The following is a 55,738-nucleotide window of genomic DNA, read 5'->3' on the forward strand; positions in this document are numbered from 1 at the left end:
AGTGGAAGGCCAACCTCTCCTCGCCCGAGTCCGTCAAGGGCCTCACCGAGTTCAAGAACGTCGTCGACAAGTACATGCACGGCGACAAGACCAAGGACGAGTCCGACCGGTACATCGTCTACGGGCAGGGCAAGTCCGCCATGATCTTCGCCGCCGCCTGGGAGGGCGCGACCGCGGCCGATCCGAAGAACGACAAGACCGGCAAGCTCAAGGACAACCTCGAGAACTTCGTGATGCCCGGCCCGTCCGGCAAGAACATCCCGGTGTTCCTGGGCGGTTCCGACCTCGCGATCCCGGTGAAGTCCAAGGCACAGGACCTGGCCGGCGAGTGGATCAACGCGTTCACCGGCTCGCAGGGCCAGAAGGGCCTGATCGCCAAGGGCAACCTGCCCAACAACAAGACGGACCTCGCCACGCTGAAGAACGACCCGGCGACGGCGGTGCCCGCCACCGCCGCCGAGTCCAACTGGTTCGTCCCGATGGCACCGGGCTGGGGCCAGGTCGAGAAGGCGCAGGTCCTGCAGACCATGCTGCAGGACATCGGCACCGGCAAGAAGTCGGTCGAGGCCGCCGCGAAGGACGCGGACGCCGCGATCGACAAGGTCATCAACACCAAGTGACCTGAGCGCGGGGCCCCGTAGCCCAGGGGGGAGTCCGGGGCAGGGGCCCCGCGTCCCGTTCGACCTGAGGGACCGCTGAGGAGCGCGCGATGAGTGCCGCAGACACGACCACCCCCGCCAAGGTGCCGCCGCCGCGGCCGGCGCCGCCACCCGTCGTCCCGGAGGGACCACGCAGAAGGCGCACGTCGAGCGGGGCGGCGACCCCCTGGCTGCTGCTCGCGCCCTGTCTGCTGGTCCTCGCCCTGGTGATGGGCTATCCGCTGGTGCGCCTGGTCACCCTGTCCTTCGAGAAGTTCGGCCAGTCCCAGCTGTGGGGCTTCCAGCCGGCCGAGTCGGTCGGGTTCGCCAACTTCACCGATGTGCTGGGCGACGGCGAGTTCTGGGCCGTCGTCGTGCGCACGGTCGTCTTCGCGGCCGGCTGTGTCGTCTTCACGATGGTCGCCGGCATGCTGATCGCCCTGCTGCTCCAGCAGGTCTCCGGCTGGGTGAAGACACTGATCAACATTGCGCTGGTGGCCAGCTGGGGCATGCCCGTCGTCGTGGCCACCACGGTCTTCAAGTGGCTCTTCGACTCGGACTACGGCGTCTTCAACGCGTTGCTGAGCAAGCTGCCCGGGGTCGAGATGATCGGCCACAACTGGTTCGCGTCGGGGCCGCAGGGCCTGGCCGTGATCATGCTCCTGGTGGTGTGGGGAGCGGTGCCCTTCGTCGTGATCACGCTCAGCGCGGGCCTCACCCAGGTCCCCAAGGAGCTTCAGGAGGCGGCCCGGCTGGACGGCGCGGGCGCCTGGGGGGTCTTCCGCTATGTCACCCTGCCCGTCCTCAAGCCGATCATCGTGATGCTCACGACCCTCTCGGTGATCTGGGACATGGGTGTCTTCCCGCAGGTCTTCGTGATGCGCGGCGGCCACCCGGAAGCCGAGTTCCAGCTCCTCACCACCTACTCGTACGACCGCGCGTTCGTCGTCAACGACTATGCGCAGGGCTCGGCCATCGCCCTGCTCACCGTGGTGCTGCTGCTCGGCGTGGTCGCCGTGTACATGCGCCAGATGCTGAAGATCGGAGAGGTCGAATGAGCACCCTCGCGTCTCCCGGCCGCCGCAGGCCGAGGCTCGGCTGGAACCTCCTCGGCCTGCTCGTCTTCGTCACCGCCGGCTTCCCCGTCTACTGGATGGTCGACACGGCGTTCAAGCCGGCGAAGGACGCCATCGACCCCGATCCGAGCCTGCTGCCGACGGGCCTCACTCTGGCCAACTTCCGCCGGGCGTTGGACATCGCGGACTTCTGGGGCCCGGTCGGCCGCAGCCTGGTCGTGTCCCTGTCGGTGGTGGCGATCGGCATCGTCGTCGGGATGCTGGCCGCGCTCGCCATCTCCCGCTTCGCCTTCCGCGGCCGGAAGGTCGTGATCGTGGGCATCCTGGCGGTCCAGATGATCCCGCTGGTCGCCATGATCATCCCGGTCTTCCTGCTGCTCAACGACCTTGACCAGTACGACAGGCTGACCGGCCTGATCATCACGTACCTGACCTTCATCCTGCCGTTCACCGTGTGGACGCTGCGCGGGTTCATCGTCAACATCCCGGGCGAGCTGGAGGAGGCCGCGATGGTGGACGGCTGCTCCCGCACGGGCGCCTTCCTGCGCGTGGTCTTCCCGCTGCTCGCCCCCGGCCTGGTCGCCACCTCGGTCTACGGCTTCATCCAGGCCTGGAACGAGTATCTGTACGCCCTGATGCTGATGAGCCAGCAGCACCAGACCGCGACCGTCTGGCTCGGCAACTTCACCACCAAGCACGGCACCGAATACGCCCCGATGATGGCCGGTGCCACGATGATGGCGGTGCCGATCGTCGTGCTCTTCCTCCTCGTCCAGCGCAAGATGGCCGCGGGCCTGACCGCGGGCGCCGTGAAGGGATAACGCCACCCGATGACGACATTCGCCAGCGGTACCAGTGCGTCCAATTCGGGCAAGGACGGCCTCAGCCGCGACGCGCTCACCGTCCTCCAGCCCGGCTTCACCGGCACCACCGCCCCCGACTGGCTGCTGCGCCGCCTCGGCGAGGGGCTGGCGTCCGTGGGACTGTTCGGCCGGAACATCGCCTCCCCGCAGCAGCTCGCCGCCCTGACCGCCCAGTTGCGCGCCGAACGCGACGACGTGCTCGTGGCGATCGACGAGGAGGGGGGCGACGTCACCCGCCTGGAGGCGGGGTCGGGATCCTCCTTCCCGGGCAACCACGCGCTGGGCGCCGTGGACGACGTGGAGCTGACCCGCGCGGTGGCCCACGAGCTGGGCCTCCGGCTCGCGGAGTGCGGGGTCAACCTCAACTGGGCGCCCTCCGCCGATGTGAACTCCAACCCCGCGAACCCGGTCATCGGCGTGCGGTCCTTCGGTGCCGACACGGAACTGGTGGCCCGCCACACCGCTGCCTATGTCACCGGACTGCAGTCCGCGGGCGTCGCCGCCTGCACCAAGCACTTTCCCGGGCACGGCGACACGGCGGTCGACTCCCACCAGGCGCTGCCGCGCATCGACGCGTCGGCGCAGGTGCTCCAGGGGCGCGAACTCGCCCCGTTCCGGGCGGCGATCGCGGCCGGCACCCGCGCGATGATGAGCGCGCACATCCTGGTCCCGGCCCTGGACCCGGACCGCCCGGCCACGCTGTCCCGGCGCGTCCTGGCCGACCTGCTGCGCGGCGAACTCGGCTACGACGGCCTGATCGTGACCGACGGCATGGAGATGCGGGCGATCGCCGGGACATACGGCATCGAGCGCGGCAGCGTTCTCGCCGTCGCGGCGGGCGCGGACGCCATCTGCGTGGGCGGCGGCCTCGCGGACGACGAGACGGTACGGCGTCTGCGGGACGCCCTGGTCACGGCCGTGCGCTCGGGCGAGCTGGCCGAGGAGCGGCTGGCCGAGGCGGCCGAGCGGGTCCGGGCGCTCGCGCGGTGGACGGCGTCGTCGGCGGCGACGGGCGCTCCCGCGCGGCCGGCCCCCGGCGCCGACGTCGGTCTGCTCGCGGCCCGGCGCGCGCTGACCGTCACCGGGGCGGAGGGCTTCACCCCGCTCACCGAGCCGCCCTACGTCGCCGCCCTTACCCCCGTCGCGAACATCGCGGTGGGTGACGACACCCCCTGGGGCGTGGCCGCGGAACTGATGCGCATGCTCCCGGGCACCGAGACGGGCAGCTTCGCGGGGGAGACGGTGGGACGGGCCGTGCTGGAGGCCGCCGGGGCGCGGCGGATCGTGGCGGTGGTCCGCGACGAGCACCGTCACCCGTGGATGGCGGGGGCCCTGGACGTGATCCTCGCGCAGCGCCCCGACACCGTCGTGGTCGAGATGGGTGTCCCGCAGGCCGCCCCCCGCGGGGCCCTGCACATCGCCACGCACGGGGCGGCACGGGTGTGCGGACGGGCCGCGGCGGAGGTCGTCGCCGGCAGATGACGGCGGGGCGGTTCGAGCGTGAGCACCACCCCGGCGGGGAGGGGGAGGGCGCCGGGTTCCGGCGCCCTCCCCGGTCGCAGCACTAGATGCCCTGCCAGTCGGGCTTATTGGCGTAGGTGTGCCGGAAGTAGTCGGAGAGCTTCAGTTTGGACGCGGCGGCCTCGTCCACGACGACGGTCGCGTGCGGGTGGAGCTGGAGCGCGGAGGCCGGGCAGACGGCGGCGACCGGTCCCTCGACGGTCGCGGCGACCGCGTCCGCCTTGCCCTCGCCGGTCGCGAGCAGCACCAGGTGCCGCGCCTCGAGGATGGTGCCGATGCCCTGGGTGATCACGTGATGCGGCACCTGGTCGATGTCGCCGTCGAAGAAGCGCGCGTTGTCGATCCGGGTCTGCTCGGTCAGCGTCTTGATCCGGGTGCGGGAGGCGAGCGAGGAGCACGGCTCGTTGAACCCGATGTGCCCGTCGGTGCCGATGCCGAGCAGCTGCAGATCCACCCCGCCGGCCTCCGCCAGCGCCGTGTCGTACGCCGTGCACGCCGCCCGTACGTCCTCGGCCGCGCCGTCGGGCCCCATGAACGCCTGCATACCGATCCCGAGCGGCTGGAGCACCTCACGGGCGAGCACCGAGCGGTACGACTCGGGGTGATCGGCCGGCAGGCCCACGTACTCGTCGAGCTGGGCGATCCGTGCCCGCGAGACATCGGCGGCTCCGGAGCGCACCTTGGTCGCCAGCGCCTCGTAGACGGGCAGCGGCGTCGATCCGGTGGCCACGCCGAGCAGGGCGTCGGGCTTGCGCCCGAGCAGCTGTGCCATGGCCTCGGCGATGAGCTCGCCGCCCGCCTTGGCGTCCGGGACGATGACAACTTCCACGGTGGGCCTGCCGATCTGAGGAGGGGCTCGCGTGGGGACCCGGGGGCACACACGCGAGAGAAACACATGTGGTATAGACCAATCTATCAGAATCGGCCCCTCGTGGAAGAGGGGTGCGGGGCCGGGCCGGGGGGAGTGGAACGGCGGGTCTGGGTCGTCTGCCGGGACGCGCCGACGACTCGTAGGCGGTAATCCGTCCCCAGGGTGAGCCGAAGGCCGCTACCCTGCGGGGGGACATCAGCGCATGTCCGATAAAGAGACAACAACAAACATCCTCCGACGCATGGACACGCGCGCCCGGACCCAGCACCATGGTCCCTGGACGTGGTCTAGTCCACAAGCGTGGGTAAAGCACGTAAAGTGTTCTCGTCGCGCACGAGCGAGGACAGTCCGTACAAACCTCCGTCTTCCCCGCACAGGAAGACGGACCGAGGAACCGGCGCTCTCTGCCCTGACTGCTCCGGGTCCTCGACCTTCGGCCGACCGGGACCGCACACCCCGTGGCCGTTGCTGCTCCGGGCTGCGGTGCCGGGAGGGTTGAGGGTCCCTCCCAGGCGCCGCGGCCCGCGGGTGTCTCCGGGCCCCTTTCGCCGAGCGGCGACGCTGCGCTCCCTGGCTGATTACGAGCGTCGTCCCGGCTCACGGGTACCCTCGCAGACGTGCCCTCCATGAACGAACTGGTCCGCCAGCACACCGCCCTCAGTGACTCCGACCTGGAGTGGCTCCATCTGCTGGTGTCGGAGTGGCAGCTGCTGTCCGACCTCTCCTTCGCCGACCTGGTCCTGTGGGTGCCCACGCGTGACGGCACCCGGTATGTCTCGGTGGCGCAGATGCGCCCCAACACCGGCCCCACCTCGTACCAGGACGACATGGTCGGCCACCTCGTCCCGCGCGGCCGCCGTCCCATGCTGGACGCCGCCCTGGACGAGGGCCGGATCGTGCGCGAGGGCGACCCCGAGTGGCGCGAGGAGGTCCCGGTCCGGGTCGAGTCCATCCCCGTACGACGTGAGGGGCGTGTCCTCGGCGTCATCGCGCGCAACACCAACCTGCTCACCGTGCGTACCCCGAGCCGTCTGGAGCTCACCTACCTCCAGAGCGCCTCGGACCTGGCGCAGATGATCGCGGCCGGCTCCTTCCCGTTCCCCGACCAGCAGGTCGACATGGACGCCTCGCCGCGCGTCGGCGACGGGCTGATCCGCCTCGACGCGGACGGCGGCGTCCAGTACGCGTCTCCCAACGCCCTGTCGGCCTACCACCGCCTGGGCCTGGCCTCCGACCTGGTCGGCCAGCACCTCGGCCAGATCACCGCCGAACTCGCCCCCACCCGCGGCCCCGTCGACGAGGCGCTCGCCAAGGTGGCCAGCGGCTGGGCGCCGCGCGAGTTCGAGATCGAGGCCCATGACGGGGTGATCCAGTTCCGCGCCATCCCGCTCAAGCCCAAGGGCACCCGGATCGGTTCCCTCGTGCTGCTCCGGGACGTGACCGAACTGCGGCGCCGCGAGCGTGAGTTGATAACCAAGGACGCGACCATCCGGGAGATCCATCACCGGGTGAAGAACAACCTCCAGACGGTCGCCGCCCTGCTCCGCCTGCAGGCCCGCCGTATCGAGTCCGAGCGGGGACGGGAGGCGCTGGAGGAGGCGGTACGGCGGGTCGGCTCCATCGCCATCGTGCATGAGACGCTGTCTCAGAACCTGGACGAACGGGTGGAGTTCGACGAGATCGCCGACCGGGTGCTGGCCATGGTCGCCGAGATCTCGCCCGGCACGGTCACCGGCCGGCGCAGCGGCCGCTTCGGCATCCTGGACGCCGAGGTCGCGACCCCGCTCTCCATGGTGCTGACCGAGATCCTGCAGAACGCGCTGGAGCACGGCTTCCGTCAGGGCGACACCGGCACCGTCGAGGTCTCGGCGGTCCGCGGTGGTACGACGAAGGAGGCCCGGCTCCTCGTCACGGTCCAGGACGACGGGGTCGGCCTGCCCGAGGGCTTTGACCCGCACACGGCGGGCAACCTCGGTCTGCAGATCGTGCGGACGCTGGTGGAGGGCGAGTTGGGCGGCGTCTTCGACATGGTGCCGGCCCCGGGGCGGGGGACCCGGGTGATCCTGGACATCCCGGTCCGGGCGAACACCTGACGCGCGCGGCGCGGAGGCCCGGACCGCTCCGCACACAAAGCAATGAGCCCCGGACCACAAGTGGTCCGGGGCTAAAGCTCAGTTGCCAGCTATTGCTGCGCACCGGGGGTACTGCGCGCTGCGGCTCGGGGGCGGGAGATGCGTACTCGCTGTACGCGCCGCCAAGCTCAGGCGGGGTGGGTGTGTCAGGCGGAGGCCTGACGGGCCCGGTTGCGGGCGGCGCGGCGCTTCATGGCGCGGCGCTCGTCCTCGCTGAGACCACCCCAGACGCCGGAGTCCTGACCGGACTCGAGCGCCCACTGCAGGCACTGCTCGATAACCGGGCAGCGACGGCAGACGGCCTTGGCTTCCTCGATCTGCAGCAGCGCGGGACCGGTGTTGCCGATGGGGAAGAAGAGCTCGGGGTCTTCCTCGCGGCAAACGGCGTTGTGACGCCAGTCCATGGCTGCTACCTCTCTTGGTATTACGTGCAGATTGCTTGTGAATGTGAACGCTTTCACGAATCCCTCAACAAGTGAAGGGCCGATCGTCAGACTCACTGACGTGGTCCTTGGTTTGAGGAGGGGTTCGGGCTCTCTGTGGGGGCCGATGGTGCGTGCCGCCCCGAGCGCCACGTAGAGACTCGCAAACCTCAGCGGCGGATACAACCCCTTCCGGAAAGTTTTTTTTGATTCCTTGGTGTCGACTAGGTCACAGCCGTACTTCCAAGGGGTGGATCCTGGCCTAAACGTTCGAGTGAAAGGACTTTGGGGCCTTCTGCTCACACAATCACACGCAGTGCACGGCGTACGCCTGTGAACGTCACACTGGTGCGCAGTCCAAGGTGGTCCCCGTCCATCTGGAGGGGTAGCGGCACCTTCGATTGCAAGGTGAAGCCGCTCAGGTCGTGCAGGGAGACCACGTGCTTGCCGCGGGGTCCGTGCTCGGGGGACGAAGTGAGCAACTGGGTTGCATACCGGGCAACCAAGGCCGTCGACATACGGCTGAGGCCGAGTACATCGAGTCCGGTATCGAACGAGGCCTTAGGTGAGGCGTACACCGGACGATTGCCGAGAAACGTCCAGGGCGTCGTGTTGCAGATTATGGACAGCACGAGCCCGTCGATCGGCTCCTCGCCGGGCCGCTCCAGGGTGATCGTTCCGTGCTTGCGATGAGGTTCGTCCAGAAACTGGCGCAGCACTTGGCGCAGATACAGCGCATGGGTGGAGCGCCTGCCCCGCTCTCGCTGCTGTTCGACCCGGCCCACCACGCCCGCGTCGAAGCCCAGGCCGGCGTTGAAGGTGAACCAGCGGGAGGGCACTGCCTCGTCCTCGGTACCCGGGGTGCCCTCGGCCAGGCCGAGGCCGACCGTGCGCTCCCGGCCCTCGCGCAGGGCGTCGAGGATCGCGCCGGTGGCCTCCACGGCGTCGTTGGGCAGACCGAGGGCGCGGGCGAAGACGTTGGTCGAGCCGCCGGGCACGACGGCGAGGCGGGGGAGCCGGCCGGGGTCGGGGCCGTGGTGCAGCAGGCCGTTGACGACCTCGTTCACCGTCCCGTCGCCGCCGAGTGCCACGACCAGTTCGATGTCGTCGCTCTCCGCGGCCTGGCGGCCGAGGTCCCGGGCGTGCCCCCGGTACTCGGTGGTGACCGCTTCGAGCTTCATCTCGCTCGCCAGCGCGTGGATCAGAACGTCACGGGTACGTGCGCTTGTGGTGGTTGCCGCCGGATTGACCACGAGAAGTGCACGCATGAGTTGCAGGTTACCTACTCGGCGGTACTCGTCCCAGGCCGAGTTAGGGATCGGGTAAGAGGAGCGGGAGTGGCCTTGAGCACAGTGGCCGGGAAAGCGGCCCGGGACGCGGTGGTCGTGTCCGGCCCGCGCCGCCCCGCCCGCGCCGCCGGCCGGGCCGAGTGCGAGGGCTACCCTTCTGGGGTGAGCGCTGAGCAGAACCCGACCTCCCCGAGCCCCGACGCCGGGCCCCGCCCCGCGCGGCTGACCGTCGCGGCGGCACTCGCCGGCCTGGAGGGTCTCGCCCTCGTCGTGGGCGGTGCATGGATGCTCGTCCTGGGCCTCACGGGCTCGCCGGACGACCGCCGGCAGGCCGTCACCGGCGGCCTCACCCTGATCGTGCTCGCGCTGCTGCCTCTGCTGGCCGCGCGCGGTCTGCTGCTGCGGCGCAGCTGGAGCCGGGGGCCCGCGGTCATCACCCAGATCATGGCGTTGCCCGTGGCGTACAACCTGCTCCAGGCCGACAGCGTCGCCGTCCCGGGCGGCATCGCGCTCGCCGCCGTCGCGGTGGCGGCCCTGGTGCTGCTCGTGAACCCGGCGACCACGCGGGCGCTGGGCATCCGGGGGCCCGGGAACGTACAGGACCAGAAGTAGGCCGGAACCGGGCGGACGGCCGACGGCACACACACGGAAGGGCGACCGGGATCCGGTCGCCCTTCGTCACTCCTCGACCAGCAGCTTCTCCCGCAGCTGGGCCAGGGTCCGGGCCAGCAGTCGCGAGACATGCATCTGGGAGATGCCGACCTCCTGTGCGATCTGCGACTGCGTCATGTTGCCGAAGAAGCGAAGAAGCAGGATCCGCTTCTCCCGTGGCGGAAGGTCCTCGAGCAGCGGTTTCAGCGACTCGCGGTACTCCACGCCCTCCAGGGCCTCGTCCTCGGCGCCGAGCGTGTCCGCGACGGCCGGGGACTCGTCGTCCGTGTCGGGGACGTCCAGGGACAGCGTCGAGTACGCGTTGGCGGACTCCAGGCCCTCCAGGACCTCCTCCTCCGAGATGGCCAGCTTCTCGGCCAGCTCATGGACCGTCGGGGAGCGGCCGTGCAGCTGGGACAGTTCGGCCGTGGCCGTCGTCAGGGCCAGGCGCAGCTCCTGCAGACGCCGCGGCACCCGTACCGCCCAGCCCTTGTCGCGGAAGTGACGCTTGATCTCGCCGACGACGGTCGGGGTCGCGTAGGTCGAGAACTCCACCCCGCGGTCCGGGTCGAAGCGGTCCACCGACTTGATCAGGCCGATGGTGGCGACCTGGGTCAGATCGTCCAGCGGCTCGCCGCGGTTGCGGAAGCGGCGCGCGAGGTGCTCGACGAGCGGCAGATGCATACGGACCAGCCGGTTGCGCAACTCCGCGTACTCCGGGCTGCCCTCCTTCAGCTGGCGCAGCTCGACGAACATGGACCGCGCCCCGCTGCGGTCCTGTGGGTCGTGCTGCGCGCCGCCCGGCACGCTCTGCTCGGCGTTTCGCTCGTGCTCGCTCATCGTCCCGCCCGTCACCGTTCCCCGCGCTCTCGGCTCCGCCCCCGCTCTCGACCGCGCTCGAGCGGGAGGACCCCCATGAGCCGGGGAGGCCCCAGTTCCTCCAGAGGGCGTGCTCAGCGGGGCACCGTCCGGATCCCGTCGTGTGCCGCCCCGCACGGAGAACGTCTCCTCGGCTCCCGTCGCTCCCGTCTGCGCGGGTGCCGCGATCGCCGAAGCGTCGTCCTCCGGATGCGGACGGGCCTGCTCCGGGATGCCGTCCACACCGGCCGCCGTCCGCCGCGGCCCGGTCGGGCCGCCGACGGTCCCGGCGGACAGTTCTCGTGTGCCGCGCTCTTCGTCCCGCACCGGCCCGTCCCCGTTCGTCACGCCGGCCCGGGTCCCGCGCCGCGCTGTTTGTAGAGGCTGATGGACACGGTCTTGTCGTCGGCGACCGCGGAGGAGACCTTGCCGGCCAGGGCCGACAGAACGGTCCAGGCGAAAGTGTCTCGTGACGGAGCGTGACCGTCCGTGGTCGGAGCTGCGACCGTGACCTCGAGCGAGTCGTCGATGAGCCGGAAGACACAGCTGAGCACCGAGCCGGGCACGGCCTGCTGCAGCAGGATCGCGCAGGCCTCGTCGACCGCGATGCGCAGGTCCTCGATCTCGTCGAGGGTGAAGTCCAAACGGGCTGCGAGGCCGGCGGTGGCCGTACGCAGCACCGACAGGTAGGCACCCGCTGCCGGCAGCCGGACTTCCACGAAGTCCTGGGTCGCGGGCTCGCCTGCGATCTGGGACACCCTCACCTCCAAGGTGGTACATGCTCTTTCGGGGGCCGAGGGTCGCCCCTCGGGGTAACGCCCTACGTGGTTCAGCGGTGACGCTATCGCGCTACCGGCTTTTCTGTCCCCGCGACCCCGGCCCCTTGCTGTCACTCATAGTAAACCTATGTGTACGCACAGTGGCTAGGGGTCTGCGGGCCCAATTGGGAAGAGCGCGCGCCGGTTTGACGTACCCAGACGTCAGACCGTCGAACCGTCCGGATCCAGGGTCACACGAGTACATGGTCGACGAAGCACCAACGCCAGTCCTCACCCGGCTCGAAGGTGCGCATCACCGGGTGGCCGGTCTCCGTGTGGTGCGCCGTCGCATGCCGCAGGGGCGAGGAGTCGCAGCAGCCCACGTGCCCGCACTCCAGACACAGCCGTAGTTGCACCGGGTCGGTGCCTGCCGCGAGACACTCCAGGCAGGTCTCGCTCCGGGGCTTTGGGGCGGGGTGCGGCAGCGCGCCGGCGTGCGTGCACTGTTTCATGATTGCCAGGTTACGACGGCGCTGCGGAAAGCCGCGCGAATATAGAGGGGCGGGCGCAAGACATGAACGTATTGCCGCTGCTGTTGCTGGTCGCGGGCAGTGCGGCCGTGGCGGGGGCCGCCCGCCGCACCCCCGTGCCCGCCCCCCTGCTGCTTGTCGCGGCGGGACTCGTCATCTCCTATGTGCCGGGGGTGCCGGAGTACACGCTCGACCCGGACATCGTCCTGCCGCTGGTGTTGCCGCCGCTGCTGTACACGGCCGCCGCGGACAGCTCGTACCTGGACCTGCGGGCGCAGCTGCGGCCGGTGGCGCTGCTGTCCGTCGGGTACGTGCTCTTCGCGACGCTCGCGGTGGGCTGGGCCGCCTATCTGATCGTGCCGGATCTGCCGCTGACCGCGGCGCTGGTCCTGGGCGCGGTGGTCGCGCCGCCGGACGCCGTCGCGGCCACCGCGGTCGCCCGGCGGGTGGGGCTGCCGTCGCAGATCACCACCATCCTGCAGGGCGAGTCGCTGGTGAACGACGCGACCGCGATCACCGCCTACAAGGTGGCGCTCGCGGCGGCGGTCGGGGAGGGCGCCACCTGGGCGGACGGGGTGCGCGAGTTCGCCCTCGCGGCACTCGGCGGTGTCGCGGTCGGCCTGCTGCTGATGATGCCGATCCACTGGCTGCGCACGCATCTGAAGGAGGCGCTGCTCCAGAACACGCTGTCGCTGTTGATCCCGTTCGTGGCCTACGGGGCCGCGGAGTGGGCGCACGCCTCCGGGGTGCTGGCCGTGGTCGTCGTCGCCCTCTACCTCGGCTACCACAACTGGCAGGTCGACTTCGCGACCCGGCTCCAGGAGGAGGCAGTGTGGAAGATGGTCGCGTTCATCCTGGAGTCCGCGGTGTTCGCGCTCATCGGACTGCAGCTGCCGGTCGTCCTGCGGGGCCTCGGCCGCTACGAGGGCATGCATGCCGCCTGGTACGCGGTGGCCCTGTTCGTCGTGGTCGTCGTCTCGCGGTACGTGTGGGTGTATCCGGCGACCTTCCTGCCGCGTGTGCTGTCCTCGCGCATCCGGGAGCGCGAGGAGAACCCCACCTGGAAGGCGCCGTTCATCATCGGCTGGGCCGGGATGCGAGGGGTGGTCTCCCTCGCGATCGCCTTCTCGATCCCCCGGACCGTGCACGGCGGCGGCCCCTTCCCCGGCCGCAACCTGATCCTGTTTCTGACCTTCACCATGGTGATCGGCACCCTGGTGGTGCAGGGGCTGACCCTCCCCCCGCTGGTCCGCCTGCTCAGACTGCCGGGGCGCGATCCCCGGGCGGAGACCCTTGCCGAGGCGAACGCCCAGGCGCAGGCGTCGCGGGCCGCCGAGCACCACCTCGAAGCGCTCCTGGAGGACGAGAGCAACGCGCTGCCGCCGCCGCTGGTCGACCGTCTCCGCGCGGTCCTGGAGCGCCGGCGCAACGCTGTGTGGGAGCGCCTCGGCTCGGTGAACCCGGTGACCGGCGAGTCGGCCGATGACACCTACAGCCGGCTGTCCCGGGAGATGATCGGCGCGGAGCGGGAGGTCTTCGTGCGGCTCCGCAACCACCGCTACATCGACGACGAGATGCTCCGTACGCTGCTCAGACGCCTGGACCTGGAGGAGGCGGCGGCCTATCGCGAATCCGCGTGAGCCACGACGGAGGGGCGCGCCCGCGGAGTTCGACGACGGGCGACCGGGACGACAGGATCTACGCAGGAGGGAACGGGGTTCCGGTGATCACCGCGGCCAGGGTCGTTCCCCCGGGGAACGCGCCCTCCTCGGTCAGGGCGACCAGTGCGTACAGCAGTTTGGCGACGTAGAGACGTTCCACCGGCAGGGTGTGGCGTGACTCGAAGTCCCGGGCGAAGGCTTCGAGTTCGTCGCTCGTGCGGGCGTAGCCGCCGAAGTGGAAGCGGGTGTCCACGGACCAGGTGCCCCGGCGGCCGCCGAAGGCCAGGGTCTGCAGGGCGGCCGTCTCGGCGGCCAGGAAGCCGCCCTTGAGCACCGCGACCCCGAGGGCCCGCTGCTCGGGGCCCAGCCCCGCGGCCAGTCCCGCCAGCGTGCCTCCCGTGCCGCAGGCCACGGCGACCAGGTCCGCCCGGCCGCGCAGTTCCTCGCCGAGCGCTTGGCAGCCGCGCACGGCGAGGGAGTTGCTGCCGCCCTCGGGCACCACATACGCGTCCTCGGCGTCCGCCGCGCGCAGAACGCCGGCCAGGACCTGTGGCTCCGCCGCCCGCCGATAGGTCGATCTGTCGACGAAGTGCAGCCGCATCCCGTCGGCGGCGCACCGGGCGAGAGAGAGGTTGAGGGGGCGGTCGGCGAGCTCCTGGCCGCGGACCACGCCGACGGTGTCCAGCCCGAGCAGCCGGCCCGCCGCGGCCGTGGCCCGCAGATGGTTGGAGTACGCGCCGCCGAAGGTGAGCAGGGTGCGGCCGGCCGCGGCACGCAGGTTCGGGGCGAGCTTGCGCCACTTGTTGCCGATCAGCTCCGGGTGGATCTGGTCGTCCCGCTTGAGCAGCAGCCGGACCCCGTGGCGGGCGAAGCGCTCGTCCATGACCTCCCGCAACGGCGACGGCAGGCGCGGACGCAGCCGGAGCACGGCCGCGTCGGGCGTCTGGCCTTCGCTGGGCGCATCGGAGCTGGTCACCGTGCCATTGTCGGACACCGGGCGGCGTGGGCGGGCGGCCGGTGTCCCGGACGGGCGGCCGGGGTCACTTCAGCCGGTCGCGGACCCGCTCCCTGAGCCGGTCCATCGGGAAGCCCTTCGGATCCACCTTGCCCGGCTGCCACTCCAGATGCCCGATCACCGAGCGTTCCGACCAGCCGTGGTGTCGGCAGACCGCCGCGCTCACCCTCGCGATCGCGTCGAACTGCGCGGCGGGCCAGGGATCCGTGCCGTCGCCGAGGTTCTCGCACTCGAAGCCGTAGAAGTGGCGGTTGCCGTCGGTGTCCGCCTCGTCCGCCCCGGGCAGCGCCTTCTCGGCGACGACCGCGCGCAGCACGTCGTCGTCGCCGAGTCCCGCGTGGTTGGCCCGGCCGTAGCCCACCAGGTGCACCAGGCCGTCCTTGGTGATCACGCCGTGGCACAGCGGTCCGGGCAGGTCCGGCCGGCCGTCACGGCACAGGGCCACGGTCCGGTCGTCTCCCGTGGTCGCCGTGTGGTGGATCATCACCCCGTGGACCGGGCCCCAGGGGCCCTTGTGGTTGCGGTTGTGGTGCTCCCAGTCACCGACCTCGACGACCGTGGCGCCCTCCGCGCGGAGCCGGTCGAGGAAGGTGCCCGCGGACATGGGTGGGGCCATGGCCGTCTCCTTCGTGCGGCGTGACGGCCGCCGGTCGCGCCCGCCTCCTACGCAGCTTGTACCGGCGCCCCCTTGGCCCGGACCAGTCGTTCGTACGGCGTGCGATCCGGTCAGCGGAGGACGGTCCGATGATCGGCCGAACCGGCCGCGCGAAGTCCGGCCCCTGCCCACCTGGGCACGCCGGGCGGATTCCGGCGCCCGCCCATCCGGGCGGGCGGTCGCACCGGCCGCTCGACGAGGTGCCTCAGTGTGCCCGGGCGGACGTTGATCCATTCCCGCTCTTTTGGGTAATGGCAGCGCCACTCTCCGTGCTGAGAGGCTTCTTCCCGCAGATCGATGCGTGATCGGGAGGGGCAATACCAATGTCGGTAGGCGAAGAGGTCCGCGCGGAGCAGAACAAGCCGCAGCAGAGTCTGGGCACTGCGGCCGCTCGGAACCTGGCCACCACCACCAAGTCCGCACCCCAGATGCAGGAGATCAGCTCACGCTGGCTGCTGCGCATGCTGCCGTGGGTGGGTGTGCAGGGCGGTACATACCGGGTGAACCGCCGTCTGACCTACTCCGTGGGCGACGGCCGGGTGACGTTCGTGAAGACCGGCGACCAGGTCTCGGTGATCCCGGCGGAGCTGGGTGAACTGCCGGCCCTGCGCACCTACGAGGACCAGGAGGTGCTCGGCGAACTCGCCCAGCGGTGCCAGCAGCGCAGGTTCGCGCCCGGGGACGTGCTCGCCGAGTTCGGCAGCCAGGCCGACGAGGTGCTCCTGCTCGCGCACGGCAAGGTGGAGAAGATCGGCACCGGTCCCTACGGGGACGACTCGGTGCTCGGCGTCCTCGCCGACGGCGCCTACTTCGGCGACCAGGCACTGCTGGACCCGGACGCCATCTGGGAGTACACGGCCCGCGCGGTCACCGCCTGCACGGTGCTCGCGCTGCCCCGCCGGGAGGTCGAACTGGTCGCGGACCGCGCCCAGTCCCTGCGCGACCACCTCCAGGAGCAGCGCTCGGCCCCCCAGGAGCAGACCAACAAGTACGGCGAGAAGGCCATCGACCTCGCCGCGGGCCACAGCGGTGAGCCGGACATCCCGCACACCTTCGTCGACTACGAGGCCGCGCCCCGCGAGTACGAACTGAGCATCGCGCAGACCGTCCTGCGCATTCACACGCGCGTGGCCGACCTCTACAACCAGCCGATGAACCAGACCGAGCACCAGCTGCGGCTCACGGTCGAGGCGCTCAAGGAGCGCCAGGAGCACGAACTGATCAACAACCGGGACTTCGGGCTCCTCCACAACTGCGAGTACGACCAGCGGCTGCAGCCCCACGACGGGGTGCCGAGCCCCGACGACATGGACGAACTGCTCAGCAGGAGGCGCGGCACCAAGCTGTTCCTCGCCCACCCGCGGGCGATCGCCGCCTTCGGCCGGGAACTCAACAAGCGCGGACTCAACCCGGAGACCATCGACATCGGCGGCAACCGCGTCCCCACCTGGCGCGGGGTCCCGATGTTCCCCTGCAGCAAGATCCCGGTCACCGAGGCCCGTACGACCTCGATCATCGCCATGCGCACCGGCGAGGAGGAGCAGGGCGTCGTCGGACTGAGGCAGTCCGGCATCCCGGACGAGATCGAGCCGTCCCTCTCGGTGCGTTTCATGGGCATCAACGAGCAGGCGATCATCAGCTATCTGGTGACGGCCTACTACTCGGCGGCCGTCCTGGTGCCCGACGCGCTGGGCGTCCTGGAGAACGTCGAGATCGGCCGCTGGAGGTGACGCCTTCGACGCCCGTCCGCTCCCGGCGCGCCCCCATGGCCCGGTCGCCGCGCGCAAGCGGCACGCCGTGTTCCCGCGCGCCGGGGCGGGTACACCCTCGGGGTGCGCGCCCGGTGGCGGAGGCCTCTCCGTCCGCAGACTCTACGAGGCGGTCCCATGGGTGAGTTCATGACGGAGCCGAAACAGGGCCCCACGCGCAACCGGCGGAGCGCGACGGTCCCGGCGGGACGGCACGTCCCGCCCCCGGGCCCTGAGCAACCGTTCGACGGGCACGAGGCCGTGGCGATCCTGGAGCGCACCCGTGCCTCGGTCGACCCGGAGCTGCGCCGGGCCGTGGACTCGCTGCCCGGCTCGATGCGGCGGATCGCGCTCTACCACTTCGGCTGGCAGCACGCGGACGGCACACCGGCCGCAGGCAACGCGGGCAAGGCGATACGGCCCGCACTCGTCCTGACCGCGGCGCAGGCGCTCGGCGGCCGGCGGCCGGCCGCCGTCCGGGCCGCCGCGGCCGTCGAACTCGTCCACAACTTCACGCTGTTGCACGACGACGTGATGGACCGGGACACCACCCGCAGACACCGTCCCACGGCCTGGACCGTGTTCGGCGACGCCGACGCGATCCTCGCGGGGGACGCCTTGCAGGCGCTGGCGCTGGGGCTGCTCGCCGAGGATCCGCACCCGGTGTCGGGGGCGGCCGCCGCGCGGCTCGCGGCCTGTGTGGTGGAACTGTGCGCCGGGCAGCAGGCGGACACGGCCATGGAGCGGCGCGGCCCCCACGAGGTCACCCTCCAGGAGGTGCTCACCATGGCCGAGGCCAAGACGGGCGCGCTGCTGGGCTGTGCCTGCGCGCTCGGGGCGCTGTACGCGGGTGCCGACGAGGCGGATGTCGAGGCGCTGGACGCGTTCGGCCGCGAGGCCGGACTGGCCTTCCAGCTCATCGACGACGTGATCGGGATCTGGGGGGATCCGACCCGCACCGGCAAGCCGGCCGGGGCGGACCTCATGGCCCGCAAGAAGTCGCTGCCCGTGGTGGCCGCGCTCGCCTCCGGCGGTCCTGCGGCCGCCGAGCTGGCCGAGCTGTACCAGGGGCCCTATGAGGAGGGGGAGTTGGAGCGCACGGTGCTGGCCGTCGAGCGGGCCGGCGGCCGTGACTGGGCGCAGGCGCAGGCGGCCGACCGGATGGGCCGGGCGATGCAGGAGCTGTCCCGGGCGGTGCCCGACCCGGAGGCGGCGGGCCCCCTGCTGGCCCTGGCCGAGTTCGTGACCCGGCGCAGCACCTGATCACCGCGAGACACCGGAGTCCCGGCCCGTGCGGCTCCTGACCCCGTACGGCTCCCGGTGGCTCCGGCCCGGGGCGGGCCCCGCGCATCCCCACGGTGCGCGGGGCCTTCGCGCGCGGACCGCGCTCCCGGAGCCGGTCCGACACACGGGAGGCGTCGGACAGCGGGCCCGTCCTACGCTGAGGTCATGGGCCGCGAGGAGCAGGTCTGTCCGTGGTGCGGACAGCCCGTCGCCACCGTCGTACGGCGCCACAAGACGCTGGGCGCCTTCGTCCCGGTGTGGCGCCCCGGTCCCTGCCGGAATCCGCGGTGCCCGGCCTCCGTGCCCCGGGAACCCGGGACGCTGTCGGAGCCGAGGCCTAGGGTGAGCAGCATGTCCGAACCTCTGCTGCACCTCACCGAGCGCTCCCTGTGGGAGGCGGCCCGCACCACCGGCTCGTACGAGATGTCGACGCGCGGCGTCACCCTCCAGGAGGAGGGCTTCATCCACTGTTCGCTGCGGCACCAGGTCCCCCGCGTGGCGCGTTGGGTGTACGGCGAGTACGAGGGGCCCGACGAACTGGTCCTGCTCGTCATCGATCCGGAGCGGCTGACCGCTCCGGTGCGGTACGAGGCCCTGAAGCCCGGCGGCGAGGAGTTTCCGCACATCTACGGGCCGATCCCGGCGTCCGCCGTGGTGAACGTGGAGGTCTGGGACCGCGGGGCGGCGACGGGGGAGTGACCACGACGGGGGGAGGACGCGGGGTATGGCGGTGGGTGATCGCGGTGTGGGCGGCGCTCGTGCTGGTGGGAGGGGCCCTCACCCTGTGGGTGCAGGACGAGAACGAGCCGGATCCCCCGGTCCGCTGGGAGCGCGCGCCGACACCCCTGCTGTCCGCCGACATGCACGGCACGGCGTGTCCGACCCAAGGGGCTGTCGAGGAGCCGGTGATCGTGGTCTGCCTGAACGCGAGCGCGACCGCCGGATGAATTCCGGGCGTTGCCGCTGAGTTCCGGGCGTCGACCGGGGCCACGTGTTCTCGGCGGAGGGGGGTGTGGCGGGGGCGCGGCCTGTGGGGGCGGGCCGGGTCAGGAGCTCAGGGGCGCGGACGTTCCGTGAAGCGCAGCAGATTGCCCGCAGGGTCGCGGAAGGCGCAGTCCCGTACGCCGTAGGGCTGATCCATGGGCTCCTGGAGGACCTCAGCGCCGGACGCCTGGACACGGGAGAAGAGGGCGTCGCAGTCCGCGGTGGAGAAGATGACCCCGCGCAGGACGCCCTTGGCGAGCAGTTCGGCCACTGCCCGGCGGTCCGCAGGGGAGAAGTCCGGGTTCGCCGCCGGAGGCTCCAGGACGATCTCCACGTCCGGCTGGAGCGGCGAACCGACCGTCACCCAGCGCATGCCCTCGAAACCGACGTCGTTGCGCACCTCCAGGCCCAGGACGTCCCGGTAGAAGGCGAGCGCCTTGTCGTGGTCGTCGACGGCGATGAAGCACTGGGAGAGTTTCAGGTCCATGGCACCACGCTAGTGCTGCGACCGGAAAGGTTCAGCGGCTCGCGACTTCTCCAGCCCGGCGGCTGGGAGGTGCCCCCGGCACGGCACCTCGCCGCGTGGTCGCATCACGCGCGTCCATGAGCTCCGCTAGAGCTGTGTGCGCGGATCGGTCCGGGTGTCCCCGGGGCGGCCCCGGCGTGGCCGCGTCAGGCTCTTCGCCGCGCACGGCGGTATCGCCGCCCCCTGCTCGTGCGACCGCGCCCGGTACGCGCTCGGGGTCTCGCCCACCAGCTCCGTGAAACGGGAACTGAACGATCCGAGGGAGGTGCACCCCACGGCGAGGCAGACCTCCGTCACGGTCAGGTCGCCGCGCCGCAGCAGGGCCTTGGCCCGCTCGATGCGGCGGGTCATCAGATAGCCGTACGGAGTCTCCCCGTACGCCGCGCGGAAACTGCGCTGGAAGTGTCCCGGCGACATCAGCGCGGTGCGCGCCAGCGCGGGCACGTCCAGCGGCTCGGCGTACTCGCGGTCCATCCGGTCCCGCGCCCGCCGCAACCGGATCAGATCGTCCACGTCCACGCCGTTCAGCATCGCACGGACCACCGACAACGGATCCGCCCCGACCGGGCACGCCCCGGAGCCCCCGGCGGCCGGCCCCGAGCGCGAGAGGCCCGGGCAGGATCCGTCCGCCACGCTCTGACCTGCTCGGGTTGCGACGGAGCCGACCCCGCGGCGCGGGGCTGACCCGTTCAGCCGGTGTGAGCTGCACTGAGCGTGTTCAGCAGGGCGGCGCCGCGTTCGGCGTCGTCGATGCTCACGGCGAACTCCCTTCCCTCGTCCCGAGTGCGGATGACGAGACACTCCCCGCTGCGCAGCATGACGGTGGCGCCAAGGCCGTTGAGCCGGTATCCCCAGCCGCCGACCTGCGAAGGTGTGCGGTTCTCCGCGCGGGCGGACTGGATCGCTGCGGCCGGCCAGCGCCGCACGGGCCAGCCGAACGGGCCGAACGCCACCTCCAGGCCCTCTTCCGACACGCGCGCCCGTACCGCCGCACAGCCGGCCAGCGCGAGGGATGTGAGCGCGAAGGGGACGAACAGCATCCACAACGGCCCGGGGGAGGCAAGGCCGTCGGCGAGGGCGACGATCGCGCCGACGGCGACCAGGCCGGTCGCGGCCGCCAGGAGTTGCAGCCAGGGGTTGACGGTGCGGGAGAGCCAGACCAGGCGCTGACCCGCCGGGATCTCCATGGCCGGCCCTTCAGGACGGTCCGGTGTCACGGCGCCGACGGCGGTCCGTCGGCGTACGCTCACCAGCCATCCCACGACTCCCGCGGCAACCGTGGCCAGGAGGGTGCCGACGAGCCATGCGGTCGGTTGATGCGCCTGATGCCAATCCTTGCGGTCGAGATTGGAGCGGACGACGGACGCCTGAGCACCGCACAGCAGTACGCCTCCCGACAGCAGCGCGGTGGTGATCCATGGCCGCACCGCGACACGTACGGCATCTCCGCGCCCCCGCAGCGCGAGCATCACCGCCGCCACCAGTACCACCCACAACAAGGTCGGGAAGACGGACGCGGCCCAGCGGGGCATCGAGCTGTCAGGTGTGGGACCAAGGTTCCAATGAGTGGCCAGCCGGGCCGGCAGCCGTCCGCTCGCGACCCAGGGCAGCGCGGCGATCAACGCCGTGGTGCCGACTAACCAGGCCGCGGTGGCCCAGCGCGCTCCACGCTCGGCCCTGATGTGGTCGTTCATTGCATCCCCCTGATCATCTCGATGAGATCGGTCCTGCTGTAGCCGTGGCGTGCGGCCTCGGTCACCAGTGCGTGGACTCGGTCCAGCAGGCCCGACCGCCGGTCGGCGCCCTCGGCCACGGTCACTCCTCGGCCCCTGCGGAACTCCAGCAGGCCGTCGTCCCGGAGGCTGCGCAGGCCCCGTAGGACGGTGTTGACGTTGACGTCCAGTGCCTGGGAGAGGTCACGTGCCGACGGCAGGCGATCCCCTGGTCGGCACTCACCTTCGGCAATGGCGCGGCGGATGGCGCCTGCCACCTGCTCGTGCAGGGGCCGGGTGTCTCTCTTGTCCAGACGCAGCAACATGGTGCTAGTGACGATAGCACCATGAGTTCCCCGCGGCTCGGCTTCCGACGAGCCCCGGCATGCGGACTGCGCGGCTCTGCGTCTGACCGACGTCAGGTCCGCGCTGAACGAGGTCGTGACCGGAAGTTACTCAGGCGCGATGGCCGAGACGGAGTTCCTGGCGCGCACATCGCGGGCGTCCGGCATCGATGCTGTCGCTGCCCGGCCGTAGGTAGGCCCTGGGCGGAGGGGCTGTCAGTCATGCGCACCCGTGGACCTGTTGCTTCGAGCGGGACCGCTCCTGCGTGGCCGGGCGCTGATCAGCCGGATCTGTGGCCGGGGAAACAAGACCGCACCCGGACCGTCAAGGGCGCCGGGTGGGGCGGCTTGCGGGCCGGGTGCGGGCAGGTAGACCAAACGACCGGAGAAAATCGCAGGTCAAGGGGCATGATCGAAGATCAGGCCTTCTTGGTCTCCCAGAAGATCTTGTCGATCTGGGCGATGTAGTCCAGCGCCTTCTGGCCCGTCGCCGGGTCCGTCGACGCCTTGGCGGCCGAGAGGGCCTTCAGGGTGTCGTTGACCAGCTGGTGCAGCTCCGGGTACTTCTCGAAGTGCGGGGCCTTGAAGTAGTCGCTCCACAGCACCGAGACGTGGTGCTTGGCGAGCTCGGCGCGCTGCTCCTTGATAACGGTGGCGCGAGCCTGGAAATGCGGGTCGTCGTTTGCGGCCATCTTCTCCTGTACGGCCTTCACCGACTCCGCCTCGATGCGGGCCTGGGCCGGGTCGTAGACGCCACAGGGCAGGTCGCAGTGGGCGCTGACCTTGACCTTGGGGGCAAACAGGCGGGAGAGCATGAAGCTGTCCTTCCTCGTGATCGTCTTCTCAGGTGGGACATTACTCCGTAGGGGACGGGTTTTCGCGGGTGCCCCCATGGGCTTACGACAAAAGTCCAGGGTGAAACTGGGACTGGTGGAGGATCGGACCGGGGAGGTGCCGGTGATGCCGGAGCTGTCACAGGAGATCGAGCGCACGAGGGCCCTGCTGCCGTTCGGGTTGGCGGAGGTGAGGGGGCCGTCCATGGTGCCGACGCTGCACCATGGGGACCAGTTGCTGGTCCAGTACGGGGCACGGGTACGCCCGGGTGACGTGATCGTCCTGCGGCATCCCTTCCAACAGGACCTGCTGGTCGTCAAGCGCGCCGTGGAGCGGCGCGAGGGCGGCTGGTGGGTGCTCGGCGACAATCCGTACGCGGGCGGGGACAGCACCGACTACGGCACCGTTCCCGAGGATCTGGTCCTCGGGAGGGTGCGGCTGCGCTACCGGCCGCCCAAGGAGGGTCAGCGCTCGCCGCTCGCGGTGGTGCGCTGGGCGCTCGCGGCGGCCCGGCCCGTGCTGGGCGACCGGTCGGCCTCCAGGCGCTTGCGGGCGCGGTAGGCGGCCACGTTCGCGCGGGTGGCGCAGCGGTCCGAGCAGTACCGCCGGGAGCGGTTGGTCGAGGTGTCGAGGTAGGCGTTGCGGCACGGCGCCGCCTCGCACAGGCCCAGGCGGTCCACGCCGTACTCGGTGAGATGGAAGGCGAGGCCCATCGCCGCGATCGCCGCGAAGCCTGCGGTCGCGTTCGACGGGTGGTCCGCGAGGTGCATGTGCCACAGTGGGCGGCCGTCCTCGTCCCGGTGGTCGTGCCCGGAGATCTGCGGGCTCACCGGGAACTCCAGGAGCAGGGAGTTCAGCAGGTCCACGGCGAGCGTCTCGTCGCCCTGGTCCGCCGCCTCGAAGACCGCGCGCAGCCGGGCGCGGACCGAGCGGAAACGGGTCACATCGGCGTCGGTTGCGCGGCGGGCCGCGGACTGGTTGACGCCGAAGAGGTCGCGCACGGCCTCCACCGAGGTGAGCGAGTCCTTGCCCCGGGCCGGCTCCTCGCTGTTGACGAGGCGTACGGCGAAATCCGAGTAATAGGCCAGTTCCACTTGTAGTCCTTACCGTGGCGCTCTATGGTCGTCGATGAGGTCGGGTAACAGACGATCGTGCATCAAGGGTATTACGTGACGGGGACGACGGAGGCTCGCGATGGCGGACACGGACATCACGGCGGGGACCGACTGGGGCGCTTGGCAGGAGAGCTGGGACCGCCAGCAGGAGTGGTACATGCCCGACCGCGAGGACCGCTTCCGGATCATGCTCGACATGGTCGAGGCGTTCGTCGGCGACACGCCACGCGTCCTCGACCTCGCCTGCGGCACCGGAAGCATCACCGCCCGGTTGCTCGCCCGCTTCCCCCAAGCCACCAGCACCGGCGTGGACCTCGACCCCGCGCTGCTGGCCATCGCCCGCGGGACGTTCCGGGGCGACGGCCGGGTCACCCTCGTCGAGGCCGACCTCAAGGACCCCGACTGGCCGGCGCGTCTGCCGTACGACACGTACGACGCGGTCCTCACCGCCACGGCCCTCCACTGGCTGCGTACCGACCCCCTCCAGGCCCTCTACGGCCGGATCGCGGAACTCGTCCGCCCCGACGGCGTCTTCATGAACGCCGACCACATGATCGACGACACCACGCCCCGGATCAATGCGGCCGAGCGGGCGCACCGGCGCGAGCGCGGGGAGCGTGCCCTGCGCGACGGCGCCCTCGACTGGGCCGACTGGTGGCAGCTCGCGGCGAAGGACCCGGTGCTGGCCGCGCCGACCGCCCGCCGCTTCGAGATCTACGGCGAGCACGCCGACGGTGAGACGCCCTCCGCCGCATGGCACGCGCGCGTGCTGCGCGAGAAGGGCTTCGCCGAGGCCCGCCCGGTGTGGTGCTCGCCCTCGGACACGCTGCTGCTCGCGCTCAGGTAGGCCCCCCGGGAGGGGCGGCACCCGCACGCGGAGGCCCGTGGGAGAGCGGCGCGCACGTGGAAGGGGCGGTACGGGAGATCCCGTACCGCCCCTTCGCGTCGTACCGCCGTAACGCGCGTACCCCTAGAGCACCTTGGACAGGAACGACTGCGTCCGCTCGTGCTGGGGGTTCGTCAGAACATCCCGGGGGTTGCCCGATTCGACCACCACGCCGTCGTCCATGAAGACGAGCGAGTCGCCCACCTCGCGGGCGAAGCCCATCTCGTGGGTGACGACGACCATCGTCATGCCGGACTCGGCGAGGTCGCGCATCACATCGAGGACGTCGCCGACCAGCTCCGGGTCGAGAGCCGAGGTCGGCTCGTCGAACAGCATCAGCTTCGGGTCCATCGCGAGGGCACGCGCGATGGCCACGCGCTGCTGCTGGCCGCCGGAGAGCTGCGAGGGGTAGTGCCCCGCCCGGTCCGCAAGGCCGACGCGCTCCAGCAGCTGCATCGCCCGTTCCCTGGCCTGGGTCTTGCCCACGCCCTTGACCTGGACCGGCGCCTCGATCACGTTCTCCAGGGCCGTCATGTGCGGGAACAGGTTGAAGCGCTGGAAGACCATGCCGATGTCCCGGCGCTTCAGCGCGACCTCGCGGTCGCGCAGCTCGTACAGCTTGTCGCCCTGCTGCCGGTAGCCGACCAGCTCGCCGTCCACGTACAGCCGGCCCGCGTTGATCTTCTCCAGGTGGTTGATGCACCGCAGGAACGTCGACTTGCCCGAACCGGAGGGGCCGATGAGGCAGAACACCTCGCCGGACCGTACCTCCAGGTCGATGCCCTTGAGGACCTCCACCGCGCCGAAGGACTTGTGGACCCCTTCGGCCTTGACCATGGGGACGGTCGTGTCCTTCACGGGAGCGTCGTTCTTGGTGAGCTTCTCGCTCATGCCACGCCTCCCTGCGGACGGCCGATGGAGAACATGTTGGCCTTGACCTTCTGCCAGGGCGTCGGCGGCAGCTGACGGCTGGAGCCGCGCGCGTAGTACCGCTCGATGTAGTACTGCCCCACGCTGAGCACCGACGTCATGATCAGGTACCAGGCGGCGGCGAGGAAGTACATCTCCACCGGGGCACCGGAGTTCTGGCCGATGTCCTGGGCGTAGCGGAAGAGTTCGGGGAACTGGACGGCCGCCACGAGCGAGGTCGTCTTCAGCATGTTGATCACTTCATTGCCGGTCGGCGGCACGATCACCCGCATCGCCTGCGGAATGATGATCCGGCGCAGCGTCCTGCTGTGGCTCATGCCCAGCGCGTGCGCCGCCTCCGTCTGCCCCTCGTCCACCGCGAGCAGGCCGGCCCGGCAGATCTCGGCCATGTACGCCGCCTCGTTCAGACCCAGGCCGAGCAACGCCGTCAGCAGCGGCGTCATGAAGTTCGACCAGTAGTCCTTGTAGAACGGCATCAGGTTGATGTACTCGAAGACCAGACCCAGGTTGAACCAGAGGAAGAGCTGGACCAGGACCGGGGTGCCGCGGAAGAACCAGATGTAGAACCAGGCGACGGACGAGGTCACCGGGTTCTTCGACAGCCGCATCACCGCGAGCACGATGCCGCCGACGATGCCGATCAGCATGGACAGGACCGTCAGCATGAGGGTCTTGCCCACACCCGTCAGGATACGGTGGTCGAAGAAGTAGTCCGGTACGGCATGCCAGTTGATCTTGCCCTGGCCGAACGCGTAGATGATCGCGACGAGGACCGCGATCGCGATGAGGGCGGAGACGTACCGTCCGTAGTGCCTCACCGGAACGGCCTTGATGGCCTCCGCACCGGCCGGGGGAGTGCCCTGGGGGTCCGCCGTCTTGTCGATGTCAACAGTCACGGGTCTTGCCTTTCAGTGGCCGCGGAACCGCGGTCACTTGCCGCCGTTGATGACGGATTCCTTCGCGGCACCGTCCTCGGCGCCCCACTTCGTGAGGATCTTCTGGTACTCGCCGCTCTTGATGAGCGCGTTCACCGCGGCCTGCAGGGCGTCCCGCAGCTGGGTGTTCTCCTTGGAGATCGCGATGCCGTACGGGGCGGCCTCGACCTGGTCGCCGACGAGCTGGAAGTCCTTGCCGCCGCCCGAGGTCTTCACCGCGTACGCGGCCACCGGGAAGTCGGAGGACGCGGCGTCGGCACCGCCGGAACGCAGCCGGGTCTGGGCCTGCTGGTCGTCGTCGAAGGCCTCGATGGTGATCTTCTTGCCGCCCGTGCACTTCTTGGTCTCGCTCTTGGCGAGGTCCTCCGACACGGTGCCGCGCTCCACGGCGAGCTTCTTGCCGCACAGGTCCGACCAGGTCGCGATACCGCCGGTGTCGCCCTTGCGCGTGTAGATCGAGACACCCGCGGTCAGGTAGTCGACGAAGTCGACGCCCTCGCCGACCTTCTTGCCGGTGTCGGGGTCGACACCGTCCTGGCGGCTCTTGTTGTCGGTCATCGCGGACATCGCGATGTCGTAGCGCTTGGAGCGGATACCCGTGAGCAGGGCGTCGAACGTGCCGTTCTCGAACTGGAACCTCACCCCGAGCTGCTTGCCCATGGCGTCCGCGAGGTCGGGGTCCAGACCCGCCGTCTTGCCGGAGCCGTCCTTGAACTCCACCGGCGCGTAGGCGATGTCCGAGCCGACCTTGACGACGCCCGCCTGACGGATCGACGCCGGGAGCTTGTCGGCCAGCGGGGCGGCCGCCGAGGCGCTGCCGCTGGGGTTGCTGTTGCTCTTCGTCTGGTCACCGCAGCCGGTGAGTACCAGGGTGCCGGCGACCGCGACGGCGCCGACCGCGGCTATCCGGGAGCGCATGGCGGTCGCACGACGGGTGGAGCTTGCGGTCATGGTGGGTTCCTCCGGCGGGATGAGTGATGCCGATGGGTCGACGAGAACACACACCGTTGGGTGTCGCGACCTCGTGTGGTTGAGGCATCTTGCCATTGGGTCGCTCATATTCAGGGGCGTCGCCATGTCAAAATCGCATAACGGGCGACCCCCGAACCGTGCTCGGAGCGCGGATCACAGCCGGGCTTTTGCGGGAATCGATCCTTCCGGCCGGAAGATCTTCGGCAGTTCGCACGATGCGCACGATCGCGGTTGGGCAGCCGGGGCCCTGAGGGGACATGCCGGAGACTTGTCCATATTTCCAGCCATGAGTCATCTCACCGGCGTGTGACCTTAGCTTTATGGACTCGTCCGGGACACCATCCGTCCGGTAAGAAGGTGCATTACACCCCTCATCAGGGGCTCAGGGCGCGTGTGCGGCGCGCCCGTCGCGTGTGCACCCGTACGCATCAGTCAACTGGGTCACACGCGGTGCCCGCCCACCCCTCACCAGGAGTGGTCACCCTCAAATCATGCATACCTAAGGGGTACGACACAGTGGCAGCGGAGATCGTCAATCCTCGCAGCGACAACAATGCGGATCAGGACGGAGGGGCCGAGCCCCACGATTCCTTCGATCCGGCGTTCGCGCTGCACCGCGGTGGCAAGATGGCCGTGCAGGCCACCGTGCCGATCCGCGACAAGGACGACCTGTCCCTTGCGTACACGCCCGGCGTCGCCCGGGTGTGCACCGCCATCGCGGAGCAGCCGGAACTGGTCCACGACTACACATGGAAGTCCTCCGTCGTCGCCGTGGTGACGGACGGCACGGCCGTGCTCGGACTCGGTGACATCGGTCCCGAGGCCTCCCTCCCGGTCATGGAGGGCAAGGCGATCCTGTTCAAGCAGTTCGGCGGGGTGGACGCGGTCCCGATCGCCCTGGACTGCACGGACGTGGACGAGATCGTCGAGACCGTGGCCCGGCTCGCGCCCTCCTTCGGCGGCGTGAACCTGGAGGACATCTCGGCGCCGCGGTGCTTCGAGATCGAGCGTCGGCTCCAGGAGCGGGTGGACATCCCGGTCTTCCACGACGACCAGCACGGCACGGCCGTGGTGACGCTGGCGGCCCTGCGGAACGCCGCGCGGCTGACCGGCAGGGGGCTCGGGGATCTGCGGGCCGTCATCTCGGGCGCGGGTGCGGCGGGTGTCGCCATCGCCAAGATGCTGGTCGAGGCGGGCATCGGCGATGTGGCGGTCGCGGACCGCAAGGGCGTGGTGTCGGCCGACCGGGAGGACCTGACGCCGGTCAAGCGGGAACTCGCGGGGTTCACGAACAAGGCGGGCCTCGCCGGATCCCTGGAGCACGCCCTCGACGGCGCCGACGTCTTCATCGGTGTCTCCGGCGGTACCGTGCCGGAGAAGGCTGTCGCCTCGATGGCCAAGGACGCCTTCGTCTTCGCCATGGCCAACCCCAACCCGGAGGTCCACCCGGACATCGCGCACAAGTACGCGTCCGTGGTGGCGACCGGGCGGTCCGACTTCCCGAACCAGATCAACAACGTGCTGGCGTTCCCGGGTATCTTCGCCGGCGCGCTGCAGGTGCGGGCGTCCCGGATCACCGAGGGCATGAAGATCGCGGCGGCCGAGGCGCTGGCGTCGGTCGTCGGTGACGACCTGGCGGCCGACTACGTGATCCCGTCGCCCTTCGACGAGCGGGTGGCCCCGGCGGTGACGGCGGCCGTGGCCGCCGCCGCGCGGGCCGAGGGCGTCGCGCGACGCTGACGCCGTGTCGGGCGGGCGGGGTTGTGCGCCCCGCCCGCCTGCGTTTCCCGGGTTCCGGCGTTCCCGTGTTCCGGCGTTCCCATGTTCCGGCGTGCCCGCGTTCCCGCGGTGCGCGGTTCGATCCATATGGCGCCCCGGCGGCCTTGGTCGCGAGCCGCGAGACGCGGCGGTCGGGAGTGTGCGTACGCCTTCCGGCGGGACACGCGTCACAGCCGGTCCTGGTTCCGTACGCCCACCGCCGGCCCTATCGTCAAGGTCATGTTCGCTGCCTACGCCGCCCGCATCGACCGCGACCACCCGCTCTCCGGCCTTGAGCTGGGGGAGCGCCCGGCCCCCGAGTCCAGGTCCGGCTGGACGACCGTGAACGTCAAGGCCGCCTCCCTGAACCACCACGACCTCTGGTCCCTCAGGGGTGTCGGTCTCTCCGAGGACAAGCTCCCGATGATCCTCGGCTGTGACGCGGCGGGTGTCGACGAGGACGGCAACGAGGTCGTGCTGCACTCCGTCATCGGCCAGACCGGCCACGGTGTGGGCCCCGGCGAACCCCGCTCTATCCTCACCGAGCGCTACCAGGGCACCTTCGCCGAGCAGGTCTCCGTCCCCACCTGGAACCTGCTGCCCAAGCCGAAGCAGCTCTCCTTCGAGGAGGCCGCCTGCCTTCCGACCGCCTGGCTGACGGCCTACCGCATGCTCTTCACCAACGCCGGTGTACGCCCCGGGGACTCGGTCCTCGTCCAGGGCGCGGGCGGCGGTGTCGCGACGGCCGCGATCGTGCTCGGCAAGGCGGCCGGGCTGCGGGTCTTCGCCACCAGCCGGGACGAGGCCAAGCGCAAGCGGGCGCTGGAACTGGGCGCGGTGGAGGCCCTGGAGTCCGGAGCGCGGCTGCCGCAGCGGGTGGACGCCGTGATCGAGACCGTCGGCGCCGCCACCTGGTCCCACTCCGTCAAGTCGCTGCGGCCCGGCGGCACGATCGTCATCTCGGGTGCCACCAGCGGCGACCGGCCCTCCCACGCGGAACTCACGCGCATCTTCTTCCTGGAGCTGAAGGTGGTGGGCTCCACCATGGGCTCCAAGGACGAGTTGGAGGACCTGCTCTCCTTCTGCGCCACCACCGGAGTGCGCCCCGTCATCGACGAGGTGCTTCCGCTCGACCGTGCCCGTGAGGGCTTCGAACGCCTGGAGGCGGGCGACCAGTTCGGCAAGATCGTGCTGACCACGAACTGACGCTTTCTCGTGTGCCCCCGTGCACGGCGGGGCCGCGCACCCCGTTGTGCCCATGGCGGGCCCGGAACCTTCCGGGCCCGCCATTCGTGTTCCACACCTTTGATGTCAACCGGGGTTGACATCCCCTCGCATGTCAACCTACGTTGACATCATGACCGAAGCAACGGATCTCGCCGAGCGCGCGGGCGACCGTGACCCGCGGGTCGGGCTGCGGGCCGTCGCCGCACTGCGCAGGCTGCTGGAGCAGTTGGAGGCGGTGCAGGTGCGCAGTGCGCGCAACCAGGGCTGGTCGTGGCAGGAGATCGCCGCGGAGCTCGGAGTCAGCAGGCAGGCTGTGCACAAGAAGTACGGGAGGCGGTGATGTTCGAGCGGTTCACCAAGGATGCCCGCGCGGTGGTCACCGGCGCCGTCGGACACTGCGAACGCACCGGTGAGGAACGCGTCGACGAGGCGCATCTGCTGCTCGCCCTCCTCGACCGCGAGGGCAGTCGCGCCTCGTTCGCCCTGGCCTCGCTGGGGCTGGCGGGGCGGCGCGATGCGGTCGCGCGGGACCTCGCCGAGGCCCGCCGCCGTGGCGGTCTCTCCCGCGCCGACGCGGACGCGCTCGCCGGGCTCGGCATCGATCTCACGGAGATCGTCTCCCGTGTCGAGGAGGTCCATGGGGAGGGTGTCCTGGCCGCGAGCCGACGGGGCGGGGTGCGCCGCACGGGGCGGCGACCGTTCACCCGCGGCGCCAAGGACCTCCTCACCCGGTCCCTGCGCACCGCGCTCGCCCACGGCGACCGGCACGTCGGTGACGAGCATCTGCTCCTCGCTCTCACCGCCCGCCCCGGCGTCCCGTCGGAGGTGCTCGCCGACCACGGAGTCACGTACACGGCGGTGGAACGGGTCCTGTGGGGCGGGGGAGAGGTGAAGGCCGGCTGAGTCCGGCCGTGGCGCCAGGCTCGGACGGTGTCGGCGTCAGCTGTTGCGGGTCCGCAGCGTGGCGCCTATGTGCGCCGCTGCCGTCGACAAGTGGCTCCGGGCGTCACGGAGTTGCTCCTCCGTCACACCGTGGTCGCGGGCCGCGTCGCGGATGTCGTCGCGGAAGCGGTCCAGCAGCCGGTCGAGGGCCCGGGCCGGATCGCCCGGGAGGTCCTCGTGGGCCCAGGAGGGTTCGTAGGCGGCGGGGAAGTCCTCAGGGGTCGTCGCGTACTCCGGTTCCTCCGCCGCCCCCGTGCGGCCGAAGCCGAAGTCCTTCCCGAACCCCTTGCCGAAGTCCTTTCCGAACTCGCCGAACTCCTTGGCCAGTTCGGTCAGGCCCTCCCGGACGCCCGTCGGCCAGTCGCCGCGTGCGAAGTGGCCCTGCACCTGCTCCTGGACCCGCCGCGCCATGCGCTGGAGCTCCTCCTGAGCCTGGGCGCGCGCCCGCTCCTGGGCCTCCTTGGCCTGACGGCGGGCCTGCTGGGCCTCCTCACGGGCCCGTCGGCTCTCGTCCTTGGCGCGCCGGGTCTGCTCCTTCCACTCCTGCTTGACGCGGCGCATCTCCTCCTTGGCGGCGCGCCACGCCTCCCGCTCTGACCAGTCGCCGTGCTCCCCGTGAGACCCCGTGTGCTCCTTGGAGCCCCGGCGGGCCTCGGAGGCCGCGGCCCGCATCTCGCGGCGCAGATCCCCCGCCGCGCCCCGGACGTCCGCCTGGATCTCGGCGGCCAGCTCCGCCACCGACTCGCGGATCTCCAGTTCCAGGTCGGCCAACTCCGCGCTGCGGTCGGCGAGTTCGGCGCGGCCCGCGTCCGTGATCGCGTACACCTTGCGGCCGCCCTCGGTGGTGTGGGTGACCAGGCCCTCGGCCTCCAGTTTGGCCAGCCGGGGGTAGACAGTGCCGGCGGACGGTGCGTACAGCCCCTGGAAACGCTCCTCCAGCAGCCGTATCACCTCGTATCCGTGGCGGGGTGCCTCGTCGAGCAGCTTCAGCAGGTAGAGCCGCAGTCGTCCATGGGCGAAGACGGGAGCCATGTCAGAGCCCCTTCTGCTCGGTCGGACCGCCGGTCGTGTCGCCGGAGGAACGGTCGGACGGGACGTCGCCGGACCTGTCGGGGCCGTGGCCCGGCTCCGCCTTCTCCTTCGGTGCCGGGTTCCGTGGGCCGGGGGCGTCCCATGGCTCTTCCTCCACGCTCGGGCGGCGCAGGATGGCGATGGAGCCGGAGACCGTGGTCGCCTTCAGTCGGCCTGTGCCCCCGCCGAGGCGGCCCGTGATCTTCTTGGCGCCCCACATGCCGGACACCCGCAGGTCGTCGAAGGCGTTGGACACGGCACCGCTCGCCGTGTTCGCCTCGACCTCCGTGTCCGCCGGGTGGGGCAGACGGATCGCTATCTCCCCCGAGACGTTCGTCAGCCGGGCGTCCGTGGGGCCGCTCGTGGGGTCGAGGTCCAGGATGATCGAGCCGCTCACGGAGTCGGCCTTCACCAGCGGACAGGCGCCCTCGATGACGGTGAGGTCGCCGGAGACCGAGTTGAGTCGCAGTTCGCCGGTGACGCCCTGGGCCTCCACGTTCCCCGAGACCGTGGTCACGTGGACCGGGGCGGTGAGGCCGACCAGGGTCGTCCCACCCGTGACGCCCTTCACGTCGACCCCGCCGTCGATGCCCGAGACCACGGCGTTGGACCCGATCACGCCGACCTCCACGCGGGTGGACGCGGGGACGGTCAGGGAGACCACCGCCCTGCGGCGCCAGCCCTTGCGGTCGAGCCACTTGAGGAAGCCCTTCCAGGGAAGGTCGTCGTAGGCCACCGTCAGGGTGCCGCCCTCATGGGTCACCGTGAGCGGGGGGCCCTCGATCTCCGAGATCTCCAGCCGTGCGGAACTCTCGTCCGTGCCCACCACGTTCACCGTTCCGTTGACGGTGCGTACGTGGAGTGCCGTCACTGGGGCGTCGAAGGTGAGCTTCCTCGGCTCTGCGACGGACCACTCGGACATGGGGTGACCTCCTCGGCCGGTGCGGGGCGGCGTACTCGACGGACGACACCGCGGGTGTGGCGACGGCGCGGGGCGAGGTCGCCCGACGCGCCATATCGCGTCCTCGTATTCACGATATATCGCGGACGTGCAAAGTCAAGGCACCCGCTGTGGGGAACCGTGGGGAGGAGAGCTGACTCTGCCGTCTTCTGCCGACGGGTGTCGTGTGCCGCGCCGCTGTGGCCGCCGTAGGGCCGGGGAAGGGGCGGGCGCAGGGCCGTAGGGATGGGGCGGGCGTGCCGACCGACCGCTGACGGGGTCGGTCGGGAAGGGGGGTCTTGTGCGCGGGGCGGGGCGACGGCCGGCTCGATGCGCGGCTCGCGCGCCGACGCGACGGGAGGTGAGGCTGTCGCGACACATCGCCTCTGTGACCTGTGTGCGGGGAGGGTGTCGCTCCAGAAGGCGGGACGGATGATCGGGAGTGCACGACGAAGTCAGCCCCCATAGACAGCCCCCGGCAGTCCCCCAGCACCCCCGTAGACCACCCCGGCAAGCAACCCCCGGTCAGCGTCCCTGGTCCGCCTGGTCCGCCTGGTCCGCCCGGTCTGCTCGTCCTACTCGTCGTCCTCGTCGTCCAGTCGCGCCAGCCACGTCGCCAGCCGCTCCACCGGTACCTCGAAGTCGGGGTTGAGATCCACGAACGCACGCAGCTGCTCGGCGAGCCACTCGAAGGTGATCTCCTCCTCGCCGCGTCGCTTCTCCAGCTCTTCGATGCCACGGTCGGTGAAGTACATGCCTTCAGAATATGCGCCACTTGGCCGGTTAGCGGTCTCGCTCGGGAACCGCCCGGGCGGCTAGCCTCGTCGCAGTTCAAGAGCCCAGGACCGACGGCGGGTCGGTGCCCGGGCGAGCGGAGCCGCACAGGGCGGGGGAGCCATGGACGAGACGCTGCGCGAGATCACACTGCCCGGGGGCCAGACGGTGCTCGCGCGGGTGACGCCCGCGCCGGGCGCGACGAAACCCGGCGGGTACGGCTCGGACGATCTCGACATCGGGGTGGGAAGCCGCGCGGCGGCCAAGCTGGAGCAGTTGGGGGAGCTGATCCAGGGGGTCGGGCAGTCGGTCATGGACGCGGCGCGGTCCGTGCAGCCGGACGAGGCGACCATCACTTTCGGCGTCGAGATCGTGGCCAAGCCCGGCAAGGCGGTCGCCGTGCTCGCCGACGGCGAGGCCAAGGCGTCCCTGGAGGTCAGCCTGGTCTGGAAGCTCGACGAACGCCGCGCCCGAGCCATCGCCGAGCCCGGTCCGGGCACCACCACGGCAACTCTCACGGGCACCCCCGCAGCGCCCACCACGAACACCACCCCCCAGCCCCCCGCGGATGTCTGAGCGGCGCGATGCCCGCCTGGAGCAGCTGATCGAGAACGCCACGGTCCACTTCCACTCCGCGCAACCGGGTGACGAGGCCATGTGGGGCAGCGGCTTTCTCGTCGCTCCGGGCTGGGTGCTGACCTGTGCCCATGTGCTGCTCGGTCGGATCGGGGACGGCGGCGAGGAGGAGTTCCGGGTGCGGGGCCCCGGTCTGCACGACGGCCGTCCCGTTCCGGCCCGGCTGGAGGAGTGCCTCTACCAGGGGCCCTTCGGCGAGCAGGCCGACGAGCGGACCAATCTGCCCGTGGACCAGGACATGGCCCTCGTGCGCCTGCTCGACCCTTCCGTGGAGCACGAGTGCGTCTGGCTGAGCGACCGCTCCGACCACCCGCTCGGCGACCACCGGATCGTGTACGGGTACCGGCCCCTCGCCGACGGTGCGGCCCAGGCGTGGAACGGCGAGGCCACGGTGAACGCGCACGACGGACCGTACGGGCTGCGGCTCGGGCCGAGCAACGAGTTCCCGGCCGGAGTCTCCGGCGGCCCGGTGCTGGACCCGGCCACCGGGGCCGTCGTGGCCGTCATCAAGTGCCGCCGCGGCGACCGGGACGGGGGGCTGTCCATCGCGGTCTCGGTGATGCGGCGGTTCGCGGCGTACCACCAGGTGATCGCCGAGCACGACCGATGGCACGAGGGGCGCCGCAGGACGGAGCACAACTGGGTCGCCCGGCAGACGAAACTGTCAGGGGCGTGGAGCGAGGCCGATTCCGACCAGTGGAGCCCCGCGGACCGCCGCAGGGCGCTGGCGCTGCTGGCGGCGGTCGAGCCCGCCGACGCTCCGCACACCATCGTCCAACTGGTGCGCAAGGCGCGCGGCGACGACCCGGCCGGGCGCCCGCACCTGCCCGTCTCATGGCGGGACGGACACGGGCAGCTCTACGAGGGGGACCGCCCGCAGGAGGCGTTCGTCCATCTGCGCTACCTGCGTCTGGTCCAGCTGTTCGTGGCGGCCCACGACCCCAAGGACCGGGCCGCCGTCGATCGGCTCGACGCATGGATATGGGACCGGCTCACCGAGGTCAGACCGGCGGTGCGCACCAATGTCGAGGACGCCGTGCTGCCGCCCGCGCTGCTGCCGTCCGGGCAGCGGACCGTGGAGCCGTACCCGGGACCGGGCGAGCGCGGTGTGGTGCTGCTGGAACTCGAACCGCTCGACGAGAACCAGAGCCGCTTCTACTGGACGCTGCGCGTGGACGACGGCGGCGAGAACAGCGACGTGCCCCGGTACGGGCAGACCACCGGTCCGGGCGTCCCCGGCGACCGGCTGCGGTACGTGCTCGACGAGCCGCTCGCCAAGGCCTTCGAGTCGGTGGACCGGCCGGAGCAGCCGGCGCCGCTCGAAGTCGCCCTGAACCTCTCGAACTTCGACACCGCCGTGCACACCTGGCAGATCTACGACTCCGCGCCGCTGTGGGACCGGGCGCGTCAGCAACTTCTCGGCGTACGCCGTCCCGTGGTCATTCGCGACATCGAGCGCCGGGGAGTTCCGGCCGAATCCTGGGAGACCCGCTGGGCGGAGATGCTCGCCCGCGGACGGCTGACCGCGAGGAACACCGTCTTCGACGACGCCGCCCTGCACGCCCGCCAGTTCGCGGAGATGTCCCCCGGGCAGATCCCCGTGCAGTGCCGGCGGGCCGGATCGGGGGCCGGCCGGACGGCGATGCGCCTGGCCCTGGAGGCCGGACACGGGGTGGCGCTGTGGCACTCCGGGGACCATCCGGGACACCAGTGCGGATCCCGCTGCGACGATCTGCACCGGTCGACCGCGGGCTTTCTGGCGGAGGTGGCCGATCCGGCTGAACTGCCGGACCGTCTGCGCCGTATCAGAGAGCACGTCACCACGGGGAACGGGCACCACTGGGCCGGTGACGTCGCCGTCCTCTACGACGACCCGCGCCGTCCCCTGCCCGCGGAAGAGGGGGTGTTCGACGCCCCATGACTCCCGATGGACACCCGGCGACACCAGGGTACGGCTGTCCGGAAATCGACGGTCGGCTGATGGTCGACGGGTACGTTTTCAGGGGCCCGTTGTGGGCGCCGCCTGCCCTCGTCGGCCGTGACGCGCCGTGCCATCGATCGTCGACGAGGAGCGAACCATGAGCGAGTGGCTGGTCTACCGGGGCAAGGGCGAGCCCGCGCCGGCACGTGTCGACTCCCTGCCAGGGCCCCCGGTCTGGCGTCGGTTCGACGGGGCGCCCCTCGACGACGTGTACACCGTACCCGCCATCGACAGCGCCTCCTCCCGGCGGCTCGGCCGCCGCCCCCCGCTGCCCGTGCAGGACCCCCGCGCCGTCGAACTCATCAACGCGGCACTCTACTTGAGGCGCCCGCTGCTGGTCACGGGAGAGCCCGGCTCCGGCAAGAGCACCCTCGCGCACGCGCTCGCCCATGAACTGGGGCTCGGTCGGGTCCTGCAGTGGCCCATCGTCAGCCGCACCGAGCTGACGTCGGGACTCTACGCCTACGACGCGATCGGCCGTCTCCAGGACGCCCAACTGGACCGCGCGGGAGTCGAGGAGACACAGCAGTCACCCGAGGCGCGGCGCGACCTCTCCATCGGCCGCTACATCCGGCTGGGTCCGCTGGGCACGGCCCTGCTCCCGATGGAACGCCCCCGGGTCCTGCTCATCGACGAGCTGGACAAGAGCGACATCGACCTGCCGAACGACCTGCTCAACGTCGTCGAGGAGGGGGAGTTCGGCATCCCCCAACTGGAGCGCATCGCCGACCGGCCCGGCCAGGGCACCGTGGAGGTCCTCACCGACGACGGGCTGCGGGCGCCCGTCACCGGCGGACGGATCCGCTGCCACGCGTTCCCCGTGATCGTGATGACGAGCAACGGCGAGCGCGAGTTCCCCGCCCCCCTGCTGCGCCGGTGCATCCATCTGCACCTCGACCCGCCGCGCGGCGACCGGCTCGCCGCCATGGTGCAGGCCCACTTCGGCGAGGGCGCCGACCGGGACCACCACGATCTGCTGGAGCTGTTCACCACGGACGGGACGGGCTCGCACCGGCCCACCGACCAGCTCCTCAACGCCATCTTCCTCACCCAGCAGGTCGCGCCGCCGGGCAGTCCGCACCGTACGGAACTGGCGCGGCTGCTGATGGGCTCACTCGACTCCGGACAGCGGTAACCGACCATGACCGTCGCCGACTCCCTGGAGCTGCTCGCCCGCCGACTGCGCGAGGCCGGGATCGCTCCGGACGCCGAGGAACTCGCGGACGCGCTCTGGCTCGCCCGCCATGTCCCCGGCAGCACGGCGACGGCCCCCTCCAACGACAAGGACCCCGTCGAGCCGACCCCCGGCCCCCGGCCCGGCAACCGCCGCAACACCGTCCCGCCCGAGACGTCCCTGGCCGTGGCGGCCCGGAAACAGGCCGCGGACCGCCGGACCCCGGCGGTCGGCGGCATCGCGACCGAGGGCCCCGCGGGCGGCACGGGCACGGTCGTCTCCACCCAGGTGCCCGCCGCCTCCGTCCTGCCCGAACCGCTCGCCCTGCAACGGGCGTTACGGCCCCTCAACCGCTACCGGCCGCCGAGCGGCCCCTCATGGTCCGGACTGGACGAGGAGGCGACCGCGCAGCGGGCGGCCGACACCGGGGTGGTCGTCCCGGTGCCCGCCCCCGGGCAGCGCCGTGAGGCACGCCTCCAACTCGTCATGGACGTCTCCTCGTCCACCGTGGTGTGGCAGCACACCTTCGCGGAGCTGCGCCAGGTCTGCGAACGGGCCGGGGCGTTCCGGGAGATCCGGACCTACTACCTCCATGACGGCGGGCCGAGAGGTCCACGGGTGGCGTCCACACCGGACCCCTCGTCCCCCGCCGACGGCCCCGGTCTGCTGCGCGATCCGAGCGGACACCGGCTGACCCTGGTCCTCAGCGACTGCGCGGGGCCGCTGTGGCGCAGCGGCACCATGCAGCGGCTGCTGCACGACTGGGCCACCTGCGCCCCCGTCGCCGTCCTGCAGCCGCTGCCCCAGCGGATGTGGCGCGGCACCCATCTGCCCGCCTACTCCGGGGAACTGCGCCGCCACGAGGGACTGGCCGGCGCCCTGGAGTTCCGGTCGGAGCGCGCCGGACCCCCGCCGCGGCGCGCCCTGCCCGTGCCCGTGCTCGCCCTGCGCCCCTCCTCCCTCGCGGGCTGGGTCCGCCTCGTGTGCGACGCGACCGCCCAGCGGCAGATCGCCTCCGCGGCCTGGGTGCGCGCCGACCACCCGGCGACCGCCGCACGGCCGCTCGCCGAGCGGGACATCACCTCGCGCGACCGGGTACGGGCCTTCAGGCGCACCGCCTCGCAGGACGCGCGGCATCTCGCCGAGTACCTGGCCACCGTGCCCCTCGCCCTGCCGGTGATGCAGCTCGTGCAGCGGGCCATGCTGCCCGGCAGCGGCCCCGAGGCGATGGCGGAGGTCCTCCTCGGCGGGCTGATGCGGCGCAGCGACGCCGACGCGGACGGCGGGTACGAGTTCATCGGGAGCGTGCGCGAGGAACTGCTGCGCCATCTGCCCGGCGGCGAGGCCCAACTCGTCCTCAAGCACAGCTCGCAGTACGTCGAGCGGCAGTACGGCCGCGCGGCCCGCAACTTCCCGGCGCTGGCCGCCGCCTACCTCTCCGGTGCGACGGCCGCACACCCCGTGGCCGAGGACGGCGCCGACGACCGGCTGCTGCGCGCCTTCGCCCGGGTCTCCTCGCAGGTCCTCGCCCGCTACGGGAAGGTCCCGGTGCTGACCGACACGGGCCCGGCCGAGCTGGCCTCCCGCGCGCACCGGCTGCTCGACCGCTATGCCGCCCAGGGCACCGCCCGCGACCTGGACGAGGGCATCGCCCTGCTGCGCCGGGCCCTGGAGGTCGAGCGCCGGCAGACGGAACAGCGCGCGCTGCGCAGTCGGCTGGCCAGGGCCCTGCTGGAGCGCTGGCGGGTGGCCGGGACGGCCGACAACCTGCGGGAGGCGTACGAGATCCTGCCCGGGCACCGCAAGAGCGACCCGCAGGAACTCGTCATGGAGGCACAGATCCTGCTGTACCTCGCGGCCGATCTGGAGACCGCGGGAGCGGCCGCCGCGAGCCTGCCCGCGGGGCTCGGCCACGATCTCGGCGAGCCCGACGCCTCCCCGCGCCGACTGGCCCTGCTGGCCTACCAGCAGGCCCGGCAGCGGCTGGAGGAGATCCCGCCCGATGCGGAGCGGTGGGCCACCCGTGTCCTGGAACTGCGGGCCACCGCGGCGTTCCAGGCGGCGTCCCTGGCCGCCCGGGCCGGCGCCGCCGTCCTCGGCCCGGACGAGGGGACACCGCAGGACTGGGCCGCCCAGCAGTTCGAACAGGCCGCGGGCCTCGCCACCCAGTACCGGCTGCGCACCGGCGAGTCGTCGGCCCGGCTGCTGGAGGCCCGCGCCCTGCTCGCGCTGGCCCGGCACGACTCGGGACGCGGCGCGAAGCCCTGGGAGCCCGGCCCGGACCGGCGCGCCCTCGCCCACCGCTCCGCCGAACTGGCCGAGGTGGGCTTCCGCGAGGCGCTCCCGCTGCGCGCCGCCGAGGGCGCCGGCACCCAGGAGCTGACCCGGATCTGTCTGGAGACGGCCGCCGCCCTGGGCCTCACCCGGGACGCGGAGCACGATCCCCCGACCCGTCGCCGGATCGTCACCGTGCTCCGGCAGGCGCTGGACTACGCGGGCGAGAGCCCGGAACTGCGGGCCGAGTGCTTCGACCGGCTGGGCGAGGCCTATCTGGCGTCGTACGAACTCACCCGCGACCGGGACGATCTGGAGGCGGCCGTCTGGTCCTGGTGGCAGGCGACCGGGGAAGTGTCCCTGGACGATCCGGCCCGGCCCGCGCTGCTGCTCCGGCTGGGCCTCGCCCTGGGCGCGGCCGACGAATGGTCCGACGCCGTACGGGTGCTGCGGATGGCCGTCGACGAGTCCTCCGAGCAGGACCCCGAACTGCCGCGCCGCCGGGTGGAACTGGGCGACGCACTCCTGCACCGGAATCTGCGCCAGGGCGGGCTGTCCGATGTGCACGAGGCCGACTGGATAGTGGGCACCGCCGCTCAGGACACCGACGACGACCTGCTCGCCGCCCGGGCCTGGCGGCTGCGCGCCGCGGCGGCCGGGCGACTCGCCGAGCACACGGCACAGTGGTCGGACTGGGAGGCGGTCGCCGACCATCTGCTGCGGACCGCCGAACTGTACCGGGACCTGGAGCTCACGGCCGCGGAGGCCCGCGTGCGCGTCGAACGAGGCGAGGCCCTCGGCCACGCCTCCGCCCCCGCCCGTGCCGCCGAGGAGTACCGCACGGCGCTCCGGCTCTACGAGCAGGCCGGGCTGGGCGACGGGGACGAGGCGGAGCGGGCCCGGGCCGCCCTCGACGCCCTGGACCCGAGGGGCGGGGGCGGCGTATGAGAGGGCCGGACGACGTCCCGGGCATAGCCCTGCCCGTCTTCGAGCGCCCCGGCCCGGGCTGCGCCCCCCATCCCGTGCTCGCCGCGGTGCTCGCCGAACTGCGCGCGCGGGAGGCCGAGGACGACGCCCCGGCCGCCTACTACGGCGACTCGCCCGACCCCTTGGTGCCGCGCCCGCCCGCGGGAGCCGCGCCGTGAGCGCCGACTGTCTGCGCCAGTTCGTCCTGAAGGTGCACAGCCGCTGCAATCTGGACTGCACGTACTGCTACATCTACCGCAGCCAGGACCGCAGTTGGCGCCAGCGCCCGCACCACGCCGACGAACGGACCATGCGGCAGACCGCCCGGCGCATCGCCGAACACGTCGAGACCCACCGGCCCAGGTCCGTGCGGGTCGACCTGCACGGCGGGGAACCCCTGCTGACCGGTCCCGAACCCCTCGTGGCGTACGCCGACACCGTGCGCGACGCCGTGCCGGACGGCACCGAGGTGACGGTCACCGTGCAGACCAACGGCACCCTGCTCACCCGGCCCGCGCTCGACCGTCTCGCCGACGCCGGCATCCGGGTCGGGATCAGCCTCGACGGGGGCACCGCCGCCCTCAACGCCCGCCGCATCGACCACGCGAGGCGCCCCTCCTGGCCCGCCGCCCGCCGCGCCGCCCGGCTGCTGGCCGCACGGCGGCCGGACGCCTACGCCGGCCTGCTGTGCACCGTCGACCCGGCCACCGACCCCGCCGAGGTCTACGGCTCGCTGAGGGCTCTCGCCCCGCCCGCGCTCGACTTCCTGCTCCCGCATCTGCACTGGGGCACCCGCTCGCCCGGCCGCCACCGGCCCGCTCCCACGCCGTACGGGGACTGGCTGGCCGAGGCGTTCGACCTGTGGTGGGACGACGCCACCACGGGCCGGCCGCGGGTGCGTCTGTTCACCGAGATCGCGGCGCTGCTGCTGGGCGGCTCCTCACGGACGGACGCCGTGGGGCTCTCGCCGATCGCCGCGATCGTGGTGGAGACCGACGGCACCATCGAACGGCTCGACTCGCTGAAGACGGCCTTCCCCGGTGCTCCCGCCACCGGCCTCGACGTCTTCCGCAACTCCTTCGACGAGGCGCTGCGCCACCCACGGGTCGCCGCGCTGCGGGCCGGACCCGCGGCGCTCGGCGAGGACTGCCGTACCTGCCCGGTGGGGCGGATCTGCGGCGGTGGCAACTACGCGCATCGCTACTCCGCCCTCACGGGTCACTTCCGGCAGCCGAGTGTGCACTGCGCCGATCTGGAGCGCATCATCCGGCATGCCGCCGCGCGGATCGGTGAGCAGCTCTCCGTATCGTCAAGGAGTCTGGTCTAACGTGGAGTTGACGAACCGCGACGTAGCGTTCCCCTACGTCAGAAGGAGACCCCAGGCATGCCATCCGCGTCCCCCGAGCATGTCACGATCGTCTACGCGGGACAGTCATGGTCCTGGGCGACGTGGATCGAACACCGCCTCGCACACGCCGGAGCGGTCCCGGAGGCGGTCCGCTGGGATCCGCTGCACACCGCACCGGAGCCGGGGCGGCTGACCGGTCTGCTGGCCGCCCCCGGAAAACTGCTGCTCCTGATCGACGACTGGTTCGTGCGCTTCGACGAGGCCCGCCGGCAGGCCTGGGCCGATGTGCTGGCCGAGATCATGCCCCGGGAGGGGCACCGGATCCTCGCCGCCTCGATCACCGCCGCCTCCCTGCCGCCGGCCGCGGAACGGCTCGGCCGGGTGCTCCCGCTGCGCGGCCTCGACGCCGACCGGGCCGCCGAGGTGCTGATCGAGGCGCTGGAGGTGACCTCGCCGTCCGGCGGCCCGGTCAGCCTCGACCGCGCCCGTGGCCCACGCTTCCCGGAGGACCGGCCAGGCATCGACAACGCCCCGCGCCACCACCGCGACTTCACCGGCCGCGAACGCGTCCTGGAGCGCATCCACCAGGCGTTCACGGAGGGCGGCGAGGGCACCCGTATCGCGCTGCGCGGCCCGGGCGGCATCGGCAAGACCCAGACGGCCGCCGAGTATGTGCACCGCTACAAGGGCGAGTACGACATCGTCTGGTGGGTCAACGCGTCGGTACGCAACCGGGCCCGTGAGGAGTTCGCCCGGCTCGCCGACAAGCTGGGCGCGGAACCGGACACCGGGGACGCCCTGCGCGGGCGTATCGAGACGGCCAAGCGGGCCCTGCGCGACCGCGTCCGGTGGCTGGTCGTCCTGGACGGGGCGGAGGACCCCGAGGACCTCGGGACGGTGCTGCCCGACGGCCCCGGCCATCTGCTGGTCACCACCCCGCGCAAGGAATGGCACCGCTGGGTCGGCCAGGTCGTCGACCTGCCCCCGTTCGACCGCGAGGAGTCCGTCGACTTCGCGTGCCGGCGCAGCCGCCGGCTCACCCGCGACAGCGCGGACCGTCTCGCCGCGGCGGTCGAGGACCATCCGCTGCTCCTGGACCAGACCGCGGCCTGGGTGGAGCTGAACGAGACCGCCGACATCGACACGTACATCACCCGCATCCAGGAGGGCGACCCGCACGCCGTCCCCGTCGTCTCCTCCGAGGAGTACCGCAAGGAGTTCCAGGCCGCCTGGGCCCAGACCGTCAACACCCTGCGCGAGAAACATCCCAACGCCTACGAGCTGCTGTCCCTCTTCGCGTTCTTCTCGCCCGACGTGATCCCCCTGGGCCTGGTGCAGTCCGCCCGTGTCGGAGACCTGCCCCCGCACCTGGTGTCCCTGGTCACCGAGCCGAGCAGCTGGAACACCGCGCTGCGGGTGCTGTCCGAGGCGACCTCCATGCGGCTGGAGTACGAGCAGGGGCCGATGGACATCCAGACCGTCGGCACGCTGCGTATGCACCGGCTCTTCCACCGCTTCGTCCGCGGTCATCTGGGCCCCGAGGAGGCCCGGTCGTCGGCCGGGACCGCCCGCCGGGTGCTCGTCGCCGCCGACCCCCGCCGCCCCGGCGACCGCACCCACTGGTCCCGGTACGCGGAGGTGATACCGCATCTGGAGGCGACGGGGGCGCTGCACTCCGCCGACCCCGATGTGCGGACGGTGGTGCTCAACTGCATCGAGTATCTGCGGATCCGCGGCGAGGCCAAGGAGGGCAGGCGGCTCAGCAGCGCGGCCGTCGCCTCCTGGGGCGCGGTCTCCGGCGACACCGACCCCGCCGTCCTCGTCGCCGTGCACCAACTGGCGAACATGGAGCGCCGCCTCGGCCGCTACCGCGAGGCGGAGCGCATCGCGCGGGACGTGCTGCGCCGAGTCACCGCCGATCCCGAGCGCAGCTCGGTGCAGGTGCTGCGGGCCAAGAACGGACTCGGCGGAGCACTGCTGGCGCTGGGCCGGTACGAGGACGCCCGTCTCCTCTACGAGGACGCCGCGGCCCAGGCGGCGGCCGACCTCGGAGAGCAGGAGGTGCCGCGCACCCTCGACATCCGCGGCAACCTCGCGCTGGCGCTGCGGCTGCTGGGCCGCTACGAGGAGTCCCTCGTCCTCCAGCGGTCCGTCCTGGAGGCGTACATCGCGCTCGGCGGCGGCCGGCATCCCTCGACGCTCCTCGCCGGCCTCAACACCGCCTGGACGCTACGGCTGCTCGGCCGGTACGGCGACGCGCTGGCCATCCAGGAGCTGAACCACCGCCTGCACCGTGAGGTGCTCGGCCGCGACCACGCCCAGACCCTGCTCGCCCAGCACAACCTGGCACTGTGCCTGCGCCGCGACGGCGCCCATCTGCGGGCGCGCGGACTGATGCGCGAGGCGCGCGACCGCAGCCTGAGCCGGCGCGGCCCCCGGCAGACGCTGAGGCAGACCACGGACTACGCGATGCTGCTGCGCGAGATCGGCGAGCTCGACGAGGCACGGGAGCTCGCCGAGTCCGCCCTCACGGGCTTCACGGACCTCTTCGGCGACGGCCACCCCTACCTCGCGGGAGCCCTCGACAACTGCGCCCTGATCCAGGGCGACCAGGGGGACCTGACCGGCGCCCGGCAGCGCGCGGAGCGGGCCAGGGCGGGGATGGAACGGGCCCTGGGCACGGCCCATGTCTGGTCCGTCGGGTGCGCGATGAACACCGCGACGGCGCTCGCCCGGACCGGTGAGCTGGAGCGCGCGGTGGCGCTGGGCCGGGACGCCCTGGGCCGGGCGCGCACCGCGGTCGGGGACACGCACGTCCTCACCCTGAACCTGGCGGCGGGCCTCGCGCAGGATCTCGCGGCGACCGGGCGGCACGACGAGGCGGAGACCGTGCGCGCGGAGGCGGTGCGCCGGCTCACCGAGAACTTCTTCGAGGAGCACCGGCAGGTGCGGTACATGCTCGAAGGACGGCGCCCCTACTGGGACTTCGAGCCGCAGATGATGTGAGACCGACCGCAACGCCGAGGGGCCCGCCCCCGAGCCGAAGCTCGGGAACGGGCCCCTCGTGCGACCAGAGGCCGACCGAGGATCGACCGGCGGCCTTACGCGTCGAACACCTCGCGCACGAGCTGCTCCTGCTCCGCCTGGTGCCGCTTCGCGGAACCGACGGCCGGGGACGAGCTGTGCGGACGCGAGATGCGACGCAGGCGCTCGGACGGCGGGACGTCCGCGCCGACCGCCAGGTCCAGGTGGTCGATCAGGTTCAGGGCGATGAACGGCCAGGCGCCCTGGTTCGCCGGCTCCTCCTGCACCCACAGGTACTTCTCGGCGTTCGGGTACTTCTTGATCTCGGCCTGGAGCTCGGCACCCGGCAGCGGGTACAGGCGCTCGAGGCGGATGATCGCCGTGTCCGTCACACCGCGCTTCTGCCGCTCGGCCTCCAGGTCGTAGTAGACCTTGCCGGCGCAGAAGACGACCTTGCGGACCGCGGCCGGGTCCGCCGACGCGTCGCCGATGACCGGGCGGAACTGGCCCGTCGTGAACTCCTCCGCCTTGGACGCGGCGGCCTTGAGGCGCAGCATCGACTTCGGCGTGAAGACCACCAGCGGCTTGTGGTGCGGGTTGTGCACCTGCCACCGCAGGAGGTGGAAGTAGTTCGACGGCAGGGTCGGCATCGCGACCGTCATGTTGTTCTGGGCGCAGAGCTGAAGGAACCGCTCCGGGCGGGCCGAGGAGTGGTCCGGGCCCTGGCCCTCGTAGCCGTGCGGGAGGAGCAGGGTGACGCCGGACGTCTGGCCCCACTTCTGCTCGGCCGCCGAGATGTACTCGTCGACGACGCTCTGCGCGCCGTTGACGAAGTCGCCGAACTGCGCCTCCCACATCACGAGCGCGTCCGGGCGGGCCAGCGAGTAGCCGTACTCGAAGCCCATGACCGCGTACTCGGACAGGAGGGAGTCGTAGACGTTGTAGCGGGCCTGGTCCTCCGACAGGTACTGCAGCGGGGTGTAGTCCTCGCCCGTCGCGCGGTCGATCAGCACCGCGTGGCGCTGGCCGAAGGTGCCGCGGCGGGAGTCCTGGCCGGAGAGGCGGACCGGCGTGCCCTCCAGGAGCAGCGAGCCGATGGCCAGGGTCTCGCCCATGCCCCAGTCGATCGTGCCGTCCTCGACCATCGACGCCCGGCGCTGCAGCTGCGGCAGCAGACGCGGGTGAACGGTGAAGTGGTCGGGGATGTTGACCTGGGACTCGGCGATGCGCTTGACGACCTCCGAGGAGATGGCCGTGCCGACCGCGACCGGGAAGCCGTCCTGCGGCTCCTGGGACGGGGCCGCCACCTGCTGCGAGGTGGCCTCGCGGACCTCCGTGAAGACCTTCTCCAGCTGGCCCTGGTAGTCCTGCAGGGCCTGCTCGGCCTCTTCCAGGGTGATGTCGCCGCGACCGATCAGGGACTCGGTGTACAGCTTGCGCACCGAGCGCTTCTTGTCGATCAGGTCGTACATCAGCGGCTGGGTGAAGGCCGGGTTGTCCGACTCGTTGTGACCGCGGCGGCGGTAGCAGATGAGGTCGATCACCACGTCCTTGTTGAACGCCTGGCGGAACTCGAAGGCCAGGCGCGCGACGCGCACGACCGCCTCCGGGTCGTCGCCGTTCACGTGGAAGATCGGGGCCTCGATCATGCGGGCCACGTCCGTCGCGTACATGGAGGAGCGCGAGGACTCGGGGGCCGCGGTGAAGCCGACCTGGTTGTTGATGACGATGTGGACCGTGCCGCCGGTGCGGTAGCCGCGCAGCTGCGACATGTTCAGGGTCTCGGCCACCACACCCTGGCCCGCGAAGGCCGCGTCGCCGTGGATCGCCACCGGCAGGACCGTGAAGTCCGTACCGCCCTTGTTGATGATGTCCTGCTTGGCGCGGCTGATGCCCTCGATGACCGGGTCGACCGTCTCCAGGTGGGACGGGTTGGCGGCGAGGGAGACCTTGATCTGCTCGCCGTCGAGCCCGGTGAAGGTGCCCTCGGCGCCCAGGTGGTACTTCACGTCGCCGGAGCCGTGCATCGACTTCGGGTCGAGGTTGCCCTCGAACTCGCGGAAGATCTGTGCGTAGGACTTGCCGACGATGTTGGCGAGGACGTTCAGCCGGCCGCGGTGGGCCATGCCGACGACGACCTCGTCCAGGCGGGACTCGGCCGCGCTGTCGATCACCGCGTCGAGCAGCGGGATGACCGACTCGCCGCCCTCCAGGGAGAAGCGCTTCTGGCCGACGTACTTGGTCTGCAGGAAGGTCTCGAAGGCCTCCGCCGCGTTCAGCCGGCGCAGGATGCGCAGCTGCTCCTCGCGCTCCGGCTTGGAGTGCGGGCGCTCCACGCGGTCCTGGATCCACTTGCGCTGCTTGGGGTCCTGGATGTGCATGTACTCGATGCCGGTGGTGCGGCAGTACGAGTCGCGCAGCACGCCGAGGATGTCGCGCAGCTTCATCATCGACTTGCCGGCGAAGCCGCCGACGGCGAACTCGCGCTCCAGGTCCCACAGGGTGAGGCCGTGCTCGACGATGTCCAGGTCGGGGTGCTTGCGCTGGCGGTACTCCAGCGGGTCGGTGTCGGCCATGACGTGGCCGCGGACCCGGTAGGAGTGGATCAGCTCGAAGACACGGGCGGCCTTGGTGACGTCGTCGTCGTGCGAGGCGTCGATGTCCTTGAGCCAGCGGACCGGCTCGTAGGGGATGCGCAGGGCCTCGAAGATCTCGTCGTAGAAGCCGTTCTCGCCGAGCAGGAGGTTGGCGACGACGCGCAGGAACTCGCCGGAGGCGGCGCCCTGGATCACCCGGTGGTCGTAGGTCGACGTGAGCGTCATGACCTTGGAGATGCCGAGCTTGTTCAGGGTGTCCTGGGAGGTGCCCTGGAACTCAGCCGGGTAGTCCATCGAGCCGACGCCCATGATCACCGACTGGCCGGGCATCAGACGCGGCACCGAGTGGACCGTGCCGAGGCCGCCGGGGTTGGTGAGGGAGACGGTCACGCCGGTGAAGTCGTCCATCGTCAGCTTGCCGTCGCGGGCGCGGCGGACGATGTCCTCGTAGGCCTGCCAGAACTCGAAGAAGTTGAGCGTCTCGGCCTTCTTGATCGCCGCGACGACGAGCTGGCGGTCACCGTTCGGCTTCACCAGGTCGATGGCGAGGCCCAGGTTGACGTGCTCCGGCTTGACCAGGGTCGGCTTGCCGTCCTTCTCCGCGAAGGACCAGTTCATCGCCGGCATGGCCTTGATGGCCTGGACCATCGCGTAGCCGATCAGGTGCGTGAAGGAGATCTTCCCGCCCCGGGCACGCTTGAGGTGGTTGTTGATGACGATGCGGTTGTCGAAGAGCAGCTTCACCGGCACCGCGCGCACGGACGTGGCCGTGGGCAGCTCCAGCGAGGCGTTCATGTTCTTCGCGACGGCGGCGGAGGGGCCGCGCAGGGTCACCAGTTCGGGACCCACGGGCGCCTGGGCCACGGGCTCGTCCTTCTTGGGCTGGGCAGGGGCCGGCGCGGGCTTCGCGGCGGCGGGAGCGGCTGCGGCCGGCTTGGCCGGGGCGGCAGCGGCGGCGGGCTTCGCGGCGGGGGCCGGGACGGCCGGTGCCTGCGGTGCCGCGGGAGCCGGGGCCGTCACGGCCGGTGCCGGAGCGGCGGGAGCTGCCTGGGCCTGCGTGGTGGTCTCTGCGGCCCCCGCGGCCGCAGTGCCCGCCGCAGCGGGCGAGGCAGGGGCTCCCGGCTTGTAGTCGGCGAAGAAGTCCCACCAGGCACGGTCTACCGAATTCGGGTCCTGGAGGTACTGCTGATAGATCTCGTCGACGAGCCACTCGTTCGCACCGAACGCGGCCGCGGGGTTCTTCCCGGCTTGGTCGTCGGTGGAGACACTCGAGTTACTGGGGGACTGTGGCGACACGGCGGCAACCGCCCTCTTCCGCTTCACAAGGTTATGGACAGCGGAAATAAAGGCTACGCCTCCCTGGGGGTGAAGGTCAGGTCGGGCCGGTTCATCGTCGCGTAAGTCACATCGGAGAGCGTGTTTCGGGGCGGGAAATGGCGGGAAACAAGCGTGGTTCCGGTCTGAGAGGGGTACGACGGCCGGGGCCCGGCGCGGGGACTGCGCGGGCCTGTGCCTGATCACACGTGTCCGTCAGCCGGTCCATCCGTGGATCTTGTCGTTCCGGCTCGAACTTTACGTCAACTTGGGAGAGGTGACTCTCCCGGAAGAGTGACCTGGATCCGGCAACCCCGCGCGGATTCGGCCACCCCGATCCGGCCACCGTGCAGATCCACCGCCCAGCGCGCGATCGCCAGGCCCAGGCCCGTGCCGCCGTCACTGCCCGGCCCGTGCGGCCGGCGCACGGCGCCGCGGTTGAACCGCTCGAAGACCCGGTGCCACTCCGACTGCGGGATGCCGGGGCCCTCGTCCAGCACCTCCAGCTCCAGGGAGTCCGGGCAGGGCCCGCGCCGGGCCTTCACCGAGACCCGGCCGTGCGGAGGGCTGTGCTTGACCGCGTTGTCGATCAGGTTGGCGACGACCTGGTGGATGCGCTCCGGGTCCGCGTGCGCGGTCAGCTCCGGCGGGGAGACGTCGAGGTGCAGATGGACGTCCGTGCGGGTGTGGCTGCCGGAGCCCGAGGCCATGCCCGCCCGGGCGGAGGACACCATCTGGGCCTCCTTGAGGACGCCCGAGAGATACGGCCACACCTCGAAGCGGCGCTTCTTCAGCGGGACCACGCCGTTGTCGAGGCGGGAGAGGTCCAGCAGGGTCTCCACCAGGCGCCCGAGCCGCTCGGTCTGCCGCAGGGCGGTGCGCATGGTCTCGGGGTCGGCCTCCGTGACGCCGTCCACGATGTTCTCCAGCACCGCGCGCAGCCCGGCGATGGGGGTGCGCAGCTCGTGCGAGACGTTCGCCACCAGCTCCTTGCGCTGGCGGTCCTGGGCCTCCAGCTCGTCGGCCATCAGGTTGATCGTCTGGGCCAGGTCGCCCATCTCGTCCCGGCGGTTGTCACGGACCCGGCGGGTGTAGTCGCCGTGCGATATCGACCGGGCCACCGCGTTCATCTCGTCCAGCGGCGCCGTGAGCGAGTGCGCCACGAACTGTGTGATCAGCAGTGTGGCGATCATCGAGAAGACCGTGATGAAGCGCAGCTCGGTCTCCGTGCGCACCGCGATCAGCAGCAGACCCGTGGTGATCAGCACCGAGATGACGACCAGCGCGCCGAGCTTGGTCTTGATCGAGAACGGGCGTACGCCGCCCCGGGACTCCCCCGGGCTCCTCCGTGCGTCCGGCCCGTCGCTCATGGCGTCGGGGTCTCCAGGGCGTAGCCCACCCCGTGCACGGTGCGGATGCGCTCCGCGCCGATCTTCCGCCGCAGGGCCTTGATGTGGCTGTCCACGGTGCGGGTGCCGGAGGCGTCCGCCCAGTCCCACACCTCCGCGAGCAGCTGCTCACGGGAGAGCACCGCGCGCGGCGTGTTGGCCAGGCACACGAGCAGATCGAACTCGGTGGGCGTGAGGTGGACGTCCTCACTGCGCACCCGGACCCGGCGCTGCGCGTGGTCGATCTCCAGTTCGCCGAGGCGCAGGATGCCGCTGCGGGGTGTGGCGGCGGCCAGGGCGGCCCGCTCCATCCGCCGCAGCAGCACATGCACCCGTGCCGCCAGCTCACGCATCGAGAACGGCTTGGTCATGTAGTCGTCGGCGCCGACGCCGAGCCCGACCAGCATGTCCGTCTCGTCGTCGCGCGCGGTGAGCATTAGCACCGGCACCGGGCGCTGCGCCTGTACCCGGCGGCAGACCTCCAGGCCGTCGAAGCCCGGCAGCATGATGTCGAGAATCAGCAGGTCCGGCTGCCATGCCTCGGCCGTGTCGACCGCCGCCGGACCGTCACCGGCCGTTTGCACGAGGAATCCCTCCGCGCGCAGTCGGGCGGCGATGGCGTCGACGATCGTTGGGTCGTCCTCGACCACCAGAACCCGGCGCTGCGCGCCCGGGGTCGCCGTCGCGCCGTTGTGCGAGGTGTGTGTCTGCTCCATCGCCCGCCCCTGAGTTGCTTTCCGGAATCCGTGGGGTGATCCCATGACTGCGATTGACGCTTGAATGATCGGCGTCAGGGAAGCAGGGTACGGGGAGTTACCGCCGGTCGGCTATCCAGGTCGGACAGCCAGGTGCACGACGTCGGGAACGCCCCGGGCAACGGGGACCTCTTCGGTATGCACCTGCCGGAACCCGGCATTCCAGAGGGTTCCTTCAAAATCCGGAGAGGGCTGGGCGGACCATACGGCCAGTACCCCGCCGGGTCTCAACACCTGTGCGCAGCTTGCCAGTCCGGTCGCTGAATACAGGCTTTCGTTGTCGTCCGTGACCGTCCAGCCGGGTCCGTTGTCGATGTCGAGGCACAGGGCGTCGTACGTGGCGGAAGTCTCACGCAGATGCGCGACGAGGTCGGCCTCCAGGACGCGGGTGCGCGGATCGGCGAGCGCGGGTGCGGACAGCGCGCCCAGGGGGCCGTCGAGATGCCAGTCGATGACGGCGCGCTCGCGTTCGACGACCGTGATGGCTGCCCAGCGCGGGTCCGCCGCCGCGTGCGCGAGCGAGAAGCCGACGCCCAGTCCGCCGATCAGCAGGCTCGGCTCCGGGCGAGCACCCAGGGCCCGGAGCGCGGCGTCCACGAGCAGCCGCTCCGAGCGTCCGTCGGAGGTGTCCATGAGGAAACAGCCGTTGGCGATGATCTGGAGCAGCTCACCGTGGCGGCGCAGCACGACCTCACCGTGCGGGCCCTCGCGACGGTCCAGGACTTCAGGGGTCTGGCAGGTGTCGTACGGATGAGGCATGAGTCACATTGTGGTGACGTACGGCTCCGAGGGCGAAGGGTTTTCCGGTGTCGTCCCGGATGCGCACTTATGTTCGCTTATGCACGGCGGACGCAGAACAGACCTGAGAAGTTGCTTTGAATCCGACCCGCGGTGGCGTCGGTCATAGACAGCGGCCCGGGCGACCCGAAGGGTGGGGCATGAACGGAAGGAGCCCCCCGCCTTGGAACGCACGGTCTCGGCGGCTGACGCCATGGTCACGGCCCCCGGGACGGCCACGCCCCTGCTCGACGGCATGCCGCGCCAGCGCACCGTGCAGCTCCCCGTGGCCCTGGCCGCGTCACCCGTCGCGGCCCCCGCCGCGCGCCCGGGTGTGCGGGCCCTGGGACTCCTGCCGACCCTCACGGACACTCCGTTCACCCTCGGATACGCGGCCGTCCTCGTCGTGACGTCCCTGTTCGCCGAGTGTGCCGACCCCTCCCTGGTGCACACCCTCTACCAGGGGTCCAGCACCGACGTCGCCCATCTGGTGAGCAGTCCGGTGCTGGTGCTGGTCGCCAGCGCGCTGTGGATCGCGGGCGGCCTGACCTCGTCGTACGCGCTCCTCTTCCTGCTCGTGCTGCCGACGCTGGAGCGGCGGATCGGCGGCCCGCGCACCGCCGTCGTCTTCCTGCTCGGCCATGTCCTCGCCACCCTGGCCACCGAGATACCGGTCGGCCTGGCGGTGCTGGCCGGGCATCTGCCGGACAGTTCGCTGCACCGCCTCGACTACGGCATCAGCTTCGGGGTCGCGGCGAGCCTCGGCGCGCTGGCGGGGCTGCTGCCGCCGTGGGCTCGATGGACGGTGCTCACGGTGTTCGGCGGGATACTGCTCGACGATCTGGTCCAGTTCACGGACCCTCTGAGCAACTGGGGCCATCTGCTGTCCCTGGCGATCGGCATCGGGACCTGGCCGTGGGTACGGCATTGGCAGTGGACGGGCCGTCAGGGCGCTCGCGCCCACGGCTGACCCCTTCGCGTCAACTGCCGGGCCCGGCCGTCTTTCTCACGCCGCGTCCCTCGCCCTACGCTCGCTGTGCGGGCTCCACACGCCGGAGCCCCGACGGGCCGGGACACCGGGGGAGACGTGGACGTGCCGACGCTGGTCCTGCTGGGAGCGGTGGGAGGAGCGCTGCGGGGAGTCCTCGACTTCTACATCCAGTTCGTGAACTGGCGTTCGGCCCGGAGCGCCCATCGGCGTCTGCCGCCCGGGGAGGACAGCGCGACACCCCGCGTCCGGGACTACTTCGACCCCGCCGTCGACGTGGTCGCGGCTCTTGTGCACAGCACGATCGGCGCCGGACTGGCGGTGCTCTTCGGCCGGACGGGACAGATCAGCGGCCCGTACGCGGCCATCGTCGTCGGCATCTCGGCTCCGGTGATCCTGACTCAGCTCTCCCGTGTCCAGGCGGTGAGCCAAGCGATCGGCGGCGGTGGCGGCCAGGACGCGGCCGCCGATCCCGGCGACGTCGCCACCGTGCTGCCTGTCGCGCCGGCCTGGCCGCCGCCCGCGGCGGATCCCGAGACCCGGCCCGGACCCGCTGCCGCCGCGGCCGACGGCTCACCCTCGGCGCCCGCGGCGGCGCGCGTGCCGCCGCAGCCGCTGCCCGGCGCACCGCCCGGCCCACTCCGCCCGGACACCGAAGCCGCCCGACCGCAACCGAACGGCCGGCCCGCCGGTCCGACGGACGGGGCGGCCCGGGGCCGTGGCGGTCATGACGCCTCGCCCCGCGGCCGTGGCGGCCGTGGTGCCGTGTCCCGGCTTCGGGGCGGCCATGACGAGCCCCTGGACCGTGAGCCGGCCGTCGGAGAGGAGGGGACGCCATGACCGGGCGCTCCTCCGCCGGCCGTCGTATCGCCGCGTCGGTGCTGGGCGTGCCCCGTGCGGGGCACGGGCCCGCCGAGGTGGCAGCCCGCCGCGGTCTGCCCTTCGGCCGGCGTGTGCTGGCCTCCGTCCTGGGAGTACGGGTCGGCGGACCGACGGCCGAGGTCCCGGGGGCCGTGGAGAACCCCGCCCGGCAGTCGGCCCCGGCCGCACCCACGAGCGAGCCGGACCGGGCCGCGCCCGGGGCGGCGGGCCGTCCGCTCCCGGGGGCGGAGGCGGACGGCCTGCCGGAGCCGAGGGCGCGCCGGAGCGCCGCGCGGCGCGAGCCGTACCCCTGGCCGAGGACGGCCGGTGTGCCGCAGCATCTGCTGAGCGAGGACCGCCCGGACTACGAGGCCGTCCTCGACGACGCGCTGCGCTCCGCCCCGCACCGTTCGGAGCCGGCCGCCGCGGGGCCCCGGTTCGGCTCCGGGCAACTGCGCGCCATGGCACTCGACGCCACCTTCGTGATCAACGCCGCCGCGGCCACCGAGTACCAGCACTACGTCCGCGTCCGCGAGGAGGCGCGTCATCCGGTGCCGGCTCTCGCACCCGGGGACGGGAACGGCGTGGCGACCACGGACTCCGTGCGTCCGCGGGTCGCCGTCGAGGCGGGGGAGGGCGCCGGATCCGGAGCCGTAGCCGTGGCCGCGGTGCTCGCCCCCGTACTCGCCGGTACCGCCGCGGCGATCTTCCTGCTCGTGGGCTACGTCCTGAAGATCGCGGCCGGCGGCCAGTCCTTCGCCCGGGCTCTGGTGACCACCGGCTGGTACTTCGGCGCGCTGACCGCGGCGGCGATCGTGGCCGATGCGATCGGCCTGCTGGTCATCGCCCTGCGCAACGGTCCCTCCGGCGAGAAGCCGAGACCCGTCGGCGCGCTGCCGTCGGAGGTCGCCCGGGCCCGGGAGGCCTGGCGGACGGCACTGCTGGAGCGCGGCATCCTGCCGTTTCTCCGGGCGGCGCTGGAGGAGGGCGAGGGGGAGTTCGCGTCCCCGGCTTTCGCGTCCCCGGACTTCACGCGTCCGGGTTTCACGCGTCCGGGTTTCACGAGCCCGGACTTCACGAGTCCGGACTTCACGCGTCCGGATTCCACGAGTCCGGACTACGGCGCCCCCGATCCCGCAGGCCAGGAACCCCCGACGAACTGACCCGCCCGGACTCCCGTCACCCCGCCCACCACGCAGATGTCGCAGGCCATCGCGTGATCGCTCAGAGCGAACGCCCCCGGGGGAACAATGGGATCGTGCCGTGCATTGAGTCGGCATAGCTCAAGTTGACTGCCGAAGGGGAGATCATGGCTTCGATGCCCACATCGCTCACCCTGCCTGTACTGCCGCTCGATGGCGAAGTCGTGCTGCCCGGCATGGTGGTTCCGCTGGACCTGAGTGACTCCGACGTGCGCGCGGCGGTGGAAGCGGCTCAGGCGGCCGCCCGGTCGGAGCCCGGAAAGCCCAGGGTGCTGCTCGTGCCCCGGATCGACGGCACGTACGCCACCACCGGTGTGCTCGGCACGGTCGAGCAGGTCGGCCGGCTCGCCGACGGTGACCCGGGCGCCCTGATCCGCGGCCGGAGCCGCGTGCGGATCGGCGCCGGGACCACCGGTCCGGGTGCGGCGCTGTGGGTCGAGGGCACCAGGATCGACGAGAGTGTGCCGGACCCGCAGCCCGGGCATGTCACCGAACTCGTCAAGGAGTACAAGGCACTCGCCACCAGCTGGC

General features: G+C 71.5%; 52 protein-coding genes (2 of these 52 only partly in view). 28 read left to right on the forward strand and 24 right to left on the reverse strand.

Annotated elements, in window-relative coordinates:
* From AB0L95_RS10355 to AB0L95_RS10370, 4 genes are all read left to right on the forward strand, one after another.
* Positions 1-620, forward strand: the final stretch of a protein-coding gene (locus tag AB0L95_RS10355) for an extracellular solute-binding protein (protein WP_365159928.1). Its footprint begins 655 nt before the window's first position; 620 of the gene's 1,275 nt are visible here — the last part of the coding sequence; its start codon lies off the left edge, out of view; it ends in the stop codon at positions 618-620.
* Between the two features lie 89 nt (positions 621-709).
* Positions 710-1,696 (forward strand): sugar ABC transporter permease, encoded by a 987-nt coding sequence (locus AB0L95_RS10360; RefSeq protein WP_365159931.1) that lies wholly within the window; start codon positions 710-712, stop codon positions 1,694-1,696.
* Positions 1,693-2,535, forward strand: a complete 843-nt coding sequence (locus AB0L95_RS10365; RefSeq protein ID WP_365159934.1) for a carbohydrate ABC transporter permease — start codon at positions 1,693-1,695, stop codon at positions 2,533-2,535. Before AB0L95_RS10360 ends, AB0L95_RS10365 begins: the two co-directional genes overlap by 4 nt.
* A 9-nt stretch (positions 2,536-2,544) precedes the next feature.
* Complete coding sequence (locus tag AB0L95_RS10370; RefSeq protein ID WP_365159937.1) at positions 2,545-4,059, forward strand: glycoside hydrolase family 3 N-terminal domain-containing protein; 1,515 nt, start codon at positions 2,545-2,547, stop codon at positions 4,057-4,059.
* Positions 4,060-4,141: 82 nt separating this feature from the next.
* Here the strand turns inward: AB0L95_RS10370 and nagB are convergent, their stop codons facing one another.
* A complete protein-coding gene (nagB, locus tag AB0L95_RS10375) occupies positions 4,142-4,927 on the reverse strand; it encodes a glucosamine-6-phosphate deaminase (RefSeq protein WP_365159940.1) in 786 nt (261 codons plus the stop codon).
* A gap of 668 nt (positions 4,928-5,595) precedes the next feature.
* Between nagB and AB0L95_RS10380 the strand changes: the two genes are divergently transcribed.
* The gene (locus tag AB0L95_RS10380; RefSeq protein ID WP_365160390.1) at positions 5,596-7,062 is read left to right on the forward strand and encodes a PAS domain-containing sensor histidine kinase; all 1,467 of its coding nucleotides are present in this window, start codon (positions 5,596-5,598) and stop codon (positions 7,060-7,062) included.
* Positions 7,063-7,247: 185 nt separating this feature from the next.
* Here the strand turns inward: AB0L95_RS10380 and AB0L95_RS10385 are convergent, their stop codons facing one another.
* Entirely contained in the window at positions 7,248-7,505 is a 258-nt protein-coding gene (locus tag AB0L95_RS10385) for a WhiB family transcriptional regulator (protein ID WP_003992873.1), read from the reverse strand.
* A gap of 317 nt (positions 7,506-7,822) precedes the next feature.
* Positions 7,823-8,791, reverse strand: a complete 969-nt coding sequence (locus AB0L95_RS10390; RefSeq protein ID WP_365159944.1) for a diacylglycerol kinase family protein — start codon at positions 8,789-8,791, stop codon at positions 7,823-7,825.
* 183 nt (positions 8,792-8,974) lie between these two features.
* Between AB0L95_RS10390 and AB0L95_RS10395 the strand changes: the two genes are divergently transcribed.
* Entirely contained in the window at positions 8,975-9,424 is a 450-nt protein-coding gene (locus AB0L95_RS10395) for a hypothetical protein (RefSeq protein ID WP_365160393.1), read from the forward strand.
* 66 nt (positions 9,425-9,490) lie between these two features.
* Here the strand turns inward: AB0L95_RS10395 and AB0L95_RS10400 are convergent, their stop codons facing one another.
* The 3 genes from AB0L95_RS10400 to AB0L95_RS10410 all read right to left on the reverse strand — a co-directional run bounded on the left by AB0L95_RS10400 (position 9,491) and on the right by AB0L95_RS10410 (position 11,591).
* Positions 9,491-10,648, reverse strand: coding sequence for an RNA polymerase sigma factor SigF (locus AB0L95_RS10400; RefSeq protein ID WP_365160396.1), 1,158 nt, complete (start codon positions 10,646-10,648; stop codon positions 9,491-9,493).
* Positions 10,649-10,665: 17 nt separating this feature from the next.
* Complete coding sequence (locus tag AB0L95_RS10405) at positions 10,666-11,079, reverse strand: anti-sigma regulatory factor (RefSeq protein WP_055492491.1); 414 nt, start codon at positions 11,077-11,079, stop codon at positions 10,666-10,668.
* 251 nt (positions 11,080-11,330) lie between these two features.
* Positions 11,331-11,591, reverse strand: a complete 261-nt coding sequence (locus AB0L95_RS10410; protein ID WP_365159947.1) for a UBP-type zinc finger domain-containing protein — start codon at positions 11,589-11,591, stop codon at positions 11,331-11,333.
* 62 nt (positions 11,592-11,653) lie between these two features.
* On the opposite strand from AB0L95_RS10410, the gene AB0L95_RS10415 reads away from it, so the two are divergent.
* Positions 11,654-13,249 carry a Na+/H+ antiporter gene (locus tag AB0L95_RS10415; RefSeq protein ID WP_365159950.1) on the forward strand — a complete coding sequence of 532 codons (1,596 nt, stop codon included), beginning with the start codon at positions 11,654-11,656 and terminating at the stop codon, positions 13,247-13,249.
* A 58-nt stretch (positions 13,250-13,307) separates the two neighbouring features.
* Here the strand turns inward: AB0L95_RS10415 and AB0L95_RS10420 are convergent, their stop codons facing one another.
* On the reverse strand, positions 13,308-14,153 hold the full coding sequence (locus tag AB0L95_RS10420) for a pyridoxal-phosphate dependent enzyme (RefSeq protein ID WP_365160399.1): 846 nt from the start codon (positions 14,151-14,153) through the stop codon (positions 13,308-13,310).
* A 157-nt stretch (positions 14,154-14,310) separates the two neighbouring features.
* Positions 14,311-14,901 carry an N-acetylmuramoyl-L-alanine amidase gene (locus tag AB0L95_RS10425; protein WP_365159953.1) on the reverse strand — a complete coding sequence of 197 codons (591 nt, stop codon included), beginning with the start codon at positions 14,899-14,901 and terminating at the stop codon, positions 14,311-14,313.
* 362 nt (positions 14,902-15,263) lie between these two features.
* Between AB0L95_RS10425 and AB0L95_RS10430 the strand changes: the two genes are divergently transcribed.
* The 4 genes from AB0L95_RS10430 (at position 15,264) to AB0L95_RS10445 (ending at position 18,919) form a co-directional block, all read left to right on the forward strand.
* A complete protein-coding gene (locus AB0L95_RS10430) occupies positions 15,264-16,670 on the forward strand; it encodes a family 2B encapsulin nanocompartment shell protein (RefSeq protein WP_365159956.1) in 1,407 nt (468 codons plus the stop codon).
* A 156-nt stretch (positions 16,671-16,826) separates the two neighbouring features.
* Complete coding sequence (locus AB0L95_RS10435; RefSeq protein ID WP_365159959.1) at positions 16,827-17,951, forward strand: family 2 encapsulin nanocompartment cargo protein polyprenyl transferase; 1,125 nt, start codon at positions 16,827-16,829, stop codon at positions 17,949-17,951.
* Between the two features lie 372 nt (positions 17,952-18,323).
* Entirely contained in the window at positions 18,324-18,671 is a 348-nt protein-coding gene (locus tag AB0L95_RS10440; protein ID WP_365160402.1) for a DUF952 domain-containing protein, read from the forward strand.
* Positions 18,668-18,919, forward strand: a complete 252-nt coding sequence (locus AB0L95_RS10445; RefSeq protein WP_365159962.1) for a hypothetical protein — start codon at positions 18,668-18,670, stop codon at positions 18,917-18,919. The genes AB0L95_RS10440 and AB0L95_RS10445 overlap by 4 nt, the downstream gene beginning before the upstream one ends.
* A gap of 107 nt (positions 18,920-19,026) precedes the next feature.
* On the opposite strand, the gene AB0L95_RS10450 is transcribed toward AB0L95_RS10445, so the two are convergent.
* From AB0L95_RS10450 to sodN, 5 genes are all read right to left on the reverse strand, one after another.
* Entirely contained in the window at positions 19,027-19,443 is a 417-nt protein-coding gene (locus AB0L95_RS10450) for a VOC family protein (RefSeq protein ID WP_365159964.1), read from the reverse strand.
* A 126-nt stretch (positions 19,444-19,569) separates the two neighbouring features.
* Positions 19,570-20,013 (reverse strand): helix-turn-helix transcriptional regulator, encoded by a 444-nt coding sequence (locus AB0L95_RS10455; RefSeq protein ID WP_365160405.1) that lies wholly within the window; start codon positions 20,011-20,013, stop codon positions 19,570-19,572.
* A 158-nt stretch (positions 20,014-20,171) separates the two neighbouring features.
* Positions 20,172-21,176 (reverse strand): DUF1648 domain-containing protein, encoded by a 1,005-nt coding sequence (locus tag AB0L95_RS10460; protein ID WP_365159967.1) that lies wholly within the window; start codon positions 21,174-21,176, stop codon positions 20,172-20,174.
* Complete coding sequence (locus AB0L95_RS10465) at positions 21,173-21,520, reverse strand: GntR family transcriptional regulator (RefSeq protein ID WP_365159970.1); 348 nt, start codon at positions 21,518-21,520, stop codon at positions 21,173-21,175. The genes AB0L95_RS10460 and AB0L95_RS10465 overlap by 4 nt, the downstream gene beginning before the upstream one ends.
* Positions 21,521-21,957: 437 nt before the next feature.
* Positions 21,958-22,353, reverse strand: coding sequence for a superoxide dismutase, Ni (gene sodN, locus AB0L95_RS10470; protein ID WP_100828187.1), 396 nt, complete (start codon positions 22,351-22,353; stop codon positions 21,958-21,960).
* Positions 22,354-22,498: 145 nt separating this feature from the next.
* Between sodN and sodX the strand changes: the two genes are divergently transcribed.
* A complete protein-coding gene (sodX, locus tag AB0L95_RS10475) occupies positions 22,499-22,933 on the forward strand; it encodes a nickel-type superoxide dismutase maturation protease (protein WP_365160407.1) in 435 nt (144 codons plus the stop codon).
* Here sodX and AB0L95_RS10480 read toward each other — a convergent pair.
* Positions 22,837-23,466: a CGNR zinc finger domain-containing protein gene (locus AB0L95_RS10480; RefSeq protein WP_365159974.1), complete on the reverse strand. Its 630-nt coding sequence runs from the start codon at positions 23,464-23,466 to the stop codon at positions 22,837-22,839. The genes sodX and AB0L95_RS10480 overlap by 97 nt on opposite strands.
* A gap of 100 nt (positions 23,467-23,566) precedes the next feature.
* Between AB0L95_RS10480 and AB0L95_RS10485 the strand changes: the two genes are divergently transcribed.
* Positions 23,567-24,334: a class I SAM-dependent methyltransferase gene (locus tag AB0L95_RS10485; protein ID WP_365159977.1), complete on the forward strand. Its 768-nt coding sequence runs from the start codon at positions 23,567-23,569 to the stop codon at positions 24,332-24,334.
* A 123-nt stretch (positions 24,335-24,457) separates the two neighbouring features.
* Here AB0L95_RS10485 and AB0L95_RS10490 read toward each other — a convergent pair whose 3' ends face one another.
* From AB0L95_RS10490 to AB0L95_RS10500, 3 genes are read right to left on the reverse strand one after another with little or no spacing between them, the layout of a single operon-like run.
* Positions 24,458-25,210, reverse strand: coding sequence for an amino acid ABC transporter ATP-binding protein (locus AB0L95_RS10490; RefSeq protein ID WP_365160410.1), 753 nt, complete (start codon positions 25,208-25,210; stop codon positions 24,458-24,460).
* A gap of 50 nt (positions 25,211-25,260) precedes the next feature.
* The gene (locus tag AB0L95_RS10495; RefSeq protein ID WP_365159980.1) at positions 25,261-26,199 is read right to left on the reverse strand and encodes an amino acid ABC transporter permease; all 939 of its coding nucleotides are present in this window, start codon (positions 26,197-26,199) and stop codon (positions 25,261-25,263) included.
* A 33-nt stretch (positions 26,200-26,232) separates the two neighbouring features.
* On the reverse strand, positions 26,233-27,189 hold the full coding sequence (locus AB0L95_RS10500) for an ABC transporter substrate-binding protein (protein ID WP_365159983.1): 957 nt from the start codon (positions 27,187-27,189) through the stop codon (positions 26,233-26,235).
* 537 nt (positions 27,190-27,726) lie between these two features.
* On the opposite strand from AB0L95_RS10500, the gene AB0L95_RS10505 reads away from it, so the two are divergent.
* From AB0L95_RS10505 to AB0L95_RS10520, 4 genes are all read left to right on the forward strand, one after another.
* On the forward strand, positions 27,727-28,950 hold the full coding sequence (locus AB0L95_RS10505; protein WP_365159986.1) for an NADP-dependent malic enzyme: 1,224 nt from the start codon (positions 27,727-27,729) through the stop codon (positions 28,948-28,950).
* Positions 28,951-29,208: 258 nt separating this feature from the next.
* Positions 29,209-30,174 (forward strand): zinc-binding dehydrogenase, encoded by a 966-nt coding sequence (locus AB0L95_RS10510; protein WP_365159989.1) that lies wholly within the window; start codon positions 29,209-29,211, stop codon positions 30,172-30,174.
* Positions 30,175-30,325: 151 nt separating this feature from the next.
* Complete coding sequence (locus tag AB0L95_RS10515) at positions 30,326-30,535, forward strand: HTH domain-containing protein (RefSeq protein ID WP_003997975.1); 210 nt, start codon at positions 30,326-30,328, stop codon at positions 30,533-30,535.
* Positions 30,535-31,098: a Clp protease N-terminal domain-containing protein gene (locus AB0L95_RS10520; RefSeq protein ID WP_365159993.1), complete on the forward strand. Its 564-nt coding sequence runs from the start codon at positions 30,535-30,537 to the stop codon at positions 31,096-31,098. The genes AB0L95_RS10515 and AB0L95_RS10520 overlap by 1 nt, the downstream gene beginning before the upstream one ends.
* Before the next feature lie 36 nt (positions 31,099-31,134).
* Here AB0L95_RS10520 and AB0L95_RS10525 read toward each other — a convergent pair whose 3' ends face one another.
* The 3 genes from AB0L95_RS10525 to AB0L95_RS10535 form a co-directional block, all read right to left on the reverse strand.
* Positions 31,135-32,169: a helix-turn-helix transcriptional regulator gene (locus AB0L95_RS10525; RefSeq protein ID WP_365159996.1), complete on the reverse strand. Its 1,035-nt coding sequence runs from the start codon at positions 32,167-32,169 to the stop codon at positions 31,135-31,137.
* A gap of 1 nt (position 32,170) precedes the next feature.
* Entirely contained in the window at positions 32,171-33,130 is a 960-nt protein-coding gene (locus AB0L95_RS10530) for a DUF4097 family beta strand repeat-containing protein (RefSeq protein ID WP_365159999.1), read from the reverse strand.
* Between the two features lie 593 nt (positions 33,131-33,723).
* On the reverse strand, positions 33,724-33,903 hold the full coding sequence (locus tag AB0L95_RS10535) for a DUF6104 family protein (protein WP_311692815.1): 180 nt from the start codon (positions 33,901-33,903) through the stop codon (positions 33,724-33,726).
* A gap of 142 nt (positions 33,904-34,045) precedes the next feature.
* On the opposite strand from AB0L95_RS10535, the gene AB0L95_RS10540 reads away from it, so the two are divergent.
* The 7 genes from AB0L95_RS10540 (at position 34,046) to fxsT (ending at position 45,307) form a co-directional block, all read left to right on the forward strand.
* The gene (locus AB0L95_RS10540) at positions 34,046-34,498 is read left to right on the forward strand and encodes a CU044_2847 family protein (RefSeq protein WP_365160002.1); all 453 of its coding nucleotides are present in this window, start codon (positions 34,046-34,048) and stop codon (positions 34,496-34,498) included.
* Positions 34,491-36,479 carry a trypsin-like peptidase domain-containing protein gene (locus AB0L95_RS10545; protein ID WP_365160005.1) on the forward strand — a complete coding sequence of 663 codons (1,989 nt, stop codon included), beginning with the start codon at positions 34,491-34,493 and terminating at the stop codon, positions 36,477-36,479. The genes AB0L95_RS10540 and AB0L95_RS10545 overlap by 8 nt, the downstream gene beginning before the upstream one ends.
* 157 nt (positions 36,480-36,636) lie before the next feature.
* Positions 36,637-37,674, forward strand: a complete 1,038-nt coding sequence (locus AB0L95_RS10550) for a MoxR family ATPase (RefSeq protein ID WP_365160008.1) — start codon at positions 36,637-36,639, stop codon at positions 37,672-37,674.
* A gap of 6 nt (positions 37,675-37,680) precedes the next feature.
* On the forward strand, positions 37,681-40,935 hold the full coding sequence (locus AB0L95_RS10555; RefSeq protein WP_365160011.1) for an SAV_2336 N-terminal domain-related protein: 3,255 nt from the start codon (positions 37,681-37,683) through the stop codon (positions 40,933-40,935).
* The gene (locus AB0L95_RS10560) at positions 40,932-41,132 is read left to right on the forward strand and encodes a hypothetical protein (RefSeq protein WP_365160014.1); all 201 of its coding nucleotides are present in this window, start codon (positions 40,932-40,934) and stop codon (positions 41,130-41,132) included. The genes AB0L95_RS10555 and AB0L95_RS10560 overlap by 4 nt, the downstream gene beginning before the upstream one ends.
* Positions 41,129-42,280 (forward strand): FxsB family cyclophane-forming radical SAM/SPASM peptide maturase, encoded by a 1,152-nt coding sequence (locus tag AB0L95_RS10565; protein WP_365160017.1) that lies wholly within the window; start codon positions 41,129-41,131, stop codon positions 42,278-42,280. Before AB0L95_RS10560 ends, AB0L95_RS10565 begins: the two co-directional genes overlap by 4 nt.
* A 57-nt stretch (positions 42,281-42,337) precedes the next feature.
* Complete coding sequence (gene fxsT / locus AB0L95_RS10570; RefSeq protein WP_365160020.1) at positions 42,338-45,307, forward strand: FxSxx-COOH system tetratricopeptide repeat protein; 2,970 nt, start codon at positions 42,338-42,340, stop codon at positions 45,305-45,307.
* A gap of 95 nt (positions 45,308-45,402) precedes the next feature.
* On the opposite strand, the gene AB0L95_RS10575 is transcribed toward fxsT, so the two are convergent.
* The 4 genes from AB0L95_RS10575 to AB0L95_RS10590 form a co-directional block, all read right to left on the reverse strand.
* Positions 45,403-49,218: a multifunctional oxoglutarate decarboxylase/oxoglutarate dehydrogenase thiamine pyrophosphate-binding subunit/dihydrolipoyllysine-residue succinyltransferase subunit gene (locus AB0L95_RS10575; RefSeq protein ID WP_365160023.1), complete on the reverse strand. Its 3,816-nt coding sequence runs from the start codon at positions 49,216-49,218 to the stop codon at positions 45,403-45,405.
* 281 nt (positions 49,219-49,499) lie between these two features.
* On the reverse strand, positions 49,500-50,606 hold the full coding sequence (locus AB0L95_RS10580) for an ATP-binding protein (protein WP_365160026.1): 1,107 nt from the start codon (positions 50,604-50,606) through the stop codon (positions 49,500-49,502).
* Positions 50,603-51,340, reverse strand: a complete 738-nt coding sequence (locus AB0L95_RS10585; RefSeq protein ID WP_365160029.1) for a response regulator transcription factor — start codon at positions 51,338-51,340, stop codon at positions 50,603-50,605. Before AB0L95_RS10585 ends, AB0L95_RS10580 begins: the two co-directional genes overlap by 4 nt.
* 111 nt (positions 51,341-51,451) lie before the next feature.
* Entirely contained in the window at positions 51,452-52,138 is a 687-nt protein-coding gene (locus AB0L95_RS10590; RefSeq protein ID WP_365160031.1) for a spermidine synthase, read from the reverse strand.
* Between the two features lie 202 nt (positions 52,139-52,340).
* On the opposite strand from AB0L95_RS10590, the gene AB0L95_RS10595 reads away from it, so the two are divergent.
* From AB0L95_RS10595 to lon, 4 genes are all read left to right on the forward strand, one after another.
* On the forward strand, positions 52,341-53,126 hold the full coding sequence (locus AB0L95_RS10595; RefSeq protein ID WP_365160034.1) for a rhomboid-like protein: 786 nt from the start codon (positions 52,341-52,343) through the stop codon (positions 53,124-53,126).
* Between the two features lie 117 nt (positions 53,127-53,243).
* Complete coding sequence (locus AB0L95_RS10600; RefSeq protein ID WP_365160037.1) at positions 53,244-53,984, forward strand: hypothetical protein; 741 nt, start codon at positions 53,244-53,246, stop codon at positions 53,982-53,984.
* Positions 53,981-55,168 (forward strand): hypothetical protein, encoded by a 1,188-nt coding sequence (locus tag AB0L95_RS10605; RefSeq protein WP_365160040.1) that lies wholly within the window; start codon positions 53,981-53,983, stop codon positions 55,166-55,168. Before AB0L95_RS10600 ends, AB0L95_RS10605 begins: the two co-directional genes overlap by 4 nt.
* A 146-nt stretch (positions 55,169-55,314) precedes the next feature.
* A protein-coding gene (gene lon, locus AB0L95_RS10610) for an endopeptidase La (RefSeq protein WP_365160043.1) crosses the window boundary here: on the forward strand, positions 55,315-55,738 show its 5' end (the start). The gene runs 1,994 nt beyond the window's last position; only the first 424 of its 2,418 coding nucleotides appear in the window; the start codon lies at positions 55,315-55,317; its stop codon lies beyond the right edge, outside the window.

Origin of the sequence: Streptomyces sp. NPDC052036 (assembly GCF_040680495.1) — a bacterium.
Taxonomy (GTDB): domain Bacteria; phylum Actinomycetota; class Actinomycetes; order Streptomycetales; family Streptomycetaceae; genus Streptomyces.

What these genes read in the sequence shown, in the direction of transcription:
- AB0L95_RS10360 (WP_365159931.1), top strand. Translation starts at nt 710, where the DNA reads ATGAGTGCCGCAGACACGACCACCCCCGCCAAGGTGCCGCCGCCGCGG.
- AB0L95_RS10365 (WP_365159934.1), top strand. Translation starts at nt 1,693, where the DNA reads ATGAGCACCCTCGCGTCTCCCGGCCGCCGCAGGCCGAGGCTCGGCTGG.
- AB0L95_RS10370 (WP_365159937.1), top strand. Translation starts at nt 2,545, where the DNA reads ATGACGACATTCGCCAGCGGTACCAGTGCGTCCAATTCGGGCAAGGAC.
- AB0L95_RS10380 (WP_365160390.1), top strand. Translation starts at nt 5,596, where the DNA reads ATGAACGAACTGGTCCGCCAGCACACCGCCCTCAGTGACTCCGACCTG.
- AB0L95_RS10385 (WP_003992873.1), bottom strand. Translation starts at nt 7,505, where the DNA reads ATGGACTGGCGTCACAACGCCGTTTGCCGCGAGGAAGACCCCGAGCTC.
- AB0L95_RS10390 (WP_365159944.1), bottom strand. Translation starts at nt 8,791, where the DNA reads ATGCGTGCACTTCTCGTGGTCAATCCGGCGGCAACCACCACAAGCGCA.
- AB0L95_RS10410 (WP_365159947.1), bottom strand. Translation starts at nt 11,591, where the DNA reads ATGAAACAGTGCACGCACGCCGGCGCGCTGCCGCACCCCGCCCCAAAG.
- AB0L95_RS10415 (WP_365159950.1), top strand. Translation starts at nt 11,654, where the DNA reads ATGAACGTATTGCCGCTGCTGTTGCTGGTCGCGGGCAGTGCGGCCGTG.
- AB0L95_RS10420 (WP_365160399.1), bottom strand. Translation starts at nt 14,153, where the DNA reads ATGGACGAGCGCTTCGCCCGCCACGGGGTCCGGCTGCTGCTCAAGCGG.
- AB0L95_RS10425 (WP_365159953.1), bottom strand. Translation starts at nt 14,901, where the DNA reads ATGGCCCCACCCATGTCCGCGGGCACCTTCCTCGACCGGCTCCGCGCG.
- AB0L95_RS10430 (WP_365159956.1), top strand. Translation starts at nt 15,264, where the DNA reads ATGTCGGTAGGCGAAGAGGTCCGCGCGGAGCAGAACAAGCCGCAGCAG.
- AB0L95_RS10435 (WP_365159959.1), top strand. Translation starts at nt 16,827, where the DNA reads ATGGGTGAGTTCATGACGGAGCCGAAACAGGGCCCCACGCGCAACCGG.
- AB0L95_RS10440 (WP_365160402.1), top strand. Translation starts at nt 18,324, where the DNA reads ATGTCCGAACCTCTGCTGCACCTCACCGAGCGCTCCCTGTGGGAGGCG.
- AB0L95_RS10450 (WP_365159964.1), bottom strand. Translation starts at nt 19,443, where the DNA reads ATGGACCTGAAACTCTCCCAGTGCTTCATCGCCGTCGACGACCACGAC.
- AB0L95_RS10455 (WP_365160405.1), bottom strand. Translation starts at nt 20,013, where the DNA reads ATGCTGAACGGCGTGGACGTGGACGATCTGATCCGGTTGCGGCGGGCG.
- AB0L95_RS10460 (WP_365159967.1), bottom strand. Translation starts at nt 21,176, where the DNA reads ATGAACGACCACATCAGGGCCGAGCGTGGAGCGCGCTGGGCCACCGCG.
- AB0L95_RS10465 (WP_365159970.1), bottom strand. Translation starts at nt 21,520, where the DNA reads ATGTTGCTGCGTCTGGACAAGAGAGACACCCGGCCCCTGCACGAGCAG.
- sodN (WP_100828187.1), bottom strand. Translation starts at nt 22,353, where the DNA reads ATGCTCTCCCGCCTGTTTGCCCCCAAGGTCAAGGTCAGCGCCCACTGC.
- sodX (WP_365160407.1), top strand. Translation starts at nt 22,499, where the DNA reads ATGCCGGAGCTGTCACAGGAGATCGAGCGCACGAGGGCCCTGCTGCCG.
- AB0L95_RS10485 (WP_365159977.1), top strand. Translation starts at nt 23,567, where the DNA reads ATGGCGGACACGGACATCACGGCGGGGACCGACTGGGGCGCTTGGCAG.
- AB0L95_RS10490 (WP_365160410.1), bottom strand. Translation starts at nt 25,210, where the DNA reads ATGGTCAAGGCCGAAGGGGTCCACAAGTCCTTCGGCGCGGTGGAGGTC.
- AB0L95_RS10500 (WP_365159983.1), bottom strand. Translation starts at nt 27,189, where the DNA reads ATGACCGCAAGCTCCACCCGTCGTGCGACCGCCATGCGCTCCCGGATA.
- AB0L95_RS10510 (WP_365159989.1), top strand. Translation starts at nt 29,209, where the DNA reads ATGTTCGCTGCCTACGCCGCCCGCATCGACCGCGACCACCCGCTCTCC.
- AB0L95_RS10515 (WP_003997975.1), top strand. Translation starts at nt 30,326, where the DNA reads ATGACCGAAGCAACGGATCTCGCCGAGCGCGCGGGCGACCGTGACCCG.
- AB0L95_RS10520 (WP_365159993.1), top strand. Translation starts at nt 30,535, where the DNA reads ATGTTCGAGCGGTTCACCAAGGATGCCCGCGCGGTGGTCACCGGCGCC.
- AB0L95_RS10525 (WP_365159996.1), bottom strand. Translation starts at nt 32,169, where the DNA reads ATGGCTCCCGTCTTCGCCCATGGACGACTGCGGCTCTACCTGCTGAAG.
- AB0L95_RS10530 (WP_365159999.1), bottom strand. Translation starts at nt 33,130, where the DNA reads ATGTCCGAGTGGTCCGTCGCAGAGCCGAGGAAGCTCACCTTCGACGCC.
- AB0L95_RS10535 (WP_311692815.1), bottom strand. Translation starts at nt 33,903, where the DNA reads ATGTACTTCACCGACCGTGGCATCGAAGAGCTGGAGAAGCGACGCGGC.
- AB0L95_RS10540 (WP_365160002.1), top strand. Translation starts at nt 34,046, where the DNA reads ATGGACGAGACGCTGCGCGAGATCACACTGCCCGGGGGCCAGACGGTG.
- AB0L95_RS10545 (WP_365160005.1), top strand. Translation starts at nt 34,491, where the DNA reads ATGTCTGAGCGGCGCGATGCCCGCCTGGAGCAGCTGATCGAGAACGCC.
- AB0L95_RS10550 (WP_365160008.1), top strand. Translation starts at nt 36,637, where the DNA reads ATGAGCGAGTGGCTGGTCTACCGGGGCAAGGGCGAGCCCGCGCCGGCA.
- AB0L95_RS10555 (WP_365160011.1), top strand. Translation starts at nt 37,681, where the DNA reads ATGACCGTCGCCGACTCCCTGGAGCTGCTCGCCCGCCGACTGCGCGAG.
- AB0L95_RS10560 (WP_365160014.1), top strand. Translation starts at nt 40,932, where the DNA reads ATGAGAGGGCCGGACGACGTCCCGGGCATAGCCCTGCCCGTCTTCGAG.
- fxsT (WP_365160020.1), top strand. Translation starts at nt 42,338, where the DNA reads ATGCCATCCGCGTCCCCCGAGCATGTCACGATCGTCTACGCGGGACAG.
- AB0L95_RS10580 (WP_365160026.1), bottom strand. Translation starts at nt 50,606, where the DNA reads ATGAGCGACGGGCCGGACGCACGGAGGAGCCCGGGGGAGTCCCGGGGC.
- AB0L95_RS10585 (WP_365160029.1), bottom strand. Translation starts at nt 51,340, where the DNA reads ATGGAGCAGACACACACCTCGCACAACGGCGCGACGGCGACCCCGGGC.
- AB0L95_RS10590 (WP_365160031.1), bottom strand. Translation starts at nt 52,138, where the DNA reads ATGCCTCATCCGTACGACACCTGCCAGACCCCTGAAGTCCTGGACCGT.
- AB0L95_RS10605 (WP_365160040.1), top strand. Translation starts at nt 53,981, where the DNA reads ATGACCGGGCGCTCCTCCGCCGGCCGTCGTATCGCCGCGTCGGTGCTG.